The organism is Neobacillus cucumis (assembly GCF_002860255.1).
GTDB classification, from domain to species: Bacteria; Bacillota; Bacilli; order Bacillales; family Cytobacillaceae; genus Neobacillus; species Neobacillus cucumis_A.
The window spans coordinates 115343-173013 of record NZ_PGVE01000107.1 but is presented as its reverse complement, the minus strand read 5'-3'; the positions used below and the strand labels follow the sequence as shown (position 1 = coordinate 173013).

Genomic DNA, 57671 nt, shown 5'->3' with positions numbered 1-57671 from the left:
CGCGGGTGGATCCATCGGCTCTGAAATTTGCCGGCAAATTTCCCACTTTAATCCAGCTAAACTTATCTTATTAGGGCATGGTGAAAATAGTATTTATTCAATTGAAATGGAATTGAAGGAGAGCCTTGCTGGATCAGGAATTGAATTATATACAGAAATCGCAGATATACAGGATGCAGAAAAGATGAATCTACTAATGGGATTTTATAATCCTGACGTCGTCTATCATGCAGCGGCCCACAAACACGTTCCGCTTATGGAGTGTAATCCTGAGGAAGCGGTAAAAAATAATGTCATAGGAACAATGAATGTTGCGAATGCTGCTAGTTGGAATGGTGTTAAAACATTTGTAATGATATCTACTGATAAGGCAGTAAATCCAACAAGTGTAATGGGATCAACAAAAAGATTAGCTGAAATGATTATCCAGGAATTGGACAAATCAAGCAACACAAAATTTGTAGCCGTGCGTTTTGGAAATGTGCTTGGTAGTCGTGGCAGTGTAATTCCTTTATTTAAACGGCAAATTGAAAAGGGTGGTCCTGTCACAGTTACGCATCCTGATATGATTCGTTATTTTATGACCATTCCAGAGGCATCAAGGTTGGTGATACAGGCAGGTTCTTTAGCAAAAGGTGGAGAAATCTTTGTTTTAGATATGGGAGACCCAGTTAAGATTGTGGATCTTGCTAAAAATTTAATTAAGCTTTCTGGAAACTCAATCGAGGAAATTGGAATTGAATTCACTGGAATTAGACCAGGGGAGAAATTATATGAGGAGCTTTTAAAGGACGAAGAAATCGAAGAACAGCAAATTTATCCAAAAATTTATATTGGAAAAACCTCACATTTATTTATTAAAGAGATAATGGATGTGCTAGAGAATTTTTCTACTATGGAAAAAGAAGAATTAAGGGAAAGATTATTAAAGATTGCAAATGGAAAATCGGAATCACAACCGTTATTATCAGTTTCAGTATAATGAGAAATTTAAAACTTTAATAATTAAGCTGGTGAAATAATGTGAAAAAAATCTTATTTATTACGACATTAAGCAGAACAATTGATGCGTTTTTAGTTCCTCATATAGAAAAATTGATTGGGGAAGGTAATATAGTAGACTGTGCATGTTATATAGAAGGTGGGCCTAATAAAGACCTAACAGATCTTGGTGTTAGGTTTTTTCATATTCCATTTACTCGTAACCCTATAAATCCAGTTAATTTGATAGCTTATAAGGACCTTATAAAGCTGCAGGAACAGTATAAATATGATATAGTTCATGTTCATACTCCAATTGCAGCATTATACGGTCGTCTTTTAAAGTTAAGGTTTCCAAAAATAAAAACCATTTACACTGTACATGGTTTTCACTTTTTTAAAGGAGCTCCGTTTGTAAATTGGGGTATCTATTACCCTATAGAAAAAATAATGGCTCATTTTACTGATACGATTATTACAATGAATGGCGAAGATTACGAAAGAGCCCAAAAGTTTAAGGTGAAAGAAACACGTAAGGTGAATGGCGTCGGTGTAAATCTAGCTTATTTTAATAATGGTCTAAATAGGTCCGAAACTAGAAGAAAGTTAAATTTATCGCCAGATGACTTTGTTATCATCATGATCGCAGAAGTAAATAAAAATAAGAATCATAGACAAATGATAGAAGCAGTGGAACTTCTTAAGCAGAAAGGCATAGATTTAAAGGTGATATGTGCAGGTGTTGGACCGCTTCTGAAGGATTTCAAGAGAGAACTTATTGAAAGGAAGTTGGATCAAAATATTCAATTTTTGGGTTATAGGAGTAATATTAATGAGCTGATCGCAGCAAGTGATATGGGAATTCTGATGTCCTATCGAGAAGGACTTCCTAAAAATATAATGGAATTGATGGCTGGTAAGAAACCTGTCATCGGAACTAATATACGAGGAATTAGGGATCTAGTTGAGGATAATGTTACTGGCTTTTTAGTTAATGTAAATGACATAAAAGGGACGGCTGAGAAAATAGAGGAGCTGTTTATGAACAGAGTAATATTGGAAAATATGGGTTCGAATGCTTATAAATTCATTAAAAAATATGATGTGGACCAAGTCGTAGAGAGTTTAACAGAATTATATGTTTAATGGGTATTGTAAATGTACTTTGGTAGAAAACAAAAATATTAAAACCATAAAAGGTGTTTGTAAATGGAGACTACATTAATAAACCAGAAATATGTAACTTTTAGTGTTCAAAACATTTTAATCTTGGTCATGATGTTATTTTTTGGTTTTACTTCATTACGGTTTGGTATGTACGGATTGGGTGAATTGATTTTATTATATTTCTGCATCGTACAATTAGCTGGCCAACAAACCATTCAGGTTTCTTTGAAAAATCATGTTTTTTCAGTATTTTGGATATTCTATTTAAGTTTTGTAACCTTTGGATATGTAGTAAATACACTCTTAAGTATTTCACCACAATATGTTTCCTTTGATTATAAGGCCTATGTGGTATTACTGTTTTTATGTTTTACCTTTGAACAAGTATTTAAGAGAAGTGATTTTGTGAATCTATATAGTTTATTACGATTCATCTACTTCTGGGGACTATTTATTGTTGGCACCTTGTACTTTGTATATTTACTAGGGATAAGAAGTTTATTGGGCTTTTCCTTAACTTATGCGGGATCGAATATTTTTTCTCCTTTCGCTAATGATTATCACCAATTTGCCTATTTTGTTGCTCCCTTACCTTTTATTGGATTATACATTATAACGAAAGAAAAAAGTTTACTTAATAAGATGATTGCCTTCTTTGGCATCTTATTAAGTATTAATATTGGGCTGGCAACAACATCATCAACCTTGGTCTCAGCCTGGGGTGTCGCAACTATGTGTTTCTGCGTGTTGAAGGCTAGTGAATTTTTAAGAAAACAAAAAAGTTCTTTTAGTATAAACATCGCTTTAGGATGTTTCTTATTGTTTTTTTTAATTATTGGTTACGGAAAAGTTATTTTGTTCGTCCAAAATTTCTTTCATGGTGATACGAATGGAGAGAATAGACTCATTATATGGGGGAATGCGATCAAAGCTTGGCTGCATTCACCCATTTTTGGTTTAGGACCTGGTTCTTACAGTGGAACTTTTGTATTTGGGGGGTTTGAGGCTCACAATACCTTCTTACAAATATTAACCCAAGCAGGAATATTAGGGGGGATATTATATATACTATTAGTTTCCAAATTGTTAAAAACCACTCGTTTTAATACGTATATTTTATGTGCAGTCATTACATTATTGATGTATGGATTTGGAATAAATGATTTACGAAGAACTGTTTTGTGGTTTTATTATATCTTGTTTTATTTTTTAACTTTGAAAAGTAAAGGAGAAATGTAAATGCCTACTCCCTTTCTTTCAATTGTTATACCAGTTTATAATGCAGAACAAACCATTAGTCATGCCATACAAAGCATCCTATCGCAAAACTTCCATGATATTGAAATTATTGTTGTAAATGACGGTTCCACAGATCAAAGTTATGAAATTTGCCATAACATCGCCCTAAATGAACCAAGATTATCCTTAATCAATATTCATAATTCTGGAGTAAGCTGCGCAAGAAATGTAGGAATTGAGCAGGCAAAAGGAAAATATATCACTTTTCTAGATGCTGATGATTATTATAGCTCTAACTTTCTTAAAGAATTAACTTCTCAGATAGATGAGAACACAGAATTGCTGATTTATGGTTATAACATAGTACGTGATGGTGTAATCTCAGGCTTTAGAATTCCATTTAGGGATTGTATGCATTTTAATACTCAGGATGAATTTAGAAAGGCTGCCATTTCACTAATAGAAAATGAAATGATTAATGCTCCTTGGAATAAAGTTTACCTGACCAGTTATATCAAAAATAACAAGATAAACTTTCCAACTGAAATAGATATTGGAGAGGATTTGAAATTTAATATTCTAGTTGTTAGAGAGGTTAGTTCAGTTAAAGCATGTAATCAAGCTTTAGTAAATTATACTGTTAAAAAAGGAGAAGGTCTTGTCTCTAAGTTTCGGCCAAATAGATTGGAAATACGGCTTTCTTTGTTAAATGAGATGAAAGAAATGTTGGATTACTGGGGGGTACTGGGTGAAAATCAACACATGTTGGACCGATTTCTTGTAAGAGATTTTATGGCAAGTTTTATTGATTTATACAAAAAGACTTGTAGCTTGTCTTATAAAGAAAAATTGTCATTTATCAATAATGTGGTAAAAAGAGAAGGTAATGTTTTAAAGAATTCTGCTGCCCCTGACCTATTGAGCTATATATTGAAGTCAATAATAAACACCAAAAGGAGCGTTATCATCTTATTCTTTGCTAAATTATTAAGTTTGAAGAGAGGGTTAAGATGAAAATAAGTGTCATAATCGCAGCATATAATATTGAAAATTATATTATAAAATGTCTTGAATCTATAATTTCACAAACCTTTAAGGAGTTAGAAATCATTGTTGTGAATGATGGATCAACGGACAATACACTCCATCTAATCAAAAATTTCTCTAAGTTAGATGATAGAATAGTCGTGATTGATAAACCAAATGGTGGATTAAGCTCTGCTAGAAATGCTGGACTAGAAATAGCAACTGGTGATTATATTGGATTTGTTGATGGTGATGACTATATCAAAGAAGAAATGTATGAAAAGCTGCATCAGTTATGCAAGAAAACACAATCTGAAATAGCTGTTTGTGGCTATATCAGACAATATTCCAACAGAGAAGTTTTTTCAAACTCTAAAAATGTGATTCAATATTCCTCTCAAGAAGCACTAAGAGAATTGATTTCAAGCAGAGTCTTACATGATTATGCCTGGAATAAGCTGTATAAAAAAGAGTTATTTGAAAACATTCGCTATCCCATTGGTAAAATGTATGAAGATGTATTTACTACTTATAAACTGTTTTTTAATTCTAATAAAGTAGCATATATCGATGAACCTTTATATTATTACATTCAGCGTGATGGGAGTATATTAAGAAAAGGTTTTAGTGAGAAACAGTTTGATCAACTCGAAGCGTTAGAGGAACTCAAAAGTTTCCTTACTGAAAAGAAAATAACCATCTACGACGAAGAGTTAGAATCCAGAATAGTAAATGTTAAGTGTAGAATGCTATTTGATATAACAGCCGGTAATGCGATTAATAAATCATCGCTCCATCATACGACTGCAAAAGCCCTTGCTAAGAGTATCTTTAAAAGATCATTTCATCATCTATTGAATCATAAAATATCGCTACTGAGCAAAAGTATCATCCTCTTAACACTCCCGGGCTATTGGTTGGTTCGAATAACAATGGGGTTACACCCTGTAAAAACCCTAATCGAAAGAAGGGTTGGTCTAAAATAATGAAAAAAAAGGTTGAGGTTTTATTTGTATTGGATCGAATGGTAATGGGTGGAGTTGAAATACTTTTACTTGATATTTTAAATAGTCTTGATCCTCAAAAATATAATGTAACCGTTCTGACTTTATTTGACGGTGGAGAGCTTGTTCACGAGTTACCTAAGACGGTAAGGCGTGTTTTTTTATTTGATAAGCAATATAAAGGCATTTATAGAGTGTTACGTTTTATTAGTCCTCGCCTTCTTTATAATTATTTAATTCGTGAGGAATATGATGTTGAAATATCATTTAAAACAGGAATGCCTGAAAAAATTGTGGCAGCATCCCCCAATCTTTACTCGAAGAAGATTGCCTGGATTCACGGAGATATGGAATACCAGAATTTTGGACTGGAAAGTCATGTGACAACCAAGAAGCAAACTGAGTGCTATAACAAGTTTGACAGCATCATTACTGTATCAGAAAAATGTAAAAAGGCTTTTTATAAGGTTACTAGAACTGATACAAAAGTAGAAAAAATTTATAATGCCATTATTCCTGAAAAAATTGTTAGCAAATTAAATGAAGAAATAGAAATAACAATGGATAAAAATACAATTAATTTAATAACAGTTGCCCGGTTACATAAAGATAAGGGAATTGATCGGTTAATTAAGGCGTTTTTAAAAGGGTATCAAAGGAATCATAAATTAAGATTATATATCATTGGCCATGGACCTGAGGAATTTAAGCTTAAGAAATTGGCTCAAGAACTAAGAATAGATCATGCAGTATATTTTCTGGGAAAGAAATTAAATCCTTTTATTTATTTGAGAGAGGCTAGTATTTATGTACATCCTGCCATTTGTGAACCTTTTGGTATTGTCTTACTAGAGGCATTATATATGGGGCTTCCCATCGTTTCAACCAAATGCGGAGGTCCGGAAGAAATATTGGAAAATGGTAAGTATGGATTGTTAGTGGAAAACTCACAAGATGGTTTAGATGAGGCTCTTGTAAAGATTGCAGAAGATTATGATCAACTTGATAGATTTAAAAATGTATCAAAAGTACGGGCTAATGATTTTGTTATGAATAATATGATGCAAAAGGTTATTGAATTAATAGATAAATAATAAATATCCATATAAATCTTAGGGAGGGAGGAGAGATATGGAAGGTGGAAATTTAGTTTCAGTCATAATACCAGTCTTTAATGCAGAAAATTATTTATCAAGATGTATTGAAAGTATTCTTGGTCAAACTCTTACATCTTTTGAGTTGATTCTCATAAATGATGGATCAGTGGATAGTAGTGGAGATATTTGTAATGCTTATGCTTCACTGGATGAAAGAATAAAAGTGGTACATATTGATAATCATGGACCAGGATATGCAAGGAACATAGGACTGGAAATGGCTAAAGGTAAATATATTCAGTTTACAGACAGTGATGATACATTACCGCCAAACTATATAGAAGCATTGTATCATCGTGTGGAACATGAAAATACTGATTTGGTGGTTTGTGGAATTACAAATGTAAAAAATAATAAAGAGATGAATAAATTTAAAATTGAAGACTTGTTAAGCAATCAAAATAAACCTTTAATTGAATTGTTTGTTCATTTATTGGAAAAGGGATTGGCCTATTCATCATGTAACAAACTATATCGAAATGATTTAATCCAAAAGGACAAAATTAAATTCGGGACAGAATTTAAATTAGGAGAAGATGCTCTATTCAATATCTCCTATCTAAAAAAATCAAATAAGATCTCATTTGAGAACAGTGTATATTATGAATATCATCAAAATAATGGAAGCCTCGTTCATAAATATGTTCAAAATAAGTATGAAATCCAAATGTATTTATATGAAAAACTAAAAAAATTAGTTGATGAAGGAACGAATATCCATACCAATGAAAATATGTATCTTTATTATCAATATGAATTTTCCTTTGTCTTCATCAATTATTATTTACCTGGCTGCCCAATGAGTCCAACAGAAAGAAAAAAAATGATATATGAAATCATACATGATGATATTATACAAGAAATTTTTAAAGTGCCTAATGAGCGTAGCAATTTACAAAAAATGATTAGAACTCTCGTTCGAATCAGAAACGCAACCGTAATGGACATCTTTTTAAGAGCGTTTAGAAGGAGATATTTATAATGACGTCATTATACTCGCCCCTATTATCGATTGTTATTCCTGTATATAATGCTGAAAAGTTCCTAAAACGTTGCATAGAATCTGTGCTTAATCAGAGTTTTAAAGATTTTGAAGTAATACTTGTGAACGATGGATCGATCGATGGCAGCGGGGGAATATGTGATTACTATTGTGAGCATGATGAACGGGTTCATGTTTATCATTTAAAAAACGGAGGTCCTTCATGGGCGCGTAACCATGGTATCAATCATGCAAAGGGTACATATATCACCTTTATGGATGCAGATGATTTTGTTGATAGCTCTTTTTCTGAAGCTGCTAATAGAGTTCGGTTACAAGATTATGATTTTATTGTAGCGCCCTATTGTATTGTGGACACAGCTGAAAAACCTATTCAACACTATCAATACCGAGAAAAATCATTCTCAAACAATGAAAGTAAAGGAGAGTTTTTGAGAACGATTTGGTTGGGGGAACCTCTATTTGGAAGCTGTTGGAATAAGTGGTATAAAAAATCAATTATAATGAAAAATAATTTAAAATTTAATAATGATTTTTATATCGCAGAAGATTTTTTATTTAATTTACATTATTATCGTGAATGCCGATCAGCCATTTTAATAAGTTCTGCTTATTATTATTACGTCCTGCATGGAAACAGCGTAACTTCGGGCATCTATTATAATCGCTTTGAAATAGCAAAAACAGTTTATGAAGAGTCTTTAAGACTATTAGCAGATTTAAATATTAACGATGTTAAATCGAGATCTTTTTTGGAAGAATCCTACTTAAGTGGTGTGCTGAGAGCTATGTTTGATCTAACAAAAGCAGAAAACAAGCTAACCTTTAAAGATAAAATGCTGGAACTAAAAAAGTATGTAAGTGATATGGAAGTCCGTTCGATTTTAAGGAACGATCAGACCTATAATTTCAATCGTTTGGCTTATTTCTGTTTGAAGTATCAGAGTCCACTCATTTATTATACTGCATTTAAAATTAGATACTTAATGAAGGGGTGACAATATGAAGATTCCTAAGATTAGTATTATTGTTCCCATTTATCAAGTTGAGCAGTATTTGGATCGTTGTATCCAATCTGTCCTAAATCAATCATTTAAGGATTTTGAATTAATTTTGGTCGATAACGGCTCAACCGATGGCTCTTCTGAAATTTGCAATAAGTATGGGGAAAAAGACGAAAGAATAAAATATCTTCAAAAAAAACATGGCTCCATAGCTTCGGGGCGCAATTATGGATTAAAACATGCCATAGGAGAATTTATTCAGTTTTTGGATGCGGATGATTGGCTAACGTCTGATATGTTACAGAAAATGTACGATACCTTACTTCACAGTCATTCCGATTTAGTTACCTGTGGGTATCAAAAAATGTATGTAAATGAGTTGGCAAAGGAATATTTTGTTCATTGTGAAGTAGAGGACCAAACATATAACAAGAAAGAATTTTTAACCATATGCGCAAAGTATTGTGAGAATTTTATCCTTTATTTTGTTTGGAATAAATTATATAGAGCTGAAATTATAAGAAATAACAGAATTAGATTTGATGAATCCATTACGAGAAGTGAGGATGTTCTTTTTAACTTGGATTATATTAAAAATGCGAATCGTTTTAGCTTTATAAAGGAACCACTATATATATATAATCGTTCAAATGTCAATTCAACATCCAAGGGTTTTCAAATTCAAGATGTAGAGATGCAAAGTATAACCTATGATCGGATACGCGCCTACCTTTATCAACAAGGGGTTTATCCTAGTAACGAGCGCCACTTGGAACACCAATATGCGGTGACAATGTTTTCTCTCATAGCTCAAGCCTATATTACAAGTTTGGAAGTATCAAAAGAAGTAAGAAGAAATTATATTAAAAGGATCCTAGGTAACGGCAGTACACAAAAAGCATTACAATATCACTCAAAAAGTGGTTTTTTAGCAAACATTATAAAATTTAAACTCTATAAATCCATATATACAACAGATATTATCTTTAAATTTTATTTCTTTTTAAAAGGAGGAAAGCTTATAGACTAAGCCTTCCTCCTTTTAATTTGGACTTCAATTTATTAATCAAGATGAATGGAGGAATAGCATGAAAGTTGTTATTCTAGCAGGTGGCTTTGGAACACGGATAAGCGAAGAAAGTCATTTGAAACCTAAACCAATGATTGAAATAGGCGGTAAACCAATCCTATGGCATATTATGAAATATTATTCTTCGTTTGGCTACAATGATTTTGTTGTTTGCTGCGGTTATAAGCAGTATGTCATCAAAGAGTTTTTTGCAGATTATTACCTGCATATGTCTGATGTAACATTTGATTTTACAGCTGAAAATAAAATGATTGTTCATAATAATCATACTGAACCATGGAAAGTAACTCTTATCGATACCGGCATAAATACAATGACTGGCGGACGTATTAAAAGAGTAAAAGAGTATATTGGAAATGAGCCATTTATGCTTACTTATGGGGACGGGGTAGCCAATGTTGATATCGAAAGATTAGTCGAGTTCCACAAAATGAATAATAAAATGGCAACCATAACGGCTATTCAACCTGGTGGACGATTTGGAATGCTTGACATTAATAAGGACGATCAAATTAACCATTTTAAAGAGAAATCGAAAGAAGATGGTGGTTGGATCAACGGAGGATTTATGGTGTTAGACCCTAAGGTTATTGATTTCATTGAAGGCGACTCAACTGTCTTTGAAAAAGAACCATTAGAGACCTTAGCAAGGATAGGAGAATTACAGGCATATAGACACGATGGATTTTGGCAGTGTATGGATACATTGCGAGATAAAGAGTTATTAGAAAATTTATGGTCAACTGGAAAAGCTCCTTGGAAAGCGTGGGATTATGTTGAACTTTTACAAAGGTAAAAAGGTATTTGTAACAGGTCATACCGGTTTTAAAGGAACATGGTTATGCAAAATGCTTATTAATGCTGGTGCAGAAGTTACTGGCTATGCACTACAGCCGCCAACTGAACCGAATCTATTTGCACTTAGCGGTATAGAGAATCAAATGAACTCCATTATGGGGGATATTAGAGATTTAATATTGCTAAAGCAGGTTTTCCATGAAGCCCAACCGGAGATTGCCATCCATCTTGCTGCGCAACCGATTGTAAGGGATTCTTATAGTGATCCTCATTATACATACGAAACAAATGTAATGGGGACAGTTAATTTTCTTGAATGTGTCAGGGAAAGTAAAACCATAAAATCTGTCCTAAATGTGACGACAGATAAAGTATATCAAAATCATGAGTGGGAATGGGGATACAGAGAAACTGACAATTTAAATGGTTTTGATCCTTATTCCAATAGTAAATCATGTTCAGAAATGATAACACAGTGTTATAAAAACTCATTTTTTTCTAATGAAGATATTTCCATATCTTCGGCAAGAGCAGGAAATGTAATTGGCGGCGGAGATTTTGCTAATGAGCGAATTATTCCTGATTGCATTAGGGCTGCAGCTAATAATGAACCGATCATCGTAAGGAATCCCTCATCAATCAGGCCGTATCAACATGTACTTGAGCCGCTTTATGCCTATCTATTAATTATCGAAAAACAATACCAAAACAAACAGGACGAAGGTTATTACAATGTTGGGCCAAATGAGAATGATTGTGTATCAACAGAAACATTAACAGATTTATTTTGTAAGGTATGGGGAGAAGGCTTACGCTGGGTTAATCAGTCCGATGGAGGCCCGCATGAAGCCCATTTCTTAAAATTGGACTGTTCCAAAATAAAGAGGACATTTGGCTGGGAGCCTAGATGGAATATTGAAAAGGCTATTGAGAAAACCGTTGAATGGACCAGAGTATATTTAAATAGAGGGCATATTGCCCATGTGATGGATGCACAAATCTTAGAGTTTATGGAAAATCATGAACGCGAACGTTCAAAAATTACGGTAGGGTGAGGTAAATGAAAAAAGCAATCGTAACTGGGGCAAATGGATATATAGGAAGTACACTTATTAAGGAAATGCAAAAGAATAATATCGAAGTTATTGCAGTTGTAAGGAATAAAGATTCGAAAAATAATACTCTACCAGAAAATGTTAAGATTGTATATTGTGAACTTGATTCCATATCCAGTCTAATTGATTTGGTTCCTGACAACGATATCGATGTTTTTTACCACTTAGCCTGGGAAGGAACAAGTGGCGGTGATAGAGCCAATTATCAAGTACAGTTGTTAAATGCCCAATATGCTTGTGATAGTGCGATAGCAGCCAAAAAATTAAATTGTAAAAAATTCATTTGCACAGGAACTATCACGGAAAAAATAGCAGAAAATATTTTAAATATTGAAGTGAAGGCAGAGAATACCATTTATGGTATTGCTAAGCACACCGCACATTGCCTTTTAGATGTTTTGTGTAAAAAACTTGATTTGCCATTTGTTTGGGCAAGACTGTCAAATATTTATGGAGGCCATAATGAAACAGGAAATATTATTAGTTATACGCTTCAAGAATTACGAAAAGGGAATAAACCATCGTTTTCGAAAGCGGAACAACCATACGATTTAATGTATGTGAACGATGCAGCTAAGGCTTTATATCTTTTAGGTAAAGAAGTAACAAGCGAAAATTGTTATTTTATTGGAAGTGGTTCACCACGTATTTTAAAAGAGTATCTACTTGCGTTAAAGGATGTCTATGGTAATGGGGCGGAACTTGGAATTGGTGAAAAGCCTGAGGATGGTTTGAAGTATTATTGGGAATGGTTTGATACAACCGATTTTGTAAGGGATACGAAATTTGATGCCGCAAATACATTTGAAGAAAATATACTTGAAACGATTCTTGGATTGACTAATGGAAAGATGCAAACTACCTGAAGGAGAGCTTATCAATGATTCAAAAGTTTTCATTTGAAGAATTGGATTTAAAAGGGGCATTTTTGATTAATCCCTTTGTAGCATATGATGAAAGAGGCCATTTTATCAAGGATTATTCTGAAGAAGTATTTAAGGATAATGGACTTGACCATGAGTTAAAGGAAGTATTTTATACGAGCTCTGAAAAAGGGGTGATCAGGGCGGTTCACTTTCAAAGAGTAAGAGAGCAAGCTAAACTGGTTCGTTGTATTACCGGGAAAATATTTGATGTGATCGTCGATCTAAGAAAAACCTCGCCAACTTATGGGAAGTGGAGAGGTTTTTTTCTTTCTGGTGAGAAGAAGGAATCGCTCTATGTTCCAGAACATTTTGGGCATGGATATCTGGTGATCGAACCATCCATTGTTTCATATAAGTGTTCAGAAAAGTTTTATGGGGAGTACGATGATGGAATTATATGGGATGACCCAGATTTAAACATTCATTGGCCATTAGATTTAGTTAATGAAAAGATTATTCTCTCTGAAAAAGATAAGCATCTGCAAAGTTTTAGAGAGTTTAACGAAAGGATATAGGTATCGTTCTAAAGAGGTGCAATAAATAATGGAGAAATTCTTTTCAATTTCAATCGCATTATGCACTTATAATGGTGAGAACTACTTGAAAGAGCAATTGCAAAGCATACTATACCAATCTAGGTTACCAGATGAAGTCGTGATTTGTGATGATGGTTCTACAGATGACACAATGGCTATTTTACAAAACTTTAAAAAAACAGCAACCTTTAAAGTTAGTATTTATCGGAATGAAAATAATTTAGGAAGCACAAAGAATTTTGAAAAATGTATAAACCTATGCGAAGGGGATCTTATCTTTTTATCCGATCAGGATGACTATTGGCTGCCAAATAAACTAAACATGATTGAGCAAGAGTTTATTAATCATCATAACTTAAATTTAGTTTTTACGAATGGAATCGTAGTGGATAACAACCTGACATTCTTAGGATACACCCTGTACCAATCATTAGGATTTGATGAGCGAAAAAAGAAAATCATTGATCAGAATAGAGAATTTGATGTGCTGATGTTTAGAGATGTAATAACAGGCTGTACGATGGCTTTTAAGAAAAGCTCCTTAAAAGCAAACAAATTCCCAGTAAATTGGATACATGATGCATGGATTGGGTTAATTATTGCTGCAATCTATCCAGGTTCAATTAAATATCTGAATGATCCATTAATTTATTATAGGCAGCACGGTTCAAACCAAGTTGGAGCATTAAATTGGGCAAACCTAGAACCTCACCAATCCGTAATTAGTTGTATTAAAAAGAATCAGTTTGATCAGATTGAGAAAACTTATAGCAATTTACAAAACATAAAAAACGACTTCGAAGAATCTAATATAGTCATACAAGATAATAGAACCATACAAAGATTTAATAAACTTTGTTTACATTATGAGAACAGAATGAAGTTAAATAGCAGTTTAATGAATAATCTGAGGATAGCATCCATTGAATTTATTACATTGCGCTATTCCAAATTCGCAAGGGGTGTACTTACATTATTTAGGGATTTGTTTTTTAATCGAAAAATAGAAAATGCCTAGTTTAGGAGGATATCACTTGTGAAAAATTTATTAGTTAGCATAAGTTGTACTACCTATAACCATGAAGACTATGTAACCGATGCAATTGAAAGTTTTTTAATGCAAAAAACAAACTTCGACTTTGAAATTTTGATACACGACGATGCATCGACTGATGGAACTTCTTCTATTATTAAAGAATTTGAAGAAAAATATCCTGATATCATCAAACCTATTTATCAAACTGAAAATCAGCACTTAAAAGGAATTAAAGCATCAGGGATCAATGTAAAGAGGGCAAAAGGGAAGTATTTAGCAGTTTGTGAGGGAGATGATTATTGGACAGATCCATATAAATTGCAAAAACAAGTAGACTATATGGAAAGTCATCCTGAGTGCAGTTTATGTGTTCATGCCGGTTATGTTGTGTCAGCATCAAATAAGGAAATACAAAGATATAGTCGACCTAACAAAATAAATAAAATTTATACAGCAGAGGAAATAATTGAATTTGGCGGAGGCCTTTTCTTAACAAATTCAATGCTTTACCGAACGGAATTAGACAGAAATCGGCCTGGATTTTTTGAAAAGGCACCTGTAGGTGATTATCCACTTGCCATAAATTTAGCCTTACAAGGTACAGTTTATTATATGGATGAATTGATGTCTGCTTATCGAGTAGGAGACAGCGGCTCCTGGACGGTTTCTAGCTTTTCTACTATAGATAATAAAATTAAGCACTTTGATCAGATTAGCATTATGCTTAATAGAATAAATCAATATACAAACCTTCAATATCAACATGTGATTACCAGAACAAAGAAGCGCATTCAGTTTTATCTCTTAGTTGAACAGGAAAAGTTTAAAGAAGCATTAAAAGAGGAATTCAAATTTATCTATTCGGAATTTGGGTATAAAGATAGGGCTCGTATGTTTCTTCAAGGTTACTTTCCAGGCATATTAATGTCTTTGATCACTATAAAAAGGAAATTAAATTTATGAATATTGAAGTAACAAAATCAAATATCATTTCCTCTTTATTTTGGAAATTTATGGAACGTATCGGAGTACAAGGTATACAGTTTATCGTGTCGATTGTGTTAGCCCGTCTCCTTAGACCAGAAGACTTCGGTACAATCGTACTTATTACTATTTTTATAGCTATTTCTGGAGTTCTAGTTCAAGGTGGTTTTAATACTGCACTGATTCAAAAGAAAGATGTGGATGAATTGGATTATTCATCTGTCTTTTACTTAAACATAATAGTTGCAAGTATTCTCTATATTGTACTTTTTTTTACTGCACCTTTTATAGCAGCATTCTATGAAGATATGCAACTAGTGCTTATGCTGAGAATACTTTCTGTAACATTGTTATTGGCCCCTTTTAGTTCAATTCAAAATGCTGTTATGGGGAAAAACATGCAATTCAAAAAACTGTTTTTAAGTAGTGTAGGTGCATTAGTGGTTTCGGGGATAACAGGGATTGTATTAGCAATTAGTGGTTTTGGTGTTTGGGCATTGGTAGTGTCACAAGTAATTAATCAACTGATGAATACATTCATTCTATGGTTTACGGTAAAATGGAGACCGAAATTACTTTTCTCATTTGAAAGAGTAAAAAGTTTATTCTCATTTGGTTGGAAGTTATTAGTGTCGTCATTACTTGATACCCTGTATACAAATTTACGAAGTCTTCTTATTGGTAAAATGTTTAGTCCGGCTATATTGGGTTTTTATAATAAAGGTGAACAGTTTCCAAGTCTCTTCGTAAGTAACATTAATGGTTCCATTCAATCAGTAATGCTTCCAGCTTTAGCATCTAATCAAGATAACAAACAAAGGGTAAAAGAGATGGTGCGTAGATCCATCGTGACCAGCTCTTTTATTATTTTTCCCATGATGGTTGGTTTGGCTGTTATAGCAGAGCCATTAGTTAAAATTATGCTTACAGAGAAATGGCTGCCAACCGTACCTTTCATGTTAATATTTTGTGCCTCATATGCGTTATGGCCTATTCATACGGCGAATTTGCAAGCAATAAATGCAATTGGACGCAGTGATATATTCTTAAAATTAGAAATTATAAAGAAAATAATAGGTATTATCATTCTAATAATAAGTATTCCATTTGGTGTATATACGATGGCTTTAGGTGTTCTAATTGGAGGAATAATTTCTGCTTTTATCAATGCATATCCTAATCTGAAGTTACTAAATTATAGTTACCTGGAGCAATGGAAAGATATTTCTCCTTCCTTAATCATCTCTCTTGTAATGGGAGCAGTAGTTTATAGCCTAAAGTTTTTAGAACTATTGCCGCTCCTAAATTTGACACTTCAAATATCGGTAGGAGTTTTTGTTTATATAAGTCTAGCGAATATTATAAAGTTGGAGTGTTATACCTACCTGCAATCAACTGGTAAAGAGTTTTTTAGGAGGAGAAGAAGGGTCAGTTATTTACATAAATAAATCTTTAGAATGGGGGTATTTATTTGGAAGAACATTTCTCTCCAACCCAAATTCATAAGTTAAATTATAGTGATGGTTTGAATGATTTTTATATAAAACGTGAAGATTTACTTCCTTTTTCATTTGGAGGTAATAAAGTTAGATTTGCTTCAGAGTATTTTAAAGATATGAAAAGATTAAACTATGATTGTATTATTTCATATGGAAATAGTCGCTCAAATCTAAATAGAATCATTGCTAATATGTCTAAAGTAAAAAATATCCCTTGTTACGTAATTTCACCAGCAGATGAATCAGGAGAGCGCATTGAGACGAACAATAGTCGAATGGTTAAGAACTTCGGGGTTACGTTTATTCCTTGCAAAAAGGAAAATGTTTCTCAAACAGTTTCATGGGTTCTAAATGAATGCAAATCAAATGGATTAAAACCTTACTATATTTATGGTGATATATATGGTAAGGGAAATGAGAAAGTAGCGATTAAGGCTTATGTTGAGGTTTATAATGAAATCCTTGAATTTGAAAAAGATAGTCAATTTAGTTTTGATTATATTTTTCTAGCATCAGCAACAGGTACAACCCAATCAGGATTAATATGTGGAAGATTATTAAATGGTGATAATAGACAAATAGTAGGCATTTCAATTGCCCGTAAAAAAGCAAATGGAAAAGAAATTATTCTCAATAATATAAGAGAATATTTGAAAGGCGATGAAGTTTTATTTAAGGAAGAGGATATTTGTTTTGAAGATAAATATGTTGTTGATGGTTATGGCGAATATAACATTGAGATAATAAAAGTAATAAAAGATATTTTAAACACTGATGGTATACCCTTAGATCCCACCTATACTGGTAAGGCATTTTGGGGAATGAGGGAATTCTTAAAACAAAAGAAAATAGAAGGTAAGAAGATTTTATTTATGCATACTGGTGGTACACCTTTATTTTTTGATTATTTAAATAAAATAAACGTTGGCACCGAAGATGAGCATCCTTATAATACAAACGTTTCCTTCTGCTAATAAGGGTACATCGAATAAAAATAAAAACAAAAATGAAGGGGAGCTTTCCAAATGGCAAATATATTAGTAACATCCATAGGATCGTTTGCTGCTGACATAGTGATAAAGACATTAAAGGCTAATGGTCATTACGTTGTAGGATGCGATATATATAGAAAAGAGTGGATTGCCGATGCCTATAATGTGAACGCATTTGAACAAGCTCCTTCCGTATTGGATATGGAAGCATATCTCGAGTTTATAATAAAGATTTGTAAAAAATATGATGTTCGGTACGTAATCCCTTTAATTGACTTGGAAGTAGATTTACTTTGTGTACAGAAGGATTTCTTGTTAAACCAGTACGGTATTATAATATGTACTTCAAATGAAGAAACAATAAAGAAATGTAGAGATAAATATATATTACCAGAATACCTCAAAGAAATAGGTATAAATAAAACAATCCCAACAATGCTTTTAAAAGAAACAAACGTTAAAGATGTTAATTTTCCCGTTATAGTCAAACCACGAAGTGGAAGAAGTAGTCAAGGATTTTTTATATTAAAAAATAGAGAGGAATTAAACTATTTTATTACCTGTAATAAAATAGACGATTATATAATCCAGCCATATATTGAAGGAGATATTATAGTTGTTGATGTGATTAAAGACCTCCTTTCCAAAAAAGTAGTAAGTATTTCAAGAAAAGAACTATTAAGAAATAAATCGGGTGCAGGAACCACTGTAGAAATAATTTCAAATAGATATCTAACAGGTTTGTGTGAATATATTGCAAACAAACTAAATATTATAGGTGCTGTATGTTTTGAGTTTATCTCTACGAAAGAAGACGATCTTTACTTTTTAGAGATCAATCCCAGATTTTCAGGAGGGGTAGAATTTAGTCATCTAGCTGGATATAACGTTGTATTAAATCATTTAGGATGTTATATGAATATTCCTATTGAACCAGATGCGACTATTCACAAAGGAATGATTATTGCAAGGAAATATGAAGAATATGTAACGAGAATGGATCATCTGATTACTAATGAAAGTAGATAATGAAACAAAGGACGACTCTAAACCTTAGACTGGTGAAATGGAGTCGTTCTTTTTTGTTACAAGAAACCTAATAAGGGGAGGATATTAATAATGAAACCGATTCAAGTAACCAGGTCCTCTATGCCCGCTTTTGAGGAGTATATGGAAGAAATTAAAGTCCTATGGGAAAGTCATTGGCTGACGAATATGGGTGAAAAACATAAACTTCTTGAAGCAGAATTAACTCACTATTTGAATACTCCAAACGTAACGCTTTTTACGAATGGCCATACTGCTTTGGAATGTGCCATTGCAGCTTTAAATCTTACTGGCGAGGTAATTACAACTCCGTTTACGTTTGCCTCTACCACACATGCCATTGTAAGGAACGGGCTGAAACCAGTTTTCTGTGACATTAACGAGAATGATTATACTTTAGATGTAAACAAACTAGAAATGCTAATTACAGATCAAACTTCTGCGATTATTCCAGTCCATGTATATGGGAATATTTGTAATGTAAATGAGATTGAAAGGATTGCAAAAAAGTTTAATCTCAAGGTGATTTATGATGCTGCTCATGCATTTGGAATAACAGTCAATGGTGAAGGAGTGGCCAACTTTGGGGATGCTTCGATGTTTAGTTTTCATGCTACCAAGGTCTTTAACACCATTGAGGGTGGCGCAGTAACATTTAGGAATCCTAATTTAAGGAAAGTCTTGAATGATTTAAAGAATTTTGGAATTACGGGCCCTGAATCCGTAGAGTATGTTGGTGGCAATGCCAAGATGAATGAATTTCAGGCCGCAATGGGCATCTGTAATTTGCGCCACATAGATGATGAAATTATGAAAAGAAAGGCTGTAGTTAGACGATATAGAGAAAATCTAAGTGGGATTAAAGGGATTAAGCTGTGCCAAATTCAGTTGGGCGTAAAAAGCAATAATTCATATTTTCCTGTTGTGTTTGAAGACTATAAATTGAATCGTGATGAAATTTATGAATTATTAAAGGAACATCATATTATCGCTCGCAAATATTTCTACCCTTTAACAAATAGCATTGATTGTTATAAAGATCGATTTAATTCTAACGATACACCAGTCGCGAAATATATTGCCGAAAGAGTCCTTACACTTCCTCTTTATGCAGATTTGGCCTTAGAAGATGTTGATAGAATTTGTGAGATTATTATCGAGTGTCAACCCAATAAAAAGGAATATCTTATTATTCCAAATGAATTGGGAAGGACGGTATCCAATAAAATCATCATAAATAGCTAATCCATTCGCCCGAAATGTAGGAAGTAGAGGTGGAATATGAAACGGTTATTTGATCTGCTAATCTCTTGCTTTATTTTGATACTATTTTCTCCCATTATACTCATAACTGCAATCTTATTAAGAATAAACATTGGAAAGTCCATTATTTTTAAACAACAACGGCCGGGTTTAAATGGCAGACTTTTTGAGCTTTATAAATTCCGAACGATGTCAGATGCAAGAGACGAAAACGGTGAATTATTACCAGATCATTTACGGTTATCTTCCTTTGGCCAGAGAGTTAGAAAGTGGAGTTTAGATGAACTTCCACAGCTAATCAACGTAATTAGAGGAGATATGAGTCTAATAGGCCCTAGACCATTACTATCTGAATATTTATCCTTATACAATGAAGAACAGGCTAAACGCCATCTGGTAAAACCAGGAATTACAGGCTGGGCCCAGGTTAATGGCAGAAATGCGATCACATGGGAAGAAAAATTTAAACTGGATGTATGGTATGTTGAGAATCGTAGCTTTAAACTTGATTTAAAGATTTTATTTCTAACCATTAGAAAGGTTTTAGCTTCAGATGGGATTAGTAATTATAATCATGTGACAATGCCGAAGTTTGGCGAGGAGCCTTCTGAGAATCAGTCAACTACCACATCATTGTAAATAACAACTATTTTTAATAGTATAGAATAATTTATGAAACAATCGATTCCTATTTAATCGATTTTTTTTTATTGAAAATAAATAAATGGGAGTGTGAAAGATGTTTAACGGCAAAGAAAAAATATATCTTTCTCCCCCACATATGAGTGGGAATGAGCAAACATATATAGATAGTGCGTTTGAGATGAACTGGATTGCACCATTAGGTCCAAACGTTGATGGTTTTGAAAAGGAAGTTGCTTCATTGGTTGGAGTTAGGGATGCTCTTGCAGTCAGTTCAGGAACTTCAGCTATTCATTTGGCATTAAAACTTCTTGACGTTAAACGAGGTGATCGGGTATTTTGTTCAACACTCACCTTTGTAGCTAGCGCCAATCCCATTATTTATGAAGGAGCAGAACCAGTATTTATTGATTCAGAGCCTGATACATGGAATATGTCTCCTGAAGCATTAGAACGTGCTTTAATGGATGCCGCCATACAAGGAGTTCTACCGAAAGCTGTAATAGTCGTTCACCTATATGGGCAAAGTGCGAAAATGGACGAAATTCTTTCTATTTGTAATAAATACCACGTCCCAGTAATCGAAGATGCAGCTGAATCACTTGGATCCACTTATAAAGGAAAAGCAAGTGGAACGATGGGGGCATTTGGAGTTTATTCATTTAATGGGAATAAGATTATCACCACATCTGGAGGTGGAATGCTTGTTTCAAACGACAGTGAAGCTATTGAAAAAGCACGTTTTTTAGCTACTCAAGCAAAGGATCCCGCACCGTACTATCAACACAGTCAAGCTGGTTACAATTATCGGATGAGTAATATTTTAGCTGGAATAGGCAGGGCGCAATTAGAAGTTCTGAATGAAAGGGTAAATGCAAGAAGGACCATCTATAATCACTATTCCCGATATTTAGCTAATCTTCCTGGGATTACATTTATGAGTGAATTAGAAAATACTCATTCCAATCGATGGCTAACAACTTTATTAGTTGATAAAGAAGCGTCAGGAATATCCAGTAATTCATTAATAGAGTTTTTGTTAGATGAAAATATAGAAGCACGACATGTATGGAAACCCCTGCACATGCAGCCGCTTTTTAAAGGGGCATTATATTATTCTCATAATGAAAAAGAGAATGTTGCAGAGGGATTATTTGAAAAGGGAATTTGCCTCCCATCTGGCTCTGCTTTAACAGAGGAACAACAAATGAGAGTAATCAATGGGATTTTAAATTTTATTTCCTGCTAGGTAAAATAACTGATTCCCAGTAAAAACAGGTAAGAGAGTGAATTAAAATGATCAATCTATCAAAAAAAATGACTCAAGAACAGTTTCAAAAGATTTTGATGTACACATACACTAGAGTCGAAAAATCAGATAAATTAGAGGTGGAGGAGTTAATAAATGAAATCATAAAGCAGCTAGAATCTAATTATATAAAGTCAAAATAAGCCCATAACAGCCCTTAAAAGAATAAAGATCCTTCTTTTCAATTTGAAACAGTTTGAATGATTAGAATACAAGAATCCTAAATTAAAATCTGTTTACTTACTGGAGGGGGATTATTGGAAACCAATAAAAGAAAACGGAGAAAACAACTGGGGTTGTATTCAATTTTGCTCTTATTAATTACTGTTATTTTGCTTTTATTGGAAAACCGTCATTTAATAGTACAAAACAAAGTAGTAGGAAATGTAGAAAAAGAATCTATTTCCTCTATATCATTAGATGCATCAAGCTACTCTTTAAAACTCAAAGATAGCCGACGTATCCCAGTCATTGCTAAGTATTCAGATGGTTCTAGTAAAAATGTTTCGAAACGAAGTGTCTATTCAACATCAGATAAGAAAATAGTTTCCGTAAACTCTACTGGGTTAATCACTGCAGTGGCACCCGGTTTTGCAAGCATTCAAATCAGTTATGAAGGGGTTGCGAAAACAATTGCTGTTTCTGTTTCCTCTAAGTCTCTTCATGTAAATGTTAAAGATTTTGGTGCCTATGGAAATGGAAAGCATGATGATACAAGAGCAATCCAAAAAGCCATTGATCATGCAGCGGCAAAAGGGGGAGGAGACGTATTCATACCAAAGGGAACCTATATTTTACACCCGATTTTTCTTAAATCCAAGGTTAATCTAGTCGGAGAAAGCCGCGATATTGTCACGTTAAAATTATCCAATCAGGCATCCGATGATTATACACGGGTTGTCAATTTGATAAACGTTAGTAATGTTAAAATCCAAAGCTTAACAATTGATGGGAATTCTAAAAAACATCCAAAGGGAATAGAACACATGCATTGTATTTTTGCTTGGGATAGTAAAAATATATTCATTGACAATAATCGGCTTATTCATGCGGTTGGAGATGGAATCTCTATTTCAGGTTCTGAGAAATCGAGCAATAAAGTCATTATTTCTAATAATATTCTTGTAGATAATCATCGGTCCAATATTGTACTTGAGCAAGTCAATCATTTACAAATTTTTAATAATACCAGTACGTCTAAGGTCGGCCGTCCTGCTCTGCACTTTGAACCTTGGGAAAAAATATCCTTTAATGATGCAAAAATTTGGGATAATACATTCTCCTCCAATACGGAGGGCTATTGTGTTCAACTGGAAGGAGGTAAAGATGAAGGCAATTTTTACTACAATGTTGATTTTTTTCGGAATAAAATAACTTGTACAGCTGGTCAGTTTCTTGTTATGGAAACCAAAAACGCAAAGGTTTATCAAAATATGCTTAATGTTGCGTCTGTATATGTTTGGATAAAGAACGAGGATCTCCAAATTTACAATAATAACATACATTCTCGGAACGGGATTGTTATCGAAGGGACTTGGGGAATTCTCTCAAAGGGAACTCAAATATTTAAAAATAGTATTATGACAAAAGGAAATGGCCTATCTATTGCAGCTGGTTCACAAAATACAAAGATTTATCAAAACAGTTTTACAGGTACAGGAAAAACAGGTGTCTATCTTTTTGCTACTGCAACAAATATTACAAAAACAACTGTATCTGATAATACTTTTAAAAATTTTGAGTACGGTATTTTTACTGATTATAACTATTATGATAATAAACGTATTACAGGTTTATTAGTACGCGGGAATACTTTTGCAAATATAGATGAGTATGCTCTTTATATCAAAGGAACTACATCAAATGTAACATTTGATAAGAACAAGGTGGTAAAAGCTTCAGGTGTTAATATTTTAGCAAACGATAGACTTATGTCTAATATATTAGTTTCAAATAATATTATTTCTGGCGGTGAACAGGGGATCGTCCAAACACAAAGCGGTAATGGTTTCTTAAAAAGTTTAACGATTTCTGGAAATATAATTTCCAATTCAACTGCCAAAGGTGATATGTATTCTACTGGGGCCGCCATTGAATTAGCTCAAAATTCCATTCCGCCTTCAAATGTGTTAATTAAAAAAAATAAGTTAATAAATAACATAAGAAATTTCATAACCGTACCTAAATCTTTGGCAGATTCCATCAAAAAGTAAATGAAATTTAACGGAGTGGGATATACATGTTAGAAAAAATAGAAAGTTTAAAGAGTTCAGTTGTTACAAAAATTGTCCCAATCGGATGGAGATTAAAAATTAAAAGTTTACGTTCTGGTATTAATCATGATTCCTTAATTTCCAAAAACGAACCAAAAATCATTGTGGCGATTGCTGCTGATTATGGGAATCTTGGCGACATAGCGATAACACATGCCCAAATCAACTTTTTAAGGGATCATTTTCCCAGACACAAAATTATCCCTATACATGTTGATGATTTTTTTATGATTATCAAATTAAAGAAGTTGATTAATGATGTCGATATCATTACAATCATCGGCGGCGGGAATATGGGTGACCTGTATGAAGGGTTGGAGAGCTATAGAAGATACATTATTCATTTATTCCCTAATAATAAAATTATTTCGTTTCCTCAATCTATTCATTTTCAAGAAAAGAAATCCCTTGATAAAAGTATAAAAATCTACTCAAAGCATCAAAATTTGCACATCTTTGCAAGAGAAATGCAATCATATGAAATAATGAAAGATTGTTTTAGGAAAAATAATGTTTATTTAGTTCCAGACATAGTCCTATCTCTTAATAGAATTGAGCCTATTTTAAAAAGGGATGGTATTATTATTTGTTTACGAAATGATCTTGAGAAAAAAATATCCAGAAATCTAACAGACAGTCTTGTATCCTCTATAAAAGATAGATACAAAAAAGTGAGTGAGCATGACACTGTTATAAATAATTACTCTGTAGAATTTGCTATGAAGGAATTGGATAGGTTTTTGGAAAATTTTAAAAGTGCAAAAGTTGTCGTTACTGATAGACTCCATGGGATGATTTTTTGTGCCATTACCAATACTCCTTGTTTAGTGCTGCCAAATAGTAATCATAAAATTGCCAGTACCTATCATCAATGGTTAGTTAATTTCAAACATATTATTTTAGTAGAGAAGTTTGATGAAGAAACGATGTTAGGGCTTATCGACACTCTTTATGATAGTCAAACATCGGAAACGATGTTTAACTCCGATTTTAATGACAAGTTTACTCCATTATTAAAAGCGTTAAAGGATGAAGTATATTACTCGAGGAAACGACTAAAGCTGCTTAAAGCATCAATTAAACTATTTGGATGGATATTTCATAATCATTCACTAAGACATATCGCTTTACTTGTGTATCTACTTAACATGGATTTGGACTTTTTTATATTTATGATAACAGGGGTTTTTTAAAGGATTAGGTAATGCTATATTGACTTGTTCATTATAAAGAACTAAAATTAGATTAAAGTTTGTAGATAATATATTGATTCATTTCATAAACAGTTAATTAAAATCTCTTTCAAAAAATTTTTTTATTCAAAATGTTCTATTTTAAGAACAACTCCTCATTTCATCTTTTAAAGGAGATAGTTGAATGAATACACCTCGAACCGCATTTATTTTACAGATTCATAAAAACCCAGAACAAGTAAATATGTTTATCCAACAGCTTATTTCTGATAATCAAGCAGATGTATATGTTCATATAGATAGGAGAAGTTACGAAAAAATTCACGGTAAAATATTGAAACATCCCAATGTAAAAGTACTCGAAAATTGTGTTGTCTGTGAGTGGGGAAATATTAGCCAAATTACGGCCACTCTTTTGTTATTGAGAGAGGTAATGGCATCTAAGAAAAATTATGATTATGTCTGCTTAAGAAGCGGGCAAGATATATTGGTTAAGGAGGGCTTTAAGGATTTTCTAATAGCAAACACGGGGAAAATTTATATGGGTTTTCGAGAGATCACGAAGAAAGATTTAGTTGGAATGGAGATTAATTGGCCAAAAGTAACAAGGAGACGTTTTAATTCAGCTCATCCCTTTAGGATCTACAGGAGAATTATTCATGATTTATACCAAAAGGGAATCAATCTATTCCCCAATAATAATCGGTGGCCAAAAGAATATACGTTTTATACTGGTTCACAGTGGTTTACAATCTCACTTGAAGCTGCTCAGTATATCATTGAATTTATAGATAAGAATGACTGGTATTATAAATTTTTTGAACATACCCTGGCTCCAGATGAATGGTTTTTTCACACATTAATTATGAATTCACCACTAAGATCTAAAGTAGTTAAGAACAATTTATTATATTTAAAATGGGGAGAATCCTTTACGGATATAGGATCCCCTTTGTGTTTAACTAGTAAAGATATACAACAAATTGAGGAATCTAATCATTTTTTTGCAAGAAAATTTGATGAAGACGTTGATAAATCTGTCATTCAATATTTTATAAATAAGGTGAGGCTTGGTGGGAATACCAATGCAAGAATAAGAATGAATGTTTAAATAGGGCTAAAAGGGTGAGAATACATGCAGTTAAATTACGATCTAATTAAGGGTTTGGAACAAGAGTATGGATCATCATTTTTCTTACTTGATGTTAATAAGTTAAGGAATAACTTCAAAAAAATAGAACATGCATTTAAAAGCAGATATGAAAATTTTCTAATAGGGTATTCCTATAAAACAAATTATTTACCTTATTTATGTAGTCAGATGGATCAGTTGGGTGCATATGCTGAGGTTGTATCGAGATTAGAATATGATTTAGCTATAAAAATCGATGTAAATCCGAGAAACATCATTTTTAATGGACCATTAAAAACGTATGAGGATATAGAAACAGCTATAAAAAATGAAAGTATCATAAACCTTGATTCTCTATATGAAGTAGACAATGTCATTCAATATTGCTTAGAAAAAAGGAATAAACAAGTAAAGGCAGGGTTGAGAGTAAACTTCGATATTTCCAATAATGGCGAAAGTCCTCTTCAAGAAGGGTATGAAGTAAGCCGATTTGGGCTATGTGTATCAAACGGAAATTTTCAAAAAGCAGTTCAAAAACTCATAGAATTGGAGAATATTAAAATCGTAGGTTTACATGGTCATTTTTCTACCAGAGAAAGAAAGGTGGAAACATATAGGAACATTACAAAGGGATTATGTGAATTAGCCAAGCAATACATTCCAGATTCAGTTGAATATATTGATATAGGTGGTGGAATTTATGGAGAACTTCCATCCAGCTTTAATCTACAGATCCCAAGTTTTGATGAATACGCTGAAGAGGTTTGTAAAATCATGAACGCAGAATTTGGAGGTAAACCAAGAAAACCCTATTTAATTTTAGAACCTGGTATTTCGATGGTGGCAAATGCGTTTAAATTTATTGCAAAAGTGATAGATATTAAAACAGTTCAGGAACAATTTTTTGTCCTCATAGATGGTAGTGTGCACAATGTTAAACCTACCATGCATAAAAGAAATCTACCCATGCATCTTGTAAAGAAAAATGTAGAACAGCAGTCACATGCAATGTATAACATTGTTGGTTATACCTGTATGGAAAAGGATTATTTGGCTTATGACGTGGAAGGGGAATTACCGGAAAGGGACGATTATATTATTTTTGATAATGTTGGGGCATATACGATTGTGTTTAACCCGCCTTTTATAAAAGAAAGACCAAGCATAATAGCAGTCGAAAACAAAGAGTTTTTTGTCGTACGAAAAAAAGAGACGATAAAAGAATTTTTCAATGAAGACCTTTATGTATTTTAAAAAAATAGACTAGAGGGATATATAATGAATATTTTAATTTGCAGCGCTGGAAGAAGAGTTAAGCTAGTTCAATATTTTAAAGAGGAATTGAGTAAACTAGGAGGTAAAGTTGTAGCAATCGATTGTGACGCAACGGCACCTGCATTACGATTTGCCGATTTTGCTGAAATTGTTCCTGCGATTACTAATCCTGAATATTTGCTGCAATTAAAGCAACTATGTCAAAAGCACGAGATTGATGCTGTTTTGAGTCTAATAGATCCTGAATTAAGTGTGCTTGCCGAACAAAAAGAGAACTTTGAAAAAGAAAATATAAGATTAATTGTTTCTAGTAAAGAGATTGTAGATATTTGCTTTGACAAATACCGTACCTATAAATTTCTAGAAGAGCACCATTTACCTGGGATTCCAACGTACATAAATTTAAATAAAATCATCTCAGAAATCGAAAGTGGCAAATTGGATTTTCCAATTATAGTTAAGCCCAAAAATGGCAGTGCAAGCATTGGAATCTCAATTGTCAATTCCCTAAAGGAATTGCTGGCAGTCTGGAGAGATTCAGGTGAATTAATTGCCCAGCCGTTTATGGATGGGGATGAATATGGTATTGATTGCTATATTGATTTATTAAATGCCAGTACGACAAATATTTTTTGTAAAAAGAAAATAAAAATGAGGGCGGGAGAGACCGACAAGTCGCTTTCTGTTAACGATCCAAGTTTGATTCATTTGATAGAAGAGTTAATAAGGAAACTGAACCCAGTGGGGCCGATTGATATTGATTGTTTCAAAACGGAAAAAGGGTATTTTATTTCGGAAATAAATCCTAGATTTGGTGGCGGCTATCCTCATGCCCATGAAGCTGGGCAAAACTTTATAAAAAATATGATTAATAATTTGGCAGGGACATCGAATAAGGCTGATATTGGCAATTACTCTGGCGGGTCCGTCATGATAAAGTTTGATGATGTTATACTTCTGCCATCGTTAGATAAATCTTTAAAGCTGATTCATACCCTACAGACTGAAAAAGGGGGGATTGCATGTACGAGGTAATTTCTCATGATCAGAAAATACGCTGGGAGGAAAAACTAAATCAACTTTCGAAAACAGATATTTTCTACCATCCATCCTATTCAAATTTGTATCAGCGTTTTGGGGACGGGGCACCTCATTTATTTTTTTATGATGATGGGAGAGGAAATCAAGCAGGTTATGTTTTCCTAAAAAGAAAGATTAGTGGATTGCCCTTTGTTCAGAATGAAAAACTAAACGTTGATTTATTTGACATTATCACACCATCCTATGGATATGGCGGTCCTTTAGGCAATGTTGAAGATGAACAAAGTTTAAGAAAGTTTAGAAAAGAATTTGAGGAGTATTGTCAAAAGGAACATATTATTTGTGAATTTATTCGTTTTCATCCTTTGCTTGAAAATTATAAGTTGATGAACCCTTATATGGATGTTGCTTATGATAGAGAAACTGTTTTTATAGATTTAACAAAGGACGAGAAAGAAATTTTTAGTCAATACCATAATAATCATAAAAGGAACGTGAATAAAGCATATAAGAACGAATTAAAGTTCAAAACCTTTCAAAGTGAAGAAGCCATTAAAATGGTAGACGATTTTTATAAATTATATAAAGAAACAATGGATAAATTACAAGCATCTGCCTATTCCTATTTTTCCATCGAGTATCTAATCAGTTTATTATCGGATTTAGCTAATATGTCAGTCATTGGTTCAGTTTTTTATGAAGGAAGAATGATTGGGGCAGCTTTATGTTTGTATGACGGTGATTCCTTGCATTATCATCTTGGCTGCTCGCAAAAACAGTTCTTAAATATGGGCGGAAATATTTATTTGCTTCACCAAATGGCTTTATGGGGAAAACAGGTGGGTCTTAATAAGTTTCATTTGGGTGGCGGTCATATAGGAAGAGATTCTTTATTTCAATATAAGTACCGATTCAACCCGAATGGACTTCTCCATTTTTATACTGGGAAGAAAGTTCATAACGTTCAAACTTATAACTGGTTAATTGAAAAATGGGAGAAATACTATGGTGAATCAGCTGATCAGCAGTTCTTTCCAGCTTATCGTAGTAAGCCACAAAAAGCAACTTCTGTTTTAGTTTGATTCTAAATTAACAAAAAGTGGGAAGGTAGTATAAGACCATGATAACGATCAATTATAAAAGGAATCTTTTAAATGTAACAGAAGTTTATGGGCAAAGGAAACTAGAAGAGATTAATGCTAATCAAGCAGACCTTATTATCAATACTCGACTTTTAACTAATCCTCTAGATGGACCTATAGTTAAAAAGAATAAAAAAAATAACTCATTTGAAATTCTCATTCCCAATTTCATCTTGGATTTATCAAAAGAGGAACAGGACATTTACAATAATTTTAACAAAAGCATTAAGTATGAGATTAGGAAAGCTTCTGAAAAGGATGGATTGATTTATTCTGAATATGAAAATGCAACCGATGAACAACTTTTGAACTTCTCTAGATTTTTTAATTCGTTTGCAAAAGAAAAAAATATTGATAAATGTGTTTTAGAAAAGCTTTTTACACTTAGAAATAATGATTCTTTATTAATGACAGTTATTTCAGATGAACAAAATAATATTCTAGTTGCCCATTGTATGCTGTTAGACCGAGATAATAGCCAATCATATGGATTGTATTCTGTATCCGCTCGGTTTTCAAAGAGTAACTCTAGCGAAAAGAGATTAGTAGGAAGGGCTAACAAATACTTGCATTGGAAAGAAATACAAACTGTAAAGCAAAGAGGATTTAAATGGTATAATATGGGTGGTGTTGTGGCTGGAAAAGAAGGTGAAGGAATTAATGAATTCAAAATGAAGCTTGGTGGAGTTAGAGGATACGATCTAAAAATCTATCATTCTAACAGTTTTATCGGTAACATATGTAAAACACTATTATATTATAAATGGAGAAAAAACCTTATAGAGTAATCCACTGCAACTTTTGAAACAAGAATAAGTTTCCAAAGAAAGCACCATCCATCAGTCGTATGGATGGTACTATTTCTTCTAATCAGTTCTTTACCAATAGAAGTAAAAGGACAAAATAGTTAATGAATTGATTGTCTTATATCAAAAAACTATTGAGCTAAGTAAAATACCGTGATTTCTGGTCTGCAAAAAAGTCTGATCGGTAAATTAGTTGTACCAATCCCACGATTAACGTATAATGGCAGTTTATTAACTCCTACTTCATAATATCCATCCATATATTTAGTTGCTAATCGTTGGTTAATGATTGGACCCCAAAAAGGCAATCTTACTTGTCCCCCATGGGAATGCCCCGAGAACTGTGCACTTATTGGATACTTGCTGCTTTCATCTGCAATATCTGGTTCGTGTGACAGTAAGAACACACAATCACTTTCGGATAGACCTGCAATTGCTTTATCGATTTTTGGACTCCCATACATTACATCATCTATTCCAGCAATGTAAATTTTTTGATCTTGATTCTCAATAAAATGATGAGTATTATCCAGAGTCATAAAGTTTGACTTTTGTAAAACTTTTATGACTTGTTCTTTCAAATAGTAATCATGATTGCCTATGACAGCCCATTTTCCTCCAGGCGGTGTTTTAATCTCTTTTAGTAATGGAATTATGTTTTCGGGATTTCGATTCCCCAATTCAATGAGGTCACCTGTAAAGAAGATAATATCTGGGTTAATATTATTAATTGAGTGGACAACCGTTTGAAATTCTTCAACTCCATAATGAAATCCTAAATGAACATCACTAAAATGAACAATTTTCCATCCTATAAACGATTTTGGGAGTCTTTTTACCTTAAGAGGAATTTCTTTTATCTGATACCAAAATCGTTCTATTTCAGTAGAATAGGTGCCAACCATTATTCCTGATGAAATTATTCCAAGAAATAATTTCATAGTACTTCTTAAAAAAGAACGTCGACTTTGTGGTTTCAATTTAGATTGCAGATGGACCATTACTTCACCCTTTTCATTACATGTTCTTTTTAAAGAAAATTATATATAAAATATATGAATTCCTCAAATTTAATTAGGTGAAAAATAAACTAATTTTACCAAATACCATTTACAATAAGAAACTGAAAAAGAATTAGATAAGGAATGGCTAGGTCTAATAATTGAGGCAAAAAATTTAGGACTATCTATCAATGAAATCAGAGATTTCCTGTCAAGTCCTCAATTCATAAGGCTAGTAGGTTATTAATTTTCCGAATTTCCAACAAACTATAAAGATTTCTGCATTTGTTATAGATTCTGATCGAAAAGAAGCGTGTATATAGTGTGCTACTAAAAATAAAACAGCTTAACAAATGGTCAAAACCATTTTGTTAAGCTGTTTTTTAATATAAATTAATAATTCAAGAACTTCACACAAACCCCATAAGGCACCGTAATATCAGAAGTAATCAGCGTCAATCGACCAGAAACCTCGTCTCTTGCATACAACACCACATTACCAGACTCCTGATTCGCAGCAACCACAAACTTCCCACTCGGATCAATCTCAAAATCCCGTGGCCAATCACCCTCAGTCGAAGTATGCTCCACAAACGTAAGCTCACCAGAACCCGAATCCACACTAAAAACGGCAATACTGTTATGACCGCGATTCCCCGCATAAACATAACGGCCATCTGCAGAAATATGGATTGCACTGCCTTGGTTATTTTCTTTAAAATCCTCAGGCAAGGTAGAAATATATTGTACTTCAGAAAAATTTCCATTCTCTGGATTGTAGTTTAAAACAATCACTTCAGAACTAAATTCTGTCATAACATAAGCTATATCCCTATTTGGATGGAAGACAAGATGTCTTGGGCCGCTTCCTGCTTTTACAGGTAAAAGATTCACTTGGGTAAGGGTGCCATCTTCCTCCACGGCATAGGTAATAACAGCATCAATACCTAACTCACAAACAGCAAGGTACTTCTCATCAGGCGTCAATTCAGAATAGTGGGTATGAGGCTTTTCTTGTCTTGGGTCAGGACCTGAACCTTCATGCTCTCTAATGGAAGCATAAGGTAAGACGGATCCGTCCTCTTGGTTAATCAGATGTGATTGAACCAGCCCTTGATGGTAGTTAGCACCAAATACCATGCGGTTCTTGCTGTCGACACTAACATAACAAGGCGGTGCCCCAGTTAATACTTGGCTGTTAATTGGTGTGAGTGAGCCTGAATCCCCAATGGAGAAGGCTGCAATACCTCCCGTATCCCCTTCTTTTACAACAGAGTAAAGGAAGCGGTTATCTTTGCTGATAGCAAGGTATGTAGGATTTCCAAGTTCTGCTGCCACTTGAATATCTTCTATTTTCCCCTCATTTGTGTCTAATGTAAAAGAGTAAACTCCTTTACTATCTCCTTTTGTGTAGGTTCCAATATAACCCTTGAATTTCGTTTCTGCCATTTTTCTATGCTCCTTGAATAAATATATTTTCTCTCTATATAATATCCTATTTTTAACTAAAAACTAAAAATAAAGCTTAGTCAAAATAAGGGCTGCTCATAATGTTGGTATATTGTCATCGACTATATGTGGAATTCCCAACAAGAGCTTGTACAAATTTAAGAAGAAGAAGGATTTATGCCCATCGTTGAAGAAGGAGATATGGACATTATTAAAAATTATACGGTTGAAATTTTAGGTGTTTTTCATGCCATCGATGGGACAAATTTGAAGTAATAACCGTTAATTAATACGATGATAGGGAGGAAATATGAATGTTAGGTGCAATTGAAGCAGGAGGTACAAAGTTTGTATGTGCAGTAGGGGATGAATCTGGACGGATTATCGAGCGAATTCAAATTCCTACCACTGTACCTGAAGAAACGATGGGAAGTGTTATTACTTTCTTTAAGAAATATCCCATACAAGCGGTCGGAATTGGTTCTTTTGGACCTATTGATGTAAATACTGAAAGTCCAACCTATGGCTCTATTACCTCCACACCTAAACTGGCTTGGAAGGACTTCCCCTTTGTTCAAACAATGAAAGATAACTTTTCCGTTCCAGTTGGTTTTAATACAGATGTGAATGCCGCAGCCTTAGGAGAGGTCACATTTGGGGCAGCTAAAGGCTTGGATAGTTGTTTATATATCACCATTGGCACTGGAATAGGAGCAGGAGCCATCGTGCAGGGAAATTTGCTTCAAGGACTTTCACACCCTGAAATGGGTCATCTTTTAGTCCGAAGGCATCCAAAAGATACTTATAAAGGAAAATGTCCGTACCATCATGATTGTTTTGAAGGCCTTGCTGCAGGACCTGCAATCGAAGAACGCTGGGGTGAAAAGGGAATTAACCTAGTTGATCGCGAGGAAGTTTGGGATTTGGAAGGCTATTATATCGCCCAAGCACTGATGCAATATATCTTGATTCTCTCACCGAAAAAAATTATTCTCGGCGGAGGGGTCATGAAACAAAAACAAGTATTTTCTTATATTAATAAATATTTGCCAGAGTTAATAAACGGCTATGTATGTTTGCCGGACCTTATTGATTACATTGTTAGTCCAGGCTTGGGAGACGATGCTGGGATTACTGGATCGCTCTTGTTGGCCTATCAAGCATTACAAAGTGAAAAACCAGTGACATCATAATAGGAAGATAGATGTATGTGTTTCCCACCATAAAATAAAAACGCTCATCTAATGGAATGAGCGTTTTTATTTGAATATAACAAATCCCTCTTTTAGAAATAAGAAAATTAGAATTCCCGCTAGACTATTAATTAATTACAATATCCTTAATAAAGTGTTCTACAGCAAAGGCAGCCACACCTAAAGCAGAAGAATAAATGGAAAGTGCTGAAAAACGTACCTCCATTTCGTTCTGGTGAAAGGACAAGGTATGGTTTTCAATCGTTCTTCGTATTGGTTTTTCGAGCCACTTCTTTGCTTTGGCTAACCGATTCCCGATAATGACTTGCTGTGGATTAAAGGTATTAATGATGTTATTAATGCCATAGCCTAGATAGCAGCCGATTTCCTCAAACAGCTCAAGTGTTTCCTTATCATTTTCTTCCGCAAGTTGAATCAATGATTCAAGCGTTGCCTGCGGATTATTTGTCAGTTTTAAAAGGGTATGTTCTGAAGCATACATTTCCCAACAGCCTCTGCTCCCACAGCTGCAAGGCCTGCCATTGACCTCGATAATCATATGGCCCAATTCCCCGGAATACCCATTATTTCCTTGATATAATTCCCCATTCAGGATGATTCCAACTCCAATCCCAATTCCAGCGCTAATATAGATAATATTTTCATGATCCTGCCCCGCACCAGATTGTTTTTCTCCATACGCACCGGCATTTGCTTCGTTTTCGATGATAACAGGAAGTTTAAATACTTCCTCAATCCCTGATTTTAATGTTACGTATTTCCATCCTAAGTTGGGTGCAAGTAAAACCATTCCTTCTTTATCGACTATTCCGGCTACACCTAATCCTACTCCAACCGCACCATACCTGCTTTTAGGCATTTCCTTAAGAAGGGTACAGATACCAGCTATTACGAGCTCTTTAACTACAGAAAAATTGGAATCCTGTATCAGTTGGTTTTTTTCAATGAGAATATTTCCTTTTAAATCTGTTAAAACACTTAATATATAATTAACCCCAATATCAATTCCAATGGCATAGCCTGCCACCTTATTAAAGTGAAGAAGAACAGGGCGCCGGCCGCCGCTGGACTCACCCGGACCAGATTCATAGATAAGATCTTCTTCTAATAATTCATTAACCATGGATGAAACGGTACCCTTATTTAATCCGGTTACCTGAGCAATGTCTGCACGTGAGATAGGTTCCTTTTCCATAATCATTTGCAGCACCAATGATTTGTTATTTCTTTTCACTACTTGTTGGTTCCATGTAATTGTTGTCAATGTAAAAAATCTCCCCACGTTCGTTATTGTATATCTATTTTAACACAAACTTAGTTTATTGAATATACAAACAAAGATATTAATGATATAATGAGAGTGTAAGTTATGAATCTATATATTCTTTAATCAATATTATAGAAGAAAGTAGGGAAAAAGGTTGACAAAGAATATGTTTTTTAATGCACATCATTCACCAATAGGAGCATTTTCAAGCTTCACTCTTGGCTTTTATGGAAATGGCGGAGGCTTGGATTTAGAGCTTGGCCGTTCACCACGAAAAAATGTCTATGTTGGTGTGGAATCGGCAGACCGTGAAGGAATCTATGAAGCACTTCCATTCTTTGAACTAGAAGATGATGAAAGTAAGCGCTATGATATTGAAAATATGGATCCTAACCCAGATAAGCCGCGCATCATTTTACCTTTTGAAAAGGAAAAAATAGAACGGAATTTTCAGTTAGGAACCGATTCATGGAAGGCGGGCGATTTAACTTTTACCGTCTATTCGCAAGTTCAACCTGTACCAGATCCGGCTGCGGCATCTGACGAGGAACTAAAAAATACGTTAATCCCAGCGGTTTGGGCAGAGCTTACCATTGATAATACTCAAGGAGCGAATAGCCGCCGTGCCTTTTTTGGTTACCAAGGCAGTGATCAATATAGTTCAATGCGCCGATTAGATGATACTTGTGACGGGATTGCTGGTATTGGTCAAGGCCGACTAACAGCAATCGCGTCCAATGATCCTGAAATTAAATCGGCTCTTCACTTTAGTTTAGAAAATATTTTAACCACACCATTTGAAGAAAACTGGACCTTCGGGTTAGGGCCTGTTGGTGCATTGGTGATGGATGTCCCAGCCGGACAAAAACGCACGTATAAATTTGCCGTCTGCTTCCATCGCGGAGGATTAGTGACAGCGGGATTAGATGCTTCCTACTATTACACAAGATATTTTTCTAATATCGAATCTGTGGCAGCTTATGCACTAGAAAATTTTGCATCCTTCACGGCTCGCGCCAAAGAAGCGAACAGCTTAGTCAATGATGCGGATTTATCGGATGATCAAAAGTTTATGATGGCACACTCCATTCGCAGTTATTATGGTTCTACACAATTGCTTGATGTCGATGGAGAGCCGTTCTGGGTGGTAAACGAAGGTGAATATCGAATGATGAACACCTTTGATTTAACTGTTGACCAAATTTTCTTTGAGTTAAAAATGAACCCTTGGACAGTGAAGAACGAGCTGGACATGTTTGTCAGCCGGTTTAGCTATGAAGATAAAGTACGTTTCCCAGGAGATGAAACGGAATATCCTGGCGGTATTAGCTTTACCCATGATATGGGGGTTGCCAATACGATTTCTCGTCCGCATTATTCTTCCTACGAGCTATATGGCTTGGACGGCTGTTTCTCCCATATGACCTATGAGCAGCTAGTGAACTGGGTATTGTGTGCATCGGTATATGTAGAACAAACCGGTGATGCAGAGTGGTTAAAGGTTAATTTGGATGTATTCGTTCGCTGCTTTGATAGCATGATCAATCGCGATCATCCTGAAGCAGAAAAACGGGATGGCATTATGGGTCTTGACTCCACCCGCGTAATGGGCGGTGCAGAGATTACGACGTATGATAGTTTGGATGTTTCGCTAGGTCAGGCAAGAAATAATATTTATTTAGCCGGAAAAACATGGGCATCTTATGTGGCATTAGAGAAAATCTTTAAAGAGAATGGACTAGCGGACTTGTCGAAAGAGGCTGGAGAACTAGCGGAGAAATGTGCATCCACGATTGCAGGTCATATAACACCTGGTGGTTATATTCCTGCTGTCATTAAGGAAGGAAACGATTCGAAGATTATCCCTGCCATTGAAGGATTAATTTTCCCTTACTATACCAATAACAAAGAAGCACTGGATCCTAATGGCCGTTTTGGAGCTTACATCCAAGTGTTGAAGCAGCACTTAACAACCGTATTGACAGAAGGTGTCTGCTTGTTTGAAGATGGCGGCTGGAAGATTTCGTCCACAAGCAATAATTCTTGGTTAAGCAAGATTTACTTAAGCCAGTTTATTGCCCGTGAAATTCTTGGGCTTGATTGGGATGAAAAGGGGGCGGAGGCTGATGCAGCACATGTTGCTTGGCTGACTCATCCAACATTATCGGTATGGAGCTGGAGTGATCAAATCATCTCTGGTGAAATCGCCGGAAGTAAGTATTACCCGCGTGGAGTCACAAGTATTTTATGGCTTGAGGAAAGTAAAAAATCCGCCCCTTTAGTGGCTTCTGCAATGATGGAATAAAGGAATCGAGGCTGTCTGGTATTAACTGGACAGTCCTATTTTTTAATAGAAGTAATGCTATACTTGTCTTATAATAAAGATAGTACTCATCAAGAGGTGAAAGAACATGCAATTTAATTGGGTAGTCGGCAAGGCATACACTGGTTGTGAGTGGGTTATGAAACTAGCCTATTTAAATATTTTATGGGTGCTCTTTTCATTGGGCGGTCTTATTTTACTCGGCATTTCCCCTGCATCTGTCGCATTGTTTACCATTTTAAGAAAATGGTTGATGAATGAAACGGATGTACCGATCTTTCCTACCTTTTTAAATACTTATAAAAAGGAGTTTGTCAAATCCAATCAGCTTGGATGGATCATGGCGTTGATCGGGATGTTCCTATATTTCGACTTCAAATATCTGATTACGGTTGGAGGAACGATACAATATGTGCTTTCCATCCCGCTTGTGATTGTGACGATTTTATTTTTTATCACCATGCTTTATCTTTTTCCTGTGTATGTTCATTACGAATTACGCCTGATTCAGTATATTAAGAATTCCTTTTATATTGGAATCATTAACATGCATATCACTATTTTGATGATTGCTGTAACGATCCTTATAGGCATCCTGTATCGTTCTATTCCTGGGATTGTTCCGTTTTTCAGCATAAGTTTATTCTCTCTCATGGTGATGACGGGGGCCAAACAAAGTTTTAATCGGATTGAAGCCAAACAAAAAAGGCTCAGTGTACAAAATTAATAACCTCACTAATGAAAAGCTGTAACCGCAAAAATTAAAGGGTTCCGTTTTGGGGCGCTTTATTATTAAATGACACAAGAATTGACGTATGAATTGGCATACGTCTTTTTCTTTATTTATCAAGGTTTCTACGAAATTTCATAAACTTTGACATATCAATTGACATCATTATTATGATGGACAATAAGTATTGTGCAATTAAAAAAGAGGGTCAAAACGTCTGTCATTTGCAGTGCCGTTTTGAGACCAATTTTATTGATCTTTATAAGCTGGTCGATAAAAAGCTGCTGATTCTCCATCTAAGATCAAGAGGGTCCGCATTTATCGGATGGGGGATTAGGTTAAGCACCCGATCTGATAAATAGAAGGAAAAATTTCTCTTAATTAGTACTTATTATTAAAAAAAGCTTAAATAGACGGAGAGATTCCGCCTACTGACTCGAAAAATGCGAAAATGGGAGATTTTGCTTTGCATAATCGGAAAACCTCCCCTTATTTCCCCCGAAACCACCTCCATTCTGCATCTAAGCGAAAAATCTCCGCTTAGTTTTTTGGGGTTACTCGATTAAGGACAAGACATCTTATTTAGAATGAAGTGAGTATTATCTCAAAAATCCAAGAGAACCTCATTTTGATACATTACGGTGAACCGTATCACAAGTAAATGAGGTTTTATATAAATAAGATTTTTGTATTCCTAATAAAGAAACTCGCCAATTACTATGGCGAGTTTTGCTTTTTTATATATCAATAACGATGCCAATACGACTGTCATTTCGGCACATATTTTAAGAAAAGCACCTCATTACGGAACCCTTTACGCAAAAATGGTACAGCTTTTTTCTTTGGCAAAATTTATTTAAAATATTTTTTATAAATCTTTGTTTATCCGATAGACAAACGAAGTGGAGGGTGCTATAATCTAATTAAAGAAAGGTTAAAGACTACTAGATTAAAAGACATGTAAGCATTTACACAAACAAGTCTATAACCGAAAAACCTTAGGAGGAATCCAATCATGGCTTATTTTGAAAATGTAAAAAACATTCAATTTGAAGGTGCAAATTCAACTAATCCTTTAGCATTTAAGTATTATAATCCACAAGAAGTAATCAATGGAAAAACAATGGAAGAATTACTGCGCTTCTCTGTCACCTGGTGGCATACATTTACAGCAGACGGTACAGATCCATTCGGCGTAGGTACTGCCATTCGTCCTTGGAACCACTTAACAGGACTTGATTTAGCAAAAGCACGCGTTGAAGCAGCATTTGAACTTTTTGAAAAATTAAACGTTCCATTCTTTGCTTTCCATGATGTTGATATTGCACCAGAAGGAAGCACACTAGCTGAATCAAACAAAAACCAAGACATTATCGTTAACATGATTAAAGAATACATGAAAACTAGCAAAACAAAATTACTTTGGAACACTGCTAACATGTTCACAAACCCTCGATATACACATGGTGCAGCAACTTCTCCAAATGCAGATGTATTCGCTTACTCTGCAGCAAAAGTGAAGAAGGGCTTAGAAGTAGCGAAGGAACTAGGCGCAGAAAACTATGTATTCTGGGGCGGCCGTGAAGGATATGAAACACTATTAAATACAGATATGAAGCTTGAGCAAGATAACTTAGCACGCTTCTTCCACATGGCAGTAGATTACGCTAAAGAAATTGGCCTGAATGTTCCATTCTTAATTGAGCCAAAACCAAAAGAGCCAACAAAACACCAATATGACTTTGATGTAGCAACTGGCCTAGCATTCTTACAAAAATATGACTTAACTGATTACTTCAAGTTCAATCTAGAAGCAAACCATGCAACCTTAGCTGGTCATACATTCGAACATGAACTTCGTGTGGCTCGTATCAATGGTATGCTTGGATCAATCGATGCAAACCAAGGTGATCCATTACTTGGCTGGGATACTGATGAATTCCCAACTGACTTGTATTCTACAACATTAGCAATGTATGAAATTCTTCTAAATGGCGGTTTAGGCAAAGGCGGAACAAACTTCGATGCAAAAGTACGCAGAGGTTCTTTTGATCCAGAAGATTTATTCCATGCTCACATCGCAGGAATGGATGCTTTCGCAATCGGCCTAAAAGTAGCAAACAAATTACTAGAAGACCGTGTATTCGAAAACTTCATTGATGATCGTTACAGCAGCTATACAAAAGGCATTGGTTTAGACATCGTTGAAGGCAGAACGAATTTCCGTGAATTAGAACAGTATGCTCTTGGTTTAACTGAAATCAAAAATACTTCAGGCAGAACAGAAGTATTAAGAGCTACACTTAACCAGTATCTATTAGAAACACTTTCAAGCGTTGCGGTTCGATAAAAACAACGAAAAACATAACAAAATAAAATGAAAAAATGTGCTGGAAGATTCTTGTCCAGCACATTTTTATAGGAAGGGACGAAAGAACGATGAAATACGTAATCGGTGTTGACCTTGGTACAAGCGCGGTCAAAATTCTACTTGTTAATCAAAACGGTGAAGTAGCCCAGGAAGTTTCCAAATCTTATCCATTAATCATCGAGAAATCAGGTTATAGTGAACAAAATCCGGAAGAATGGGTGGCAAAGACTACAGAAGGACTGGCCGAACTAGTCCAAGCATTCGAAGGAGATGTCAAAGATATAGAGGGAATCAGCTTTTCAGGACAGATGCATGGATTGGTTTTACTAGATGAGGCAAACCAAGTTCTTAGAAATGCGATTCTTTGGAATGACACAAGAACCACGAAGCAGTGTCAGGAAATTTATGAGGTTGTGGGTCAAGAGAAACTGCTCGAAATCACGAAAAACCCGGCCTTGGAAGGCTTCACCTTGCCAAAAATCCTTTGGGTAAAAGAGAATGAGCCTGAAACGTTCAAGAGTGCAAGCGTATTCATGCTTCCGAAAGATTATTTGCGTTACCGCATTACAGGCAATATTCATATGGAATACTCGGATGCAGCAGGAACATTGATGTTAAATGTAAGTAAACGGGAATGGAGCCCAGAAATCTTACATCTATTTGGTATTGCTCCTGAACTTTGTCCGCCGCTAGTAGAGTCCCATGCTTGTGTTGGCACGGTAACCGTTGAATTTGCACAGGCAACTGGATTATCTGAAGCAACTCAAGTCTTTGCCGGAGGGGCAGATAACGCTTGCGGTGCGATTGGTTCAGGGATTTTATCAGAAGGTAAAACACTTTGCAGTATTGGTACATCTGGTGTTGTCCTTTCTTATGAAGAAAGAAACGACTTGGACTTTGAAGGAAAGGTGCACTATTTTAACCATGGCGAAGAAAATACATACTACACCATGGGGGTTACTCTTGCAGCGGGCTATAGCTTAAGTTGGTTTAAAGATACGTTTGCGAAAGAAGAAGCCTTTGATCAATTTTTAGAAGGTGTTGACGGGGTACCTGCCGGCAGTGATGGCTTACTATTCACTCCGTACATTGTAGGAGAAAGAACACCGCATGCGGATTCCACTATCCGAGGCAGCTTTATTGGAATGGATGCTGGCCATGAACGGAAGCACTTTGCACGTGCGGTTCTTGAGGGAATCACTTTTTCATTAAATGAATCAATTGAAATATTTAGAAACAGTGGTAAGACCATTGATTCGATCATTTCCATTGGCGGCGGTGCTAAAAATGAAACATGGCTGCAAATGCAGGCTGATATTTTTAATGCAAAAATTGAAAAACTTACAAGTGAACAAGGTCCAGGAATGGGTGCTGCGATGTTAGCTGCCTATGGATGCGGCTGGTTTACATCTCTTAAAGAATGTGCTCAAAGCTTTATTCAAACCTCAAAAACCTACCATCCTATTAAGGAAAATGTGGAAGCCTATCAAAAGCTCTTTTCGATTTACCAGGAAGTCTATACACAAACAAAGGTACTTAATGACCAGTTAAAAGAATTTAGAAGATAAGCCAATGTGGAGGGAACATATGACAAAGTTAGTTGAAAAGCAAGGCGGGTCTTTTTACACTGGGGAATATCGTAATCTCTTCAAAGAAATCGGCAAAACAGAGGAAGAAATAAATCAAAGAATCAAGGATAATTGGGAACAACTTTTTAATGGGGCTGAAGATACCAGAATCTATTACCCAGTTGGCGATAACCTAGGTTACATGCTTGATACCGGAAACCTCGATGTCCGTACTGAAGGCATGTCCTATGGAATGATGATGGCCGTACAAATGGATAATAAGGATGTTTTTGACAGGCTATGGAAATGGACCTTTGATTACATGTATATGACGACAGGTGAGAATGCTGGTTACTTTGCCTGGTCTTGCCAGCCTGACGGTACGAAAAATGCCTACGGCCCAGCACCGGATGGGGAAGAGTTCTTCGCGATGGCTTTATTCTTTGCCTCCCATCGATGGGGAGATGGACCGGAGCCATTTAATTACAGTGTTCAAGCAAAAGAGATTCTACGTACCTGCCTTCATAAAGGTGAAGATGGGGTCGGGTTCCCCATGTGGAATAAGGAGAATAAATTAATTAAATTTATTCCTAACTGTGAGTTTTCTGATCCATCTTACCACTTACCACATTTCTATGAATTATTTGCACTGTGGGCATATGAAGAGGACCGTGCTTTTTGGAAGGAAGCAAGCATGGCGAGCAGGGAATATTTGAAGATTTCCTGTCATCCTGAAACAGGCTTAGCTCCAGAGTATGCCTATTATGATGGCACTCCAAACAATGAGAGAGGCTATGGTCATTTTTTCAGTGATGCCTATCGTGTAGCTGTTAATATCGGTCTTGATTTTGAGTGGTTTAGAGGGGATGCATGGGAAACGGAAGAAGCGAATAATATTCAAGCCTTCTTTGCTGATAAGGATCCTGCCGATTATCGCCGTTATACGATTGCTGGGGAATCATTCGAGGAAAAATCGCTCCATCCGGTCGGCTTGCTTGCTACCAATGCCATGGCATCCCTTGCAGCCGATGGTCCAGACCGTTTAAAATGGGTGGAATCATTCTGGAATACTCCTGTACGAACTGGGGAAAGACGGTATTATGATAACTGCTTGTATTTTTTCAGTTTGCTAGCATTAAGCGGCAATTATAAAATTTGGATGCCATAAACTGAGTTATTAAAAAGCCCCTTAAGCACCAGCTTGAGGGGCTTACGATTTCTAAGCTTCTTCGGAAATTTATAATAATTGGAAAACCAGTAATACAACCTTCCATGGTAAAATGATAATAAATAAATTTTGTTGACAAAATAAGCCTTTTTTCTCTATATTTTTCTGAATTTTGCAATATTCATTTAAATCATATGGTATAGTAAAAAAACAAATTAGTAGTTATCTATAACAATGTAAGCGTTTGTAAAATTGGCCCACCTACTCACTAATTTCATCTAATGGGAGTTGAAACGACATGAACAAAGTGATTTTAGTTGATGATGAAAATTTTTTCCGGAAAGGATTAAGAAGTTTAATAGATTGGAGAGCATGTGGATTTGAGGTTGCAGGAGAAGCAGCAAATGGTGAAGATGCATTAGCGCTTATTGATGAAGTAAATCCCGAACTTGTCATAACCGATATTCGAATGCCGGTCTTAGATGGATTAGAGTTAATTAAACAAGTGACGGAAAAGGCGGGAAATCATCCTAAATTTATTATTATCTCGGGTTACAGTGATTTTAAATATGCCCAACAAGCGGTACGTTACGGTGTTCATGATTTTATACTAAAGCCGATTGACCAGGAAGAAATAGAAGAAACCTTGCGATCGCTTTCTAATACGATAATGGAACAAAAGCTGGTTGTTGAACGGAACATTGAAATAAAGAAAGCCGTCTTACTTGATAATCTGATTTTAGGAAAAGTGAATGAGGAGGATGCATGCGTGTTCTCAAAAGAACTGTTGTTAAGTAGTGCAGCTGAATATTATTATCTGATTTTGGAGGTAAACGGACTTCCTGAATCTCCAACTGAATCGGCTCCTGATTATCAAGTGAAAGAAAAAATAACTAAAATTATTCGCAATATTTGTGATCCTCATGTGGGTGTATTTATTCAAGACTTAGAACAAGGAAGCTATGGATTATTAATTCCTTCCACCTATCTGCATCGTTTCCAAATGCAAATCGGTCATTTTGTGAATTGGATTAATGGACTACTTACAAGTAATATGACTCAAGCGGTTACCTTTTATATTGGACCAGCTGTTCCTAAATTACATTTGTTAAAAGACTCCTTTGAAGCAGCTAAAAATGCACGCGAGTATAAGTATTTCTATGAAGATAAAAATATTATTCTTTCAATAGATATAGAAAACAATAAAGCGATTACCTACACAGAACTAGAGGATTCCTATTATCATCAATTAATTGAGCAAATAGAAGAAAATACAACCTTGGCCATTATGGAAACAATAGATAAAATTTTCCTTGAGTTTGTCTCGAAAAAAATGGCTCGAGTAGCAGTGAAAGCAACCATCAATCGATTTGTACATGCTATTTTAAAAATTATTAAAAATATGGAAGGGGAAGTATCAAATTTAAAAAACTTCCAGACCATGCTTCAACTGCAAAACTATAATTTAACTTTACAACAGCTTAGGAAACAATTTCTTGAATTTGTGCTAGAAAGTAAAGAGATGATTACAATCCTTCGTAAACAATCTTCAGATGGTGAGGCCCATAAAATTAAACAATTTGTAGACTCACACTATCGTGAGAATATGAGTTTAAAATCCATCGCTGCAAAGTTTTATATGAATCCGGTCTATTTAGGACAACTATTTAAGAAAACCTATGGGATCTATTTTAAAGATTATTTATTGCAAGTAAGAATTAATGAAGCAAAAAAACTGTTGAGGCAGTCGGAACTGAAGATATATGAAATTGCAGAAAGAGTGGGTTTTAATAATACTGACTATTTTGTGACGATGTTTGGGAAGTATGAAAAATTAACTCCGTCTGAATATCGGAATAAACTCCTGGAGAAAAGAAAAGTGTGATAACGATGAAATGGGCAAAATTTAGTTTTCATAATGTGAGTTTAAGTAAAAAATTATTAATTATGTATATTTTTTCAGTCCTTATTCCGATTGTTTTAACCAATATTATTTTTTATACCGTTACGATTAACAATGTAAAACAGCAGCAAATGCACGATTCTGAGTTGGCACTAAAACAGATTAGCCATGATTTGGGGAATATTATCGACAACGCTGTGGGAATATCATCCTCCTTCTACACGAATGCAAATATTAATCATTTCCTGGAGAAAAATTATCCATCGGATATTGATTACGTTGAAAACTATGAGACCTATTTAAGAACATTATATCAGTCAAGTCCGATTAATCCGTCCATTCACTCGATTCGTTTTTATACCGATAACCCCACAATGATCTATTCAGGGGGAGTTTATCCCATACATGACATTAAAAATTTGGATTGGTATAAGCAAATCAAGGAGGAGAAAAATGCCACACCAATTGTATTGCAATCAACACTGGATGACCAGACGAAAACGTTTAGTGTGATCAGAAAGCTGGATTATTTTAATTTTAACTACAAACAAAAAATAGTAAAAATAGATATCAAACCATCCATAATTGAAAACATTTTTAATAATATTACCTTTAAAGGGAATGTCTATCTATTAAATGATAAGGGGCAAATTGAGTACACAACAAATAAAGGAATAGACTTTGGCAAGAAAAAAATTTATATCAAGGATATTGCAAGGAAAAAGGAAACCGTTACGCTAACCACTGCTTACTTGGAAAATACGTATCCCCAAAACTGGAAAGTGGTCGGAACAATCTCTGAAAAAACGATGATTAAAACGGTGTATAAGTCAGGACGCTTCATTATTTATTTAGCCTGTATCAATATCTTATTACCTACTATCATCATTATCTTAATCAACCGATCCTTTTTAAGACGACTTCGGCGCATTTTGAGGCATGTAAAAAAGATGGGCGACCAAAACTTCGAAAAGATTCCGGATCCGGGATATGAGGATGAAATTGGGATCTTAACAAGCGAATTTAATCGGATGACCGGAAAAATTAAGGAATTGATCCAGGATGTATTCATGGCCAATATCCAAAAACAAGAGATGGAGATAAAACGGAATCGTGCTCAGCTTAGTGCCCTTCAGAGCCAAATTAACCCTCATTTCCTATTTAATGCTCTGGAAACCATTCGCATGAGAAGTTTAATGAAGGAGGAGATCGAGACAGCCAAGATTATTCATAATATGGCGAAAATGTTTCGCAATTCCCTGACATGGGGGAAAGATATGGTAACGGTCCGAGAAGAAATAAACCTTATCATCAGTTTTTTGGAAATCCAAAAATACCGATTTGGGGATAAGCTAGATTATGAGATTCATGTCGATCGCAATGCGGAAGAATGTATCATACCAAACATGGCACTGCAGCCATTTATCGAAAATGCCAGTATTCATGGAATTGAGCCGTTGAAGGAAAATGGCAAAATTGAGGTTCATATTTCTTTTGATGGTAATCAGTTAATCTGTAAAGTCTGGGATAATGGTGCGGGGATGTCGGAATCCCAAAAGCAACAATTGATTCATGAACTCGAAAATGAAAATGATATGGGAAAAAGCGTTGGAATCAAGAATGTGTATTATCGATTAAAGCTTTATTATCAGGACCAATTTCACTTCCAACTGGATAGTAAAGAAGGGGAAGGAACAGTTATTATCATAAAGATTCCGAATCAACCTAGACAAATAAAAAAAACTAAAGTTTTAGAAAACCATCTATACTTTCCTAAGTAATACCTTTAGTTTTTAAATGGTCGATGTAAACCCTTTCAAAATATAATAAGGATGTACCAAATAAATGGGGGGGTTAGAAAATGTTAAGGAAAAAATTTGTAGCAGTACTCACCTTGGTCATGCTGATACTCGCGGTAGTCGGCTGCTCAAAAGATCAAGGTGCCAGCGGAAAGCCAAGCGAATCCGGAAGTAAGGGAGATTTAAAACCGGCCACATTCACGTATTATAATGCCGCTCAGGCAGGTAAGGACAGAAATACGAACGAAACCGTTATAGGGAAAGAACTGGAAAAACAAACTGGCGTTAACTTTAAAGTAGAATACGCTGTCGGTGATATTAACACAAAAATCGGGACCATGATTGCAAGCGGCAAATATCCTGATCTTTTAGTTCCAGATGCGGCATTGCCAAAAATATTAGATGCAGGTGCATTTATTGATCTTGCTGATTTGATCGATAAGTATGCTCCGAATATAAAAAGGCTATATGGCCCATATATGAATAAAATGAAAGATAAAGATGGACATATTTATTTTCTTCCTATGGAAGCGTATCAAGGATATCTGCCAAATCCTAATATTGACCAAGGCGCATTTTGGGTTCAGCGTGCTGTCTTAAAAGATGCAGGCTATCCGAAAATTAAAACACTTGATGAATATTTCAACTTAATTGAACAGTATCAAAAGAAGCATCCAAAAGTAGATGGCAAATCAACAATTGGATTTACAGCTTTAACTTATGATTGGAGATTCTTCGCATTATCAAATGCATCAAATCACTTGGCCGGGTATCCGAATGATGGCGGCGTTCAGGTTGATATGAAAACTCATGAAGCAAAAGTTTACGGAAATAATGAAGATACTAAGCGTTATTTACAGAAATTAAATGAAATTAACAGCAAGGGTTTATTCGATAAAGAATCGTTTGTTGCCAACTATGATGAATATCTTGCTAAATTAACCTCAGGACGTGTACTTGGATTCTTTGATTACGGATGGCAAATTGGACAGGCAGAAACGAATTTGAAAAATGCCGGTGTAGATGATAAGCGTTATATGGCTTTACCAATTGTATTTGATAAAGATACAAAAGATCAATATTTGGATCCGCCTAACTTTGTAAGTAACCGCGGTATAGGTATCACAGTAAGTGCAAAAGATCCAGTAAGAATTATTAAATATTTGGACAATATGCTTACAGAAGAAAACCAAAAGCTGATTTTGTGGGGAATTAAAGGCCAAACATATGATGTGAATGATAAAGGTCGTTTTGTTCGTACCCAAGAACAAATCACCAAAACAGCTGATGATAAGTTTAGGGAAGATTTCGGTTCTAAGATCTATGAATGGGGCTGGCCTCGTGGAAATGGATTATTCTCTGACGGAAATGCATATGAACCTAGAAGACAAGTTGAAGTAGCGCAATTGTCCTATGATGAAGGCGACAAGAAACTGCTTAATGCATATGGAGTTAAAGTTTTCTCTGATTTATTTGCTAAGCCAGATAACCGTCCTTGGTATCCGGCATGGGGTATCCAGTTAGAAGAAGGTTCTAAGGAGCAAATCTTCACTCAACGACAAACTGATTTGGAAAAGAAATATTTCCCTAAGTTAGTTTTAGCCTCTCCTTCTCAATTTGATTCTGTTTGGAATGAGTATGTAAAACAGTACAATGCTCTCGATGTAAAACCATATGAAAAGAAAATGACCAAGGAAGTTAAAAAGCTGATTGAAATGTCTGAGTCTAACAAGTAATTTAAAATAACTAACTTGCGTAACGGAGGCCGATATTGCCAAATTGGCTTATCGGCTTCCTGTTTTTTACAATGTTTTATCTTCGAGATTATAATCCTCAACTTGGTTTGGTGAGTATGAGTATCTAAGGTGTGGCTTATGATGATTGAGTTTTGTATGTATGTGTTTTTTATAGAGGAGGGGTAAAAATGCAGGTTCAGACTGAAACAACAAAGAATGTAGTTGATTCTTCCGTATCGGTTCAATCGGAAAAAGTCAAAGGGAAATTTCTGAAAAAAGTAATGACACAAAAAGCACTCATTGCAATGAGTTTTCCCTTTTTAATTTGGTTATTTGTTTTTAAATATATTCCATTATGGGGCTGGTCCATTGCCTTTCAGGACTTTAAACCCGCAAAAAGTATGTTAGATCAAGAGTGGGTAGGATTCGAACATTTTAAATTTTTATTTGCTGACCCGAACTTTTACCGGGTGCTTCGTAATACTTTAGGGATGAGCACCATTAACTTGGTATTGGGTTTTGTTACAGCTATTGGATTAGCACTTCTTTTAAACGAACTAAAAGCTGTAAAGTTCAAAAAAGTTGTCCAAACCATCAGCTATATGCCACATTTTATTTCATGGGTTGTTGCGGCAAGTATTATTTCTTATGGACTTTCACTCGATAATGGGATTGTAAATATTGTATTGCTGAAATTAGGGATTATCGATAAGCCCATTCTATGGCTGGGGAAAGAGAAATGGTTTTGGGGAATTCTAGGTGCTTCTGATGTATGGAAAAACGTCGGCTGGAACACCATTATCTATTTGGCAGCTATTACGATGATTGACCCAGAGCAATATGAGGCAGCAGATATTGATGGTGCCACTAGATTGCAGAGAATCAAATATATCACGCTCCCATCTTTAAAACCAACGATTATCATTTTACTTATTATGAATTTGGGGTATATTTTAGAATCTGGTTTTGAAGCCCAATATTTACTCGGGAATCCATTAAACCTCGACTACTCTGAAAACCTTGATATTTATGTTTTAAAGTACGGTATTTCTCTAGGTAATTTTTCACTTGCCACCGCTGCAGGAATTTTTAAGACAGTCGTAAGTTTCATCTTTTTATTTACAGCAAACAGTATTGCTAAAAAGTTTGACCAGCCAAGGCTTTTCTAGGAGGGGATTTTATGGAAAAAAAACGATTTTTCAAAGCAACCAGGAGTCATACAGGTGCAGGCGACTATATTTTTGATATTTTTAATTATACCTTTATGATCTTCCTTTGTATCGTGATGTTATATCCTTTTATTAACCAGATGGCTGTATCCTTGAACGATGCGAATGATTCCATAAAGGGTGGTATTTTTCTTTGGCCGAGAGAATTTACCTGGTCAAATTATAAATATGTATTCGGAGAAGCTAGTATTTTTCACGCGTTTATGATTTCGGTTTTAAGAACACTAATCGGAACATTGACATCCGTACTTGGCACAGCAATGGTAGCTTATACCATTAGTCGAAAGGATTTTGTCTTTAAAAAATTTGTGACAATTGCATTTGTTCTCACCATGTATTTTAATGGCGGACTAATTCCAAATTACTTGCTTATCAAAGAACTTAATTTATTGGATAGTTTTTGGGTATATATTATCCCTGGGATTATCGGCGTATTTAATCTTATTGTTATTCGTTCCTTCATTGAAGGCATCCCGGAGAGTTTATTTGAATCGGCAAAAATCGATGGAGCAGGGGATTTTACTACATTTTTAAAAATTGTCTTACCATTATCGCTTCCGGTATTGGCAACGGTTTCATTGTTTGTCGCTGTTGGTCAATGGAATTCTTGGTTTGATGTGTTCTTGTACAATTCTTCCACTCCTGAACTAAGTACCTTGCAATATGAGCTTATGAGAATTTTACAGAATTCAAATGCTTCTATGTCAGGCAAGACTGCGGCAGATGCATTTGCTAGCAGTAATTCAAATGCAAACACAGTAACTCCTACTTCCATAAGGGCAACCATGACTATAATAGCAAGTTTACCAATTATTATGGTGTATCCATTCTTGCAAAAGTATTTTGTAAAAGGCTTAACTTTAGGTGGAGTAAAGGGATGATTCTTTAAAAAAATGGGACAATATGTCCCTTTTTTATTGAGCATCTAAATTATTAGGATACAAGGAGTGAGTGACAATGAAGCAAGGATTCAATCCGTATCTTCCATCGTGGGAATATATTCCTGATGGAGAACCATATGTTTTTAATGATCGAGTTTATGTGTATGGCTCTCATGATCGCTTTAACGGGCATGTCTTTTGTATAAACGATTATGTGTGCTGGTCGGCACCCGTGGATAATTTAGGTGATTGGCGGAATGAAGGCGTCATTTACAAAAAAACAGATGATCCACTCAATCCTGATGGCAGAATGTGTCTTTATGCACCGGATGTCACAGTGGGTCCAGATGGTCGGTATTATCTCTATTATGTGCTTGACAAAGTCCCCGTTGTGTCGGTAGCCGTATGTGATTCGCCGGCGGGCCGTTACGAATTTTACGGTTATGTGCATTATTCAGATGGAACACGCTTGGGGGAAAGAGAGGGCGACCAGCCTCAATTCGACCCAGGGGTCTTGACCGAAGGCGACACAACCTATTTGTACACTGGCTTTTGTACAGCAGGTGACAAATCAAGAAAAGGTGCTATGGCGACGGTCATTGGTCCGGATATGCTTACCATTATGGAAGAACCAGTTTTTATTGCACCAAGTGAGCCCTACAGTAAAGGCAGCGGGTACGAAGGACATGAGTTTTTTGAAGCGCCATCCATAAGGAAAAAAGGCGATACTTATTATCTTATTTACTCCTCTATCGTCATGCATGAGCTTTGCTATGCGACTAGCAAACATCCGACAGAAGGCTTTGTCTACCAGGGAGTCATCGTAAGCAATGCCGATCTTCATATTGATACTTACAAACCAGCGGACAAGCCTATGTATTATGGTCACAATAATCATGGCAGCATGGTTGAAATGAATGGGAAATGGTACATCTTTTATCACAGGCATACCAACGGAACAGTTTACAGCCGACAGGGCTGTATTGAACCGATTGAGGTTAGGGAGGATGGCACAATATCCCAAGTTGAGATGACATCCTGCGGGCCAAATGGAGGCCCACTAGTGGGAAGCGGGGAATATCCAGCTTATGTGGCTTGCAATCTATTCTGTAAGGATGAGGAATTGTATTCGGGTTCTCTCGGGGCATGGATGGACGGACGATTCCCGAAGATTACACAGGATGGTAAAGATGGGGAGGAAGAAATCGGATACATTGCGAATATGAGGGATACTGCTACAGCAGGTTTTAAATATTTCCAATGCGACAATATTCGAAAAGTCAAAATCAAGGTGCGCGGGTATGCCCAAGGGGCTTTTGAAGTCAAAACATCATGGAACGGGCCGGCCCTTGGAAAAATACCGGTTGAGTTTACGAACGTATGGACAGAATATTCCGCTGATATTACCATTCCGGACGGCATACAGTCATTGTATTTTACTTATAAGGGGATCGGTAACGCAAGTCTCGCTTCTTTTACTTTGGAATAAATATACTTAGGAGTAGCAGCCCTAAAAATTGTGGATAAAAAGGGATTAAATACTGAATTCATTAAAGTATAAACTAATTAACTTACTAATGAGAGGATGGAAAATATGGCACAAAAGGCAAAAATGATTCTTGAAAAGGATTTTAAAGTTTCTGAGATTGATAATCGTATCTTCGGTTCTTTTATCGAACATCTGGGACGTGCAGTCTATGGGGGAATCTATCAGCCCGGTCATCCGCAGGCAGATGAAAATGGTTTCCGTCAAGATGTGATGGAAATGGTAAAAGAGCTTCAGGTTCCTATCATTCGTTATCCAGGTGGAAACTTTGTTTCTGGTTACAACTGGGAGGATGGTGTAGGACCAGTAGAAAACCGCCCACGCAGGCTTGATTTAGCTTGGCGCACTACTGAAACCAATGAAATTGGTACAAATGAGTTAATGAAATGGGCAAAGTTGGTAAATGCGGATGTAAACATGGCCGTTAACTTAGGAACACGCGGGATTGATGCTGCAAGAAACCTGGTAGAATATTGCAACCATCCGGGCGGTTCTTATTATAGTGACTTACGGATTTCACACGGGTATAACGATCCGCACAAAATTAAAACATGGTGCTTGGGAAATGAAATGGATGGTCCTTGGCAAATCGGCTCTAAAACGGCTGAAGAATATGGGAGAATTGCTGCGGAAGCAGCCAAGGTCATGAAATGGGTTGACCCAACAATTGAACTTGTTGCCTGCGGAAGCTCCGGCCGAGGCATGCCGACCTTTGCAGATTGGGAAGCAACCGTTTTGGAGCATACCTATGATCATGTTGAATTTATTTCGCTTCACCAATATTATGGCAATCGTGATAATGACATCTCCAACTATTTGGCGATGACTCTTGAAATGGATGACTTTATCCGTTCAGTCATATCCATTGCCGACTACATTAAAGCTAAAAAACGAGGAAAGAAGAATATCAATCTTTCGTTTGATGAATGGAATGTTTGGTACCACAGTAATGATGCGGATAAGAAAATTGAGCCTTGGAGCATTGCACCTCCGCAACTGGAAGATCATTATAATTTTGAGGATGCCCTATTGGTTGGATGTATGCTGATCACGTTATTAAAGCATGCTAACCGCATAAAAATTGCTTGTCTTGCCCAATTGATCAATGTGATTGCACCAATTATGACAGAGGAAAATGGTCCAGCCTGGAAGCAGACCATTTTCTATCCATATATGCACGCATCGGTATTTGGACGGGGCGTTTCCCTGAATCCGATTATTTCAAGTCCAAAATACGATAGCAAAGATTTTACGGATGTACCTTATTTAGAATCCACTGCTGTATATAATGAAGAAAATGAACAGTTAACCATTTTTGCGGTAAACCGCCATTTAACGGAAGGCTTGGAACTAGACTGCGATATTCGTAACTTTGATGGCTATGAGGTTGTGGAGCATATCGTGCTTGAAAATGATGACTTAAAACAAACCAATTCTGCTAAAGGCACACCGGTAGCCCCTCATTCAAATGGTAATGCCGTGATCGACAATGGATTAGTTTCAGCTGTATTGCCGAAATTATCCTGGAATGTAATCCGCTTAGCAAAACGTAAATAGTTTTGAAGCAAATTCAAATCGTAGCTCATTGGAAGATGAAGTTATTGAAACGTAAAAATTAGTTATAAAACTGGAGGGATATAAATGAATTATAGATTACTTGGAAAAACAGGTTTAAAAGTTTCCGAGATCGGATATGGCGCCTGGGGTATAGGGAATACCGGCTGGCAGGGAGCAAACGATGAGGAATCCATAAAGGCACTAAACAGAGCTATTGATCTCGGTTTGAACTTTATTGATACGGCCTTAGGGTATGGAAATGGCCACAGTGAGCGCTTGGTTGGACAAGTAGTAAGAGAACGTCCGGAAACGATCTTTGTATCAACCAAAATTCCTCCGAAAAATTTAAAATGGCCTGCTCCGGCTGGTATTCCTGCAGAAGAAGCCTTCCCGGCAGATCATATTATTTCCTGTACGGAAGAGAGCTTGCGCAATCTTGGTGTCGAAACGATCGATGTCCAACAGTTTCACGTTTGGTCTGACGAATGGGTAAATCAGGGGGACTGGCTTGAAGCCATTGAAAAGCTGAAAAAGCAGGGGAAAATTAAATATTTTGGTGTTTCCATTAATGATCACCAGCCTGAAAATGCCATCAAACTGATTGAGACAGGCCTAGTTGATACCGTTCAGGTCATCTACAATATTTTTGAGCAAAGCCCGGAAGATAAGCTGTTCGCTGCATGTGAAAAACATAATGTCGGTGTAATTGCCCGTGTACCGCTGGATGAAGGGGGACTTACCGGCAGAATCAGCCCGGAGAGTGAATTTGAAGAGGGGGATTTCAGAAATCATTATTTTAAGAATGAAAGGAAACTAGAAGTCTACAACCGGGTACAAGAAATCGTAACAAATCTTAACATTTCTATCGAGGATATGGCCGAAACTTCATTGAGATATGTTTTAAGCCACCCTGTAGTTTCTACGGTTATACCCGGGATGCGTACCATCAAAAATGTCGAAAGAAACTGTAAGGTTGGGGACGGAAAAGGGCTTTCTCAAGAATCGGTTAAGAAGCTGAAAGCTCATAGGTGGATTCGTAATTTTTATCAGGCATAATAGTACCATTTGGATAAAAGAATTGTTGCATAAATAGTTTGTTGGTTGTATAAACAAACGATAAAAATCATTATGTTAATGGGAGATGGATTAATGATGGTAAAGACAAATGTTGAGGTTCCTTCATTACAGAAAGTCTATGAAAGCTATTTTAACATTGGTGCAGCGGTAAATCTTCGTACAATTGAAACACAGCAAAATTTATTAGCAAAACATTTTAATAGTATTACAGCAGAAAATGATATGAAATTTGAGTTATTACAACCGGAAGAAGGCAAATTTACCTTTGAAAGAGCTGATAAATTAGCAACGTTTGCACAAACCCATGGAATGAATATGAGAGGCCATACTTTGGTGTGGCACAATCAAACGCCTGAATGGGTTTTTCATAATTCTCAAGGAGAAAAGGTTACTAGGGATCAATTGTTACAACGAATGAAAGACCATATGAACACTGTCATGCAGAGATATAAGGGACAAATTTACTGCTGGGATGTAGTCAATGAAGCAGTAACGGACGAAGGGCCTGAATTGTACAGAAGAACGAAATGGCTCGACATCATTGGCGAAGATTACATAGAAAAGGCCTTTGAATATGCACATGTCGCTGACCCTGATGCCCTGCTTTTTTACAATGATTATAACGAATCCAACCCAGGGAAGAGGGAAAAGATTTATCAGCTTGTTAAATCGTTAGTTGAAAAAGGGGCCCCTATTCATGGTGTGGGTCTTCAGGCACACTGGAACTTAACAAACCCAAGCCTAGAGGACATTCGTGCGGCCATTGAGCGATATGCATCCCTTGGACTAAAGCTGCAGCTTACGGAATTGGATATATCCGTTTTCAAACATGAAGACAAGCGGACAGACCTTACAGCACCAACGGCGGAAATAATTGAACTGCAGACCCAAAGATATCAACAAGTATTCGAATTACTTCGAGAATATCAGGAGGTAATTACAGCCGTAACATTCTGGGGGGCGGCCGATGACTATACTTGGTTAAATGATTTTCCTGTAAGGGGTCGTAAAAACTGGCCATTTCTGTTTGATGAAAATCATGAGCCAAAAGAAGCCTATTGGAAGGTTATTAGCTTTTAAGAATAAAACATCAAAGAGAGCACAAAACAACAGCAGATGCTCCTCTAGTTTCCAAATTAGGATGAATAAATAGAACAGAGTTGCCTTGGGTAAATCCGGTAACTCTTCTATGAAAGAAATTAGATTGAGAGAAGGTAAAAATATGACATTAACCGTTCAAACTGTATTGAATCGATTAATGGAACCAGTGGAGCATATTCAAAATACTGTAGACACCCTCAAGTTCGGTCATCCAAAAATGGAAGTAACAGGAATTGCCACCACCTTTATGGCCACACAACAGGTCATAGAACGGGCGATCCATCTAGGGGCCAATCTTTTGATCACCCATGAAGGCCTTTTTTATAGCCATATGGACAATCAAGAAATATTGGAAGAAAACACAGTTTATTTTGAAAAGAATAGACTTATTGAAGAGTCCGGGATTGCGATCTATCGATTTCATGATTATGTGCATCGCTATCAGCCGGATGGAATTATGGCCGGTTTGATTGAAGCTTTGGAATGGAAAACATTTATAGAAAAGGACACTCCAACATCAACGGTAGTAAAAATTCCTCCTATGTCTGTTAGTGAAATTGCTGAGTACGTAAAAGATAAGCTGGGAATTCAATTTGTACGGACAGTTGGAGAGCTATCTGATACTTGTACACGTATTGGATTGTTAGCAGGGTATAGAGGGGGTGGAACTTTGTCGATCCCACTCTTTGAGAAGGAGAATCTAGATTTAATTATTTCAGGTGAAGGTCCAGAGTGGGAAACCCCCGAGTTTGTCAGGGATGCAGTCTATCAGGGGAAAAGAAAAGCATTAATCGTTTTAGGACATGCTGAAAGCGAAGCACCTGGTATGAAATATTTAGCAGGAAGGATCCAAACCCTATTTCCTGAAATTCCGGTCCACTTTATTTCAGAAAAACCACTTTTCCAAGTTTTGTGAAATGAAACTAGCTTATGTTTTGAGATGCGTTCGACAATCTCTTAGTTTTCACAGTTGATGGAGGATGACAAATGATGAATACAAGCGGTACGATCGGTTTAGATATTACCGAACAGTACAAAGTTGATCATAAAGAAAGCTATGCCGCATGGCTG

Annotated in this window: 48 protein-coding genes and 1 pseudogene (2 of these 49 running past the window's edge); 46 read left to right on the top strand and 3 right to left on the bottom strand. The window is 35.5% G+C overall.

Annotated elements, in window-relative coordinates; translation table 11 throughout:
- From CVD27_RS27410 to CVD27_RS27275, 28 genes are all read left to right on the top strand, one after another.
- Window positions 1-982 carry the 3' portion of a polysaccharide biosynthesis protein gene (locus tag CVD27_RS27410; protein ID WP_101652415.1) on the top strand. 845 nt of this gene lie to the left of the window's left edge, so 982 of the gene's 1827 nt are visible here — the last part of the coding sequence; its start codon lies off the left edge, out of view; the stop codon is at window positions 980-982.
- A gap of 41 nt (window positions 983-1023) precedes the next feature.
- Window positions 1024-2127 (top strand): glycosyltransferase family 4 protein, encoded by a 1104-nt coding sequence (locus CVD27_RS27405; protein ID WP_101652414.1) that lies wholly within the window; start codon window positions 1024-1026, stop codon window positions 2125-2127.
- Window positions 2128-2190: 63 nt separating this feature from the next.
- The gene (locus tag CVD27_RS27400; RefSeq protein ID WP_101652413.1) at window positions 2191-3387 is read left to right on the top strand and encodes an O-antigen ligase family protein; all 1197 of its coding nucleotides are present in this window, start codon (window positions 2191-2193) and stop codon (window positions 3385-3387) included.
- On the top strand, window positions 3388-4401 hold the full coding sequence (locus CVD27_RS27395; RefSeq protein WP_101652412.1) for a glycosyltransferase family 2 protein: 1014 nt from the start codon (window positions 3388-3390) through the stop codon (window positions 4399-4401).
- Window positions 4398-5399: a glycosyltransferase gene (locus tag CVD27_RS27390; RefSeq protein ID WP_101652411.1), complete on the top strand. Its 1002-nt coding sequence runs from the start codon at window positions 4398-4400 to the stop codon at window positions 5397-5399. The genes CVD27_RS27395 and CVD27_RS27390 overlap by 4 nt, the downstream gene beginning before the upstream one ends.
- A complete protein-coding gene (locus CVD27_RS27385; RefSeq protein ID WP_101652410.1) occupies window positions 5399-6511 on the top strand; it encodes a glycosyltransferase in 1113 nt (370 codons plus the stop codon). Before CVD27_RS27390 ends, CVD27_RS27385 begins: the two co-directional genes overlap by 1 nt.
- Window positions 6512-6548: 37 nt before the next feature.
- Window positions 6549-7556 (top strand): glycosyltransferase family 2 protein, encoded by a 1008-nt coding sequence (locus CVD27_RS27380; protein ID WP_101652409.1) that lies wholly within the window; start codon window positions 6549-6551, stop codon window positions 7554-7556.
- Window positions 7556-8575, top strand: coding sequence for a glycosyltransferase family 2 protein (locus CVD27_RS27375; RefSeq protein WP_101652408.1), 1020 nt, complete (start codon window positions 7556-7558; stop codon window positions 8573-8575). Before CVD27_RS27380 ends, CVD27_RS27375 begins: the two co-directional genes overlap by 1 nt.
- 4 nt (window positions 8576-8579) lie before the next feature.
- The gene (locus CVD27_RS27370; RefSeq protein WP_101652406.1) at window positions 8580-9611 is read left to right on the top strand and encodes a glycosyltransferase family 2 protein; all 1032 of its coding nucleotides are present in this window, start codon (window positions 8580-8582) and stop codon (window positions 9609-9611) included.
- Window positions 9612-9669: 58 nt separating this feature from the next.
- Window positions 9670-10467 carry a glucose-1-phosphate cytidylyltransferase gene (gene rfbF / locus CVD27_RS27365; RefSeq protein WP_101652404.1) on the top strand — a complete coding sequence of 266 codons (798 nt, stop codon included), beginning with the start codon at window positions 9670-9672 and terminating at the stop codon, window positions 10465-10467.
- Entirely contained in the window at window positions 10445-11524 is a 1080-nt protein-coding gene (rfbG, locus tag CVD27_RS27360) for a CDP-glucose 4,6-dehydratase (RefSeq protein ID WP_101652402.1), read from the top strand. The genes rfbF and rfbG overlap by 23 nt, the downstream gene beginning before the upstream one ends.
- A 5-nt stretch (window positions 11525-11529) precedes the next feature.
- On the top strand, window positions 11530-12450 hold the full coding sequence (locus tag CVD27_RS27355) for an NAD-dependent epimerase/dehydratase family protein (RefSeq protein ID WP_101652400.1): 921 nt from the start codon (window positions 11530-11532) through the stop codon (window positions 12448-12450).
- Window positions 12451-12464: 14 nt separating this feature from the next.
- Window positions 12465-13025: a dTDP-4-dehydrorhamnose 3,5-epimerase gene (gene rfbC, locus CVD27_RS27350; RefSeq protein WP_101652398.1), complete on the top strand. Its 561-nt coding sequence runs from the start codon at window positions 12465-12467 to the stop codon at window positions 13023-13025.
- A 28-nt stretch (window positions 13026-13053) separates the two neighbouring features.
- The gene (locus tag CVD27_RS27345) at window positions 13054-14064 is read left to right on the top strand and encodes a glycosyltransferase family 2 protein (RefSeq protein ID WP_101652396.1); all 1011 of its coding nucleotides are present in this window, start codon (window positions 13054-13056) and stop codon (window positions 14062-14064) included.
- 18 nt (window positions 14065-14082) lie between these two features.
- On the top strand, window positions 14083-15045 hold the full coding sequence (locus tag CVD27_RS27340) for a glycosyltransferase family 2 protein (RefSeq protein ID WP_257984515.1): 963 nt from the start codon (window positions 14083-14085) through the stop codon (window positions 15043-15045).
- Window positions 15042-16514, top strand: a complete 1473-nt coding sequence (locus CVD27_RS27335) for a lipopolysaccharide biosynthesis protein (protein ID WP_101652392.1) — start codon at window positions 15042-15044, stop codon at window positions 16512-16514. Before CVD27_RS27340 ends, CVD27_RS27335 begins: the two co-directional genes overlap by 4 nt.
- A gap of 23 nt (window positions 16515-16537) precedes the next feature.
- On the top strand, window positions 16538-17539 hold the full coding sequence (locus tag CVD27_RS27330) for a 1-aminocyclopropane-1-carboxylate deaminase/D-cysteine desulfhydrase (RefSeq protein ID WP_101652390.1): 1002 nt from the start codon (window positions 16538-16540) through the stop codon (window positions 17537-17539).
- A gap of 51 nt (window positions 17540-17590) precedes the next feature.
- Entirely contained in the window at window positions 17591-18586 is a 996-nt protein-coding gene (locus tag CVD27_RS27325) for an ATP-grasp domain-containing protein (RefSeq protein WP_101652388.1), read from the top strand.
- A gap of 90 nt (window positions 18587-18676) precedes the next feature.
- Window positions 18677-19849, top strand: coding sequence for a DegT/DnrJ/EryC1/StrS family aminotransferase (locus CVD27_RS27320; protein WP_101652386.1), 1173 nt, complete (start codon window positions 18677-18679; stop codon window positions 19847-19849).
- A gap of 36 nt (window positions 19850-19885) precedes the next feature.
- Window positions 19886-20506, top strand: a complete 621-nt coding sequence (locus CVD27_RS27315; RefSeq protein WP_101652385.1) for a sugar transferase — start codon at window positions 19886-19888, stop codon at window positions 20504-20506.
- Window positions 20507-20606: 100 nt separating this feature from the next.
- Window positions 20607-21758, top strand: coding sequence for an aminotransferase class I/II-fold pyridoxal phosphate-dependent enzyme (locus tag CVD27_RS27310; RefSeq protein WP_101652383.1), 1152 nt, complete (start codon window positions 20607-20609; stop codon window positions 21756-21758).
- 317 nt (window positions 21759-22075) lie between these two features.
- Window positions 22076-24031 carry a right-handed parallel beta-helix repeat-containing protein gene (locus CVD27_RS27305; RefSeq protein WP_101652381.1) on the top strand — a complete coding sequence of 652 codons (1956 nt, stop codon included), beginning with the start codon at window positions 22076-22078 and terminating at the stop codon, window positions 24029-24031.
- A gap of 26 nt (window positions 24032-24057) precedes the next feature.
- Window positions 24058-25284: a polysaccharide pyruvyl transferase family protein gene (locus tag CVD27_RS27300; protein WP_101652379.1), complete on the top strand. Its 1227-nt coding sequence runs from the start codon at window positions 24058-24060 to the stop codon at window positions 25282-25284.
- 184 nt (window positions 25285-25468) lie between these two features.
- Window positions 25469-26395 carry a beta-1,6-N-acetylglucosaminyltransferase gene (locus CVD27_RS27295; RefSeq protein WP_101652377.1) on the top strand — a complete coding sequence of 309 codons (927 nt, stop codon included), beginning with the start codon at window positions 25469-25471 and terminating at the stop codon, window positions 26393-26395.
- A gap of 24 nt (window positions 26396-26419) precedes the next feature.
- Window positions 26420-27670, top strand: coding sequence for a diaminopimelate decarboxylase (locus tag CVD27_RS27290; RefSeq protein WP_101652375.1), 1251 nt, complete (start codon window positions 26420-26422; stop codon window positions 27668-27670).
- 24 nt (window positions 27671-27694) lie between these two features.
- A complete protein-coding gene (locus tag CVD27_RS27285; RefSeq protein WP_101652373.1) occupies window positions 27695-28726 on the top strand; it encodes an ATP-grasp domain-containing protein in 1032 nt (343 codons plus the stop codon).
- Window positions 28714-29814 carry a lipid II:glycine glycyltransferase FemX gene (locus CVD27_RS27280; protein WP_101652371.1) on the top strand — a complete coding sequence of 367 codons (1101 nt, stop codon included), beginning with the start codon at window positions 28714-28716 and terminating at the stop codon, window positions 29812-29814. Before CVD27_RS27285 ends, CVD27_RS27280 begins: the two co-directional genes overlap by 13 nt.
- Before the next feature lie 38 nt (window positions 29815-29852).
- A complete protein-coding gene (locus tag CVD27_RS27275) occupies window positions 29853-30662 on the top strand; it encodes a peptidoglycan bridge formation glycyltransferase FemA/FemB family protein (protein WP_101652370.1) in 810 nt (269 codons plus the stop codon).
- A 149-nt stretch (window positions 30663-30811) separates the two neighbouring features.
- On the opposite strand, the gene CVD27_RS27270 is transcribed toward CVD27_RS27275, so the two are convergent.
- The gene (locus CVD27_RS27270; protein WP_180960472.1) at window positions 30812-31660 is read right to left on the bottom strand and encodes a metallophosphoesterase; all 849 of its coding nucleotides are present in this window, start codon (window positions 31658-31660) and stop codon (window positions 30812-30814) included.
- A gap of 166 nt (window positions 31661-31826) precedes the next feature.
- Here CVD27_RS27270 and CVD27_RS27265 point away from each other — a divergent pair.
- Window positions 31827-31928: pseudogene (locus tag CVD27_RS27265) on the top strand (anti-repressor SinI family protein); the annotation flags it as partial.
- A gap of 146 nt (window positions 31929-32074) precedes the next feature.
- Here the strand turns inward: CVD27_RS27265 and CVD27_RS27260 are convergent.
- Window positions 32075-33130: a lactonase family protein gene (locus CVD27_RS27260; RefSeq protein WP_101652366.1), complete on the bottom strand. Its 1056-nt coding sequence runs from the start codon at window positions 33128-33130 to the stop codon at window positions 32075-32077.
- A 314-nt stretch (window positions 33131-33444) separates the two neighbouring features.
- Between CVD27_RS27260 and CVD27_RS27255 the strand changes: the two genes are divergently transcribed.
- Window positions 33445-34323, top strand: coding sequence for an ROK family protein (locus CVD27_RS27255; RefSeq protein WP_101652364.1), 879 nt, complete (start codon window positions 33445-33447; stop codon window positions 34321-34323).
- 127 nt (window positions 34324-34450) lie between these two features.
- Here CVD27_RS27255 and CVD27_RS27250 read toward each other — a convergent pair whose 3' ends face one another.
- Window positions 34451-35608, bottom strand: coding sequence for an ROK family transcriptional regulator (locus CVD27_RS27250; protein ID WP_257984514.1), 1158 nt, complete (start codon window positions 35606-35608; stop codon window positions 34451-34453).
- A gap of 157 nt (window positions 35609-35765) precedes the next feature.
- Here CVD27_RS27250 and CVD27_RS27245 point away from each other — a divergent pair, with 157 nt between their 5' ends.
- The 16 genes from CVD27_RS27245 to CVD27_RS27170 form a co-directional block, all read left to right on the top strand.
- Window positions 35766-37916: a glycoside hydrolase family 52 protein gene (locus CVD27_RS27245; protein WP_101652362.1), complete on the top strand. Its 2151-nt coding sequence runs from the start codon at window positions 35766-35768 to the stop codon at window positions 37914-37916.
- A gap of 106 nt (window positions 37917-38022) precedes the next feature.
- Complete coding sequence (locus CVD27_RS27240) at window positions 38023-38661, top strand: YesL family protein (protein ID WP_101652360.1); 639 nt, start codon at window positions 38023-38025, stop codon at window positions 38659-38661.
- Window positions 38662-39679: 1018 nt separating this feature from the next.
- Entirely contained in the window at window positions 39680-41014 is a 1335-nt protein-coding gene (gene xylA / locus CVD27_RS27235; protein ID WP_101652358.1) for a xylose isomerase, read from the top strand.
- A gap of 89 nt (window positions 41015-41103) precedes the next feature.
- Entirely contained in the window at window positions 41104-42603 is a 1500-nt protein-coding gene (gene xylB, locus CVD27_RS27230) for a xylulokinase (RefSeq protein ID WP_101652356.1), read from the top strand.
- Between the two features lie 19 nt (window positions 42604-42622).
- Window positions 42623-43771: a glycosyl hydrolase family 8 gene (locus CVD27_RS27225; protein WP_101652353.1), complete on the top strand. Its 1149-nt coding sequence runs from the start codon at window positions 42623-42625 to the stop codon at window positions 43769-43771.
- Window positions 43772-44069: 298 nt separating this feature from the next.
- Window positions 44070-45656 carry a response regulator gene (locus tag CVD27_RS27220; RefSeq protein ID WP_101652351.1) on the top strand — a complete coding sequence of 529 codons (1587 nt, stop codon included), beginning with the start codon at window positions 44070-44072 and terminating at the stop codon, window positions 45654-45656.
- Between the two features lie 5 nt (window positions 45657-45661).
- A complete protein-coding gene (locus CVD27_RS27215) occupies window positions 45662-47455 on the top strand; it encodes a sensor histidine kinase (protein ID WP_101652450.1) in 1794 nt (597 codons plus the stop codon).
- A gap of 80 nt (window positions 47456-47535) precedes the next feature.
- Window positions 47536-49209 carry an ABC transporter substrate-binding protein gene (locus CVD27_RS27210; protein ID WP_101652349.1) on the top strand — a complete coding sequence of 558 codons (1674 nt, stop codon included), beginning with the start codon at window positions 47536-47538 and terminating at the stop codon, window positions 49207-49209.
- Between the two features lie 188 nt (window positions 49210-49397).
- A complete protein-coding gene (locus tag CVD27_RS27205; RefSeq protein ID WP_101652347.1) occupies window positions 49398-50378 on the top strand; it encodes an ABC transporter permease in 981 nt (326 codons plus the stop codon).
- An 11-nt stretch (window positions 50379-50389) separates the two neighbouring features.
- Window positions 50390-51319, top strand: coding sequence for a carbohydrate ABC transporter permease (locus CVD27_RS27200; protein ID WP_101652345.1), 930 nt, complete (start codon window positions 50390-50392; stop codon window positions 51317-51319).
- 76 nt (window positions 51320-51395) lie between these two features.
- On the top strand, window positions 51396-52808 hold the full coding sequence (locus CVD27_RS27195; RefSeq protein WP_101652343.1) for a family 43 glycosylhydrolase: 1413 nt from the start codon (window positions 51396-51398) through the stop codon (window positions 52806-52808).
- A 105-nt stretch (window positions 52809-52913) separates the two neighbouring features.
- The gene (gene arfA / locus CVD27_RS27190; protein WP_101652341.1) at window positions 52914-54422 is read left to right on the top strand and encodes an arabinosylfuranosidase ArfA; all 1509 of its coding nucleotides are present in this window, start codon (window positions 52914-52916) and stop codon (window positions 54420-54422) included.
- 84 nt (window positions 54423-54506) lie between these two features.
- Window positions 54507-55478 (top strand): aldo/keto reductase, encoded by a 972-nt coding sequence (locus CVD27_RS27185; RefSeq protein ID WP_101652339.1) that lies wholly within the window; start codon window positions 54507-54509, stop codon window positions 55476-55478.
- A gap of 93 nt (window positions 55479-55571) precedes the next feature.
- Window positions 55572-56579 carry an endo-1,4-beta-xylanase gene (locus CVD27_RS27180; protein ID WP_257984513.1) on the top strand — a complete coding sequence of 336 codons (1008 nt, stop codon included), beginning with the start codon at window positions 55572-55574 and terminating at the stop codon, window positions 56577-56579.
- A 142-nt stretch (window positions 56580-56721) separates the two neighbouring features.
- On the top strand, window positions 56722-57516 hold the full coding sequence (locus CVD27_RS27175) for a Nif3-like dinuclear metal center hexameric protein (RefSeq protein ID WP_101652337.1): 795 nt from the start codon (window positions 56722-56724) through the stop codon (window positions 57514-57516).
- A gap of 74 nt (window positions 57517-57590) precedes the next feature.
- Window positions 57591-57671, top strand: the start of a protein-coding gene (locus CVD27_RS27170; protein ID WP_101652446.1) for an alpha-glucuronidase family glycosyl hydrolase. It continues 2028 nt past the right edge of the window; the window shows 81 of its 2109 coding nt (coding positions 1-81); the start codon lies at window positions 57591-57593; the stop codon falls past the right edge of the window.

Bases quoted from the DNA above. Each gene is read 5' to 3' on its own strand.
- CVD27_RS27210 (WP_101652349.1), top strand. From the start codon at position 47,536: ATGTTAAGGAAAAAATTTGTAGCAGTACTCACCTTGGTCATGCTGATA.
- arfA (WP_101652341.1), top strand. From the start codon at position 52,914: ATGGCACAAAAGGCAAAAATGATTCTTGAAAAGGATTTTAAAGTTTCT.
- CVD27_RS27395 (WP_101652412.1), top strand. From the start codon at position 3,388: ATGCCTACTCCCTTTCTTTCAATTGTTATACCAGTTTATAATGCAGAA.
- CVD27_RS27260 (WP_101652366.1), bottom strand. From the start codon at position 33,130: ATGGCAGAAACGAAATTCAAGGGTTATATTGGAACCTACACAAAAGGA.
- CVD27_RS27285 (WP_101652373.1), top strand. From the start codon at position 27,695: ATGAATATTTTAATTTGCAGCGCTGGAAGAAGAGTTAAGCTAGTTCAA.
- CVD27_RS27240 (WP_101652360.1), top strand. From the start codon at position 38,023: ATGCAATTTAATTGGGTAGTCGGCAAGGCATACACTGGTTGTGAGTGG.
- CVD27_RS27215 (WP_101652450.1), top strand. From the start codon at position 45,662: ATGAAATGGGCAAAATTTAGTTTTCATAATGTGAGTTTAAGTAAAAAA.
- CVD27_RS27400 (WP_101652413.1), top strand. From the start codon at position 2,191: ATGGAGACTACATTAATAAACCAGAAATATGTAACTTTTAGTGTTCAA.
- CVD27_RS27300 (WP_101652379.1), top strand. From the start codon at position 24,058: ATGTTAGAAAAAATAGAAAGTTTAAAGAGTTCAGTTGTTACAAAAATT.
- CVD27_RS27225 (WP_101652353.1), top strand. From the start codon at position 42,623: ATGACAAAGTTAGTTGAAAAGCAAGGCGGGTCTTTTTACACTGGGGAA.
- CVD27_RS27175 (WP_101652337.1), top strand. From the start codon at position 56,722: ATGACATTAACCGTTCAAACTGTATTGAATCGATTAATGGAACCAGTG.
- xylB (WP_101652356.1), top strand. From the start codon at position 41,104: ATGAAATACGTAATCGGTGTTGACCTTGGTACAAGCGCGGTCAAAATT.
- rfbC (WP_101652398.1), top strand. From the start codon at position 12,465: ATGATTCAAAAGTTTTCATTTGAAGAATTGGATTTAAAAGGGGCATTT.
- CVD27_RS27295 (WP_101652377.1), top strand. From the start codon at position 25,469: ATGAATACACCTCGAACCGCATTTATTTTACAGATTCATAAAAACCCA.
- CVD27_RS27310 (WP_101652383.1), top strand. From the start codon at position 20,607: ATGTTTAACGGCAAAGAAAAAATATATCTTTCTCCCCCACATATGAGT.
- rfbG (WP_101652402.1), top strand. From the start codon at position 10,445: ATGTTGAACTTTTACAAAGGTAAAAAGGTATTTGTAACAGGTCATACC.
- CVD27_RS27320 (WP_101652386.1), top strand. From the start codon at position 18,677: ATGAAACCGATTCAAGTAACCAGGTCCTCTATGCCCGCTTTTGAGGAG.
- CVD27_RS27370 (WP_101652406.1), top strand. From the start codon at position 8,580: ATGAAGATTCCTAAGATTAGTATTATTGTTCCCATTTATCAAGTTGAG.
- CVD27_RS27390 (WP_101652411.1), top strand. From the start codon at position 4,398: ATGAAAATAAGTGTCATAATCGCAGCATATAATATTGAAAATTATATT.
- CVD27_RS27315 (WP_101652385.1), top strand. From the start codon at position 19,886: ATGAAACGGTTATTTGATCTGCTAATCTCTTGCTTTATTTTGATACTA.
- CVD27_RS27255 (WP_101652364.1), top strand. From the start codon at position 33,445: ATGTTAGGTGCAATTGAAGCAGGAGGTACAAAGTTTGTATGTGCAGTA.
- CVD27_RS27205 (WP_101652347.1), top strand. From the start codon at position 49,398: ATGCAGGTTCAGACTGAAACAACAAAGAATGTAGTTGATTCTTCCGTA.
- CVD27_RS27380 (WP_101652409.1), top strand. From the start codon at position 6,549: ATGGAAGGTGGAAATTTAGTTTCAGTCATAATACCAGTCTTTAATGCA.
- CVD27_RS27200 (WP_101652345.1), top strand. From the start codon at position 50,390: ATGGAAAAAAAACGATTTTTCAAAGCAACCAGGAGTCATACAGGTGCA.
- CVD27_RS27325 (WP_101652388.1), top strand. From the start codon at position 17,591: ATGGCAAATATATTAGTAACATCCATAGGATCGTTTGCTGCTGACATA.
- CVD27_RS27180 (WP_257984513.1), top strand. From the start codon at position 55,572: ATGATGGTAAAGACAAATGTTGAGGTTCCTTCATTACAGAAAGTCTAT.
- rfbF (WP_101652404.1), top strand. From the start codon at position 9,670: ATGAAAGTTGTTATTCTAGCAGGTGGCTTTGGAACACGGATAAGCGAA.
- xylA (WP_101652358.1), top strand. From the start codon at position 39,680: ATGGCTTATTTTGAAAATGTAAAAAACATTCAATTTGAAGGTGCAAAT.
- CVD27_RS27275 (WP_101652370.1), top strand. From the start codon at position 29,853: ATGATAACGATCAATTATAAAAGGAATCTTTTAAATGTAACAGAAGTT.
- CVD27_RS27185 (WP_101652339.1), top strand. From the start codon at position 54,507: ATGAATTATAGATTACTTGGAAAAACAGGTTTAAAAGTTTCCGAGATC.
- CVD27_RS27335 (WP_101652392.1), top strand. From the start codon at position 15,042: ATGAATATTGAAGTAACAAAATCAAATATCATTTCCTCTTTATTTTGG.
- CVD27_RS27280 (WP_101652371.1), top strand. From the start codon at position 28,714: ATGTACGAGGTAATTTCTCATGATCAGAAAATACGCTGGGAGGAAAAA.
- CVD27_RS27355 (WP_101652400.1), top strand. From the start codon at position 11,530: ATGAAAAAAGCAATCGTAACTGGGGCAAATGGATATATAGGAAGTACA.
- CVD27_RS27195 (WP_101652343.1), top strand. From the start codon at position 51,396: ATGAAGCAAGGATTCAATCCGTATCTTCCATCGTGGGAATATATTCCT.
- CVD27_RS27220 (WP_101652351.1), top strand. From the start codon at position 44,070: ATGAACAAAGTGATTTTAGTTGATGATGAAAATTTTTTCCGGAAAGGA.
- CVD27_RS27385 (WP_101652410.1), top strand. From the start codon at position 5,399: ATGAAAAAAAAGGTTGAGGTTTTATTTGTATTGGATCGAATGGTAATG.
- CVD27_RS27375 (WP_101652408.1), top strand. From the start codon at position 7,556: ATGACGTCATTATACTCGCCCCTATTATCGATTGTTATTCCTGTATAT.
- CVD27_RS27345 (WP_101652396.1), top strand. From the start codon at position 13,054: ATGGAGAAATTCTTTTCAATTTCAATCGCATTATGCACTTATAATGGT.
- CVD27_RS27290 (WP_101652375.1), top strand. From the start codon at position 26,420: ATGCAGTTAAATTACGATCTAATTAAGGGTTTGGAACAAGAGTATGGA.